The sequence below is a fragment of the Pseudoxanthomonas sp. LARHCG66 genome (assembly GCF_052871755.1).
Map to the genome: position 1 here is coordinate 224,889 of NZ_JBIXJW010000004.1, position 54,305 is coordinate 279,193.

57 protein-coding genes (2 of these 57 cut by a window edge) are annotated in these 54,305 nt (G+C 68.3%); 21 read left to right on the top strand and 36 right to left on the bottom strand.

Annotation, left to right across the window (positions count from 1 at the left end; all coding sequences use genetic code 11):
• The 5 genes from ACIPRS_RS13780 to ACIPRS_RS13800 all read right to left on the bottom strand — a co-directional run.
• Positions 1 to 4, bottom strand: the 5' end (the start) of a protein-coding gene (locus ACIPRS_RS13780; protein ID WP_446538930.1) for an NAD(P)H-dependent glycerol-3-phosphate dehydrogenase. Its footprint begins 1,034 nt before the window's first position; only the first 4 of its 1,038 coding nucleotides appear in the window; the start codon lies at positions 2 to 4; its stop codon lies beyond the left edge, outside the window.
• Between the two features lie 48 nt (positions 5 to 52).
• Entirely contained in the window at positions 53 to 574 is a 522-nt protein-coding gene (secB, locus tag ACIPRS_RS13785) for a protein-export chaperone SecB (protein WP_142122975.1), read from the bottom strand.
• A gap of 98 nt (positions 575 to 672) precedes the next feature.
• A complete protein-coding gene (locus tag ACIPRS_RS13790) occupies positions 673 to 1,116 on the bottom strand; it encodes a rhodanese-like domain-containing protein (RefSeq protein WP_337732495.1) in 444 nt (147 codons plus the stop codon).
• Positions 1,117 to 1,180: 64 nt separating this feature from the next.
• Entirely contained in the window at positions 1,181 to 1,606 is a 426-nt protein-coding gene (locus ACIPRS_RS13795; protein WP_192199698.1) for a hypothetical protein, read from the bottom strand.
• 26 nt (positions 1,607 to 1,632) lie between these two features.
• Positions 1,633 to 2,091, bottom strand: coding sequence for a YiiD C-terminal domain-containing protein (locus ACIPRS_RS13800; RefSeq protein WP_446538931.1), 459 nt, complete (start codon positions 2,089 to 2,091; stop codon positions 1,633 to 1,635).
• Positions 2,092 to 2,107: 16 nt separating this feature from the next.
• On the opposite strand from ACIPRS_RS13800, the gene ACIPRS_RS13805 reads away from it, so the two are divergent.
• From ACIPRS_RS13805 to ACIPRS_RS13815, 3 genes are read left to right on the top strand one after another with little or no spacing between them, the layout of a single operon-like run.
• Complete coding sequence (locus ACIPRS_RS13805) at positions 2,108 to 2,878, top strand: uroporphyrinogen-III synthase (protein WP_446538932.1); 771 nt, start codon at positions 2,108 to 2,110, stop codon at positions 2,876 to 2,878.
• A gap of 47 nt (positions 2,879 to 2,925) precedes the next feature.
• Positions 2,926 to 3,948: a uroporphyrinogen-III C-methyltransferase gene (locus tag ACIPRS_RS13810; protein WP_446538933.1), complete on the top strand. Its 1,023-nt coding sequence runs from the start codon at positions 2,926 to 2,928 to the stop codon at positions 3,946 to 3,948.
• Entirely contained in the window at positions 3,945 to 5,204 is a 1,260-nt protein-coding gene (locus ACIPRS_RS13815; protein WP_446538934.1) for a heme biosynthesis HemY N-terminal domain-containing protein, read from the top strand. Before ACIPRS_RS13810 ends, ACIPRS_RS13815 begins: the two co-directional genes overlap by 4 nt.
• Positions 5,205 to 5,219: 15 nt before the next feature.
• Here ACIPRS_RS13815 and ACIPRS_RS13820 read toward each other — a convergent pair whose 3' ends face one another.
• The gene (locus ACIPRS_RS13820) at positions 5,220 to 6,236 is read right to left on the bottom strand and encodes a DUF4349 domain-containing protein (protein WP_446538935.1); all 1,017 of its coding nucleotides are present in this window, start codon (positions 6,234 to 6,236) and stop codon (positions 5,220 to 5,222) included.
• 177 nt (positions 6,237 to 6,413) lie between these two features.
• Between ACIPRS_RS13820 and ggt the strand changes: the two genes are divergently transcribed.
• Positions 6,414 to 8,159, top strand: coding sequence for a gamma-glutamyltransferase (ggt, locus tag ACIPRS_RS13825; RefSeq protein WP_446538936.1), 1,746 nt, complete (start codon positions 6,414 to 6,416; stop codon positions 8,157 to 8,159).
• Between the two features lie 64 nt (positions 8,160 to 8,223).
• Here the strand turns inward: ggt and ACIPRS_RS13830 are convergent, their stop codons facing one another.
• Positions 8,224 to 9,504, bottom strand: coding sequence for an acetyl-CoA C-acetyltransferase (locus ACIPRS_RS13830; protein ID WP_446538937.1), 1,281 nt, complete (start codon positions 9,502 to 9,504; stop codon positions 8,224 to 8,226).
• Positions 9,505 to 9,613: 109 nt separating this feature from the next.
• On the opposite strand from ACIPRS_RS13830, the gene ACIPRS_RS13835 reads away from it, so the two are divergent.
• A complete protein-coding gene (locus ACIPRS_RS13835; protein WP_446538938.1) occupies positions 9,614 to 10,495 on the top strand; it encodes a hypothetical protein in 882 nt (293 codons plus the stop codon).
• A 119-nt stretch (positions 10,496 to 10,614) separates the two neighbouring features.
• On the opposite strand, the gene ACIPRS_RS13840 is transcribed toward ACIPRS_RS13835, so the two are convergent.
• The 7 genes from ACIPRS_RS13840 to glnA all read right to left on the bottom strand — a co-directional run bounded on the left by ACIPRS_RS13840 (position 10,615) and on the right by glnA (position 17,583).
• Positions 10,615 to 11,187, bottom strand: coding sequence for a superoxide dismutase family protein (locus ACIPRS_RS13840; RefSeq protein WP_446538939.1), 573 nt, complete (start codon positions 11,185 to 11,187; stop codon positions 10,615 to 10,617).
• A gap of 79 nt (positions 11,188 to 11,266) precedes the next feature.
• Positions 11,267 to 12,709 (bottom strand): nitrogen regulation protein NR(I), encoded by a 1,443-nt coding sequence (ntrC, locus tag ACIPRS_RS13845; RefSeq protein ID WP_446538940.1) that lies wholly within the window; start codon positions 12,707 to 12,709, stop codon positions 11,267 to 11,269.
• Entirely contained in the window at positions 12,699 to 13,751 is a 1,053-nt protein-coding gene (locus ACIPRS_RS13850) for a two-component system sensor histidine kinase NtrB (protein WP_337732507.1), read from the bottom strand. The genes ntrC and ACIPRS_RS13850 overlap by 11 nt, the downstream gene beginning before the upstream one ends.
• 61 nt (positions 13,752 to 13,812) lie before the next feature.
• Complete coding sequence (locus tag ACIPRS_RS13855; RefSeq protein WP_337732508.1) at positions 13,813 to 15,387, bottom strand: ammonium transporter; 1,575 nt, start codon at positions 15,385 to 15,387, stop codon at positions 13,813 to 13,815.
• Between the two features lie 15 nt (positions 15,388 to 15,402).
• A complete protein-coding gene (locus ACIPRS_RS13860) occupies positions 15,403 to 15,741 on the bottom strand; it encodes a P-II family nitrogen regulator (RefSeq protein WP_056880236.1) in 339 nt (112 codons plus the stop codon).
• A gap of 52 nt (positions 15,742 to 15,793) precedes the next feature.
• The gene (locus tag ACIPRS_RS13865) at positions 15,794 to 15,925 is read right to left on the bottom strand and encodes a hypothetical protein (RefSeq protein WP_446538941.1); all 132 of its coding nucleotides are present in this window, start codon (positions 15,923 to 15,925) and stop codon (positions 15,794 to 15,796) included.
• A gap of 248 nt (positions 15,926 to 16,173) precedes the next feature.
• A complete protein-coding gene (gene glnA / locus ACIPRS_RS13870) occupies positions 16,174 to 17,583 on the bottom strand; it encodes a type I glutamate--ammonia ligase (RefSeq protein WP_337732510.1) in 1,410 nt (469 codons plus the stop codon).
• 214 nt (positions 17,584 to 17,797) lie between these two features.
• Here glnA and ACIPRS_RS13875 point away from each other — a divergent pair, with 214 nt between their 5' ends.
• The 3 genes from ACIPRS_RS13875 to ACIPRS_RS13885 all read left to right on the top strand — a co-directional run bounded on the left by ACIPRS_RS13875 (position 17,798) and on the right by ACIPRS_RS13885 (position 21,067).
• Entirely contained in the window at positions 17,798 to 18,595 is a 798-nt protein-coding gene (locus tag ACIPRS_RS13875; protein WP_446538942.1) for an undecaprenyl-diphosphate phosphatase, read from the top strand.
• Between the two features lie 96 nt (positions 18,596 to 18,691).
• Positions 18,692 to 19,513, top strand: a complete 822-nt coding sequence (locus ACIPRS_RS13880) for a DUF4377 domain-containing protein (RefSeq protein WP_446538943.1) — start codon at positions 18,692 to 18,694, stop codon at positions 19,511 to 19,513.
• 120 nt (positions 19,514 to 19,633) lie between these two features.
• Complete coding sequence (locus tag ACIPRS_RS13885; RefSeq protein ID WP_446538944.1) at positions 19,634 to 21,067, top strand: hypothetical protein; 1,434 nt, start codon at positions 19,634 to 19,636, stop codon at positions 21,065 to 21,067.
• Here ACIPRS_RS13885 and ACIPRS_RS13890 read toward each other — a convergent pair.
• From ACIPRS_RS13890 to ACIPRS_RS13935, 10 genes are all read right to left on the bottom strand, one after another.
• A complete protein-coding gene (locus ACIPRS_RS13890) occupies positions 21,064 to 21,678 on the bottom strand; it encodes a YbhB/YbcL family Raf kinase inhibitor-like protein (RefSeq protein WP_446538945.1) in 615 nt (204 codons plus the stop codon). The genes ACIPRS_RS13885 and ACIPRS_RS13890 overlap by 4 nt on opposite strands.
• A 31-nt stretch (positions 21,679 to 21,709) precedes the next feature.
• Positions 21,710 to 23,779, bottom strand: coding sequence for a tetratricopeptide repeat protein (locus ACIPRS_RS13895; RefSeq protein ID WP_446538946.1), 2,070 nt, complete (start codon positions 23,777 to 23,779; stop codon positions 21,710 to 21,712).
• A 52-nt stretch (positions 23,780 to 23,831) separates the two neighbouring features.
• Positions 23,832 to 24,821 carry a YheT family hydrolase gene (locus ACIPRS_RS13900; RefSeq protein ID WP_446539107.1) on the bottom strand — a complete coding sequence of 330 codons (990 nt, stop codon included), beginning with the start codon at positions 24,819 to 24,821 and terminating at the stop codon, positions 23,832 to 23,834.
• A gap of 93 nt (positions 24,822 to 24,914) precedes the next feature.
• Positions 24,915 to 25,712 (bottom strand): lysophospholipid acyltransferase family protein, encoded by a 798-nt coding sequence (locus ACIPRS_RS13905; RefSeq protein ID WP_192199681.1) that lies wholly within the window; start codon positions 25,710 to 25,712, stop codon positions 24,915 to 24,917.
• 75 nt (positions 25,713 to 25,787) lie between these two features.
• Positions 25,788 to 26,099 carry a hypothetical protein gene (locus tag ACIPRS_RS13910; protein WP_446538947.1) on the bottom strand — a complete coding sequence of 104 codons (312 nt, stop codon included), beginning with the start codon at positions 26,097 to 26,099 and terminating at the stop codon, positions 25,788 to 25,790.
• Between the two features lie 31 nt (positions 26,100 to 26,130).
• Entirely contained in the window at positions 26,131 to 26,559 is a 429-nt protein-coding gene (locus tag ACIPRS_RS13915) for a hotdog fold thioesterase (protein WP_192199679.1), read from the bottom strand.
• Between the two features lie 182 nt (positions 26,560 to 26,741).
• On the bottom strand, positions 26,742 to 28,709 hold the full coding sequence (locus tag ACIPRS_RS13920) for a phospholipase D family protein (RefSeq protein WP_446538948.1): 1,968 nt from the start codon (positions 28,707 to 28,709) through the stop codon (positions 26,742 to 26,744).
• Positions 28,706 to 29,290 carry a YceI family protein gene (locus ACIPRS_RS13925; RefSeq protein WP_337732519.1) on the bottom strand — a complete coding sequence of 195 codons (585 nt, stop codon included), beginning with the start codon at positions 29,288 to 29,290 and terminating at the stop codon, positions 28,706 to 28,708. Before ACIPRS_RS13925 ends, ACIPRS_RS13920 begins: the two co-directional genes overlap by 4 nt.
• A complete protein-coding gene (locus ACIPRS_RS13930; protein WP_192199678.1) occupies positions 29,287 to 29,763 on the bottom strand; it encodes a SixA phosphatase family protein in 477 nt (158 codons plus the stop codon). The genes ACIPRS_RS13925 and ACIPRS_RS13930 overlap by 4 nt, the downstream gene beginning before the upstream one ends.
• A gap of 30 nt (positions 29,764 to 29,793) precedes the next feature.
• Positions 29,794 to 30,426 carry a nucleotide-binding protein gene (locus ACIPRS_RS13935; protein ID WP_446538949.1) on the bottom strand — a complete coding sequence of 211 codons (633 nt, stop codon included), beginning with the start codon at positions 30,424 to 30,426 and terminating at the stop codon, positions 29,794 to 29,796.
• Positions 30,427 to 30,580: 154 nt separating this feature from the next.
• Between ACIPRS_RS13935 and ACIPRS_RS13940 the strand changes: the two genes are divergently transcribed.
• Both ACIPRS_RS13940 and ACIPRS_RS13945 read left to right on the top strand, forming a co-directional pair.
• Entirely contained in the window at positions 30,581 to 32,080 is a 1,500-nt protein-coding gene (locus ACIPRS_RS13940; RefSeq protein ID WP_337732520.1) for an AAA family ATPase, read from the top strand.
• 119 nt (positions 32,081 to 32,199) lie between these two features.
• Positions 32,200 to 32,595, top strand: coding sequence for a polyhydroxyalkanoate granule-associated phasin (locus ACIPRS_RS13945; RefSeq protein ID WP_446538950.1), 396 nt, complete (start codon positions 32,200 to 32,202; stop codon positions 32,593 to 32,595).
• Positions 32,596 to 32,979: 384 nt separating this feature from the next.
• Here ACIPRS_RS13945 and ACIPRS_RS13950 read toward each other — a convergent pair whose 3' ends face one another.
• The 3 genes from ACIPRS_RS13950 to ACIPRS_RS13960 form a co-directional block, all read right to left on the bottom strand.
• Positions 32,980 to 33,330, bottom strand: a complete 351-nt coding sequence (locus ACIPRS_RS13950; RefSeq protein ID WP_446538951.1) for a DUF1428 domain-containing protein — start codon at positions 33,328 to 33,330, stop codon at positions 32,980 to 32,982.
• 228 nt (positions 33,331 to 33,558) lie between these two features.
• The gene (locus ACIPRS_RS13955) at positions 33,559 to 33,870 is read right to left on the bottom strand and encodes a hypothetical protein (protein ID WP_446538952.1); all 312 of its coding nucleotides are present in this window, start codon (positions 33,868 to 33,870) and stop codon (positions 33,559 to 33,561) included.
• 146 nt (positions 33,871 to 34,016) lie between these two features.
• The gene (locus tag ACIPRS_RS13960; RefSeq protein ID WP_446538953.1) at positions 34,017 to 34,445 is read right to left on the bottom strand and encodes a hypothetical protein; all 429 of its coding nucleotides are present in this window, start codon (positions 34,443 to 34,445) and stop codon (positions 34,017 to 34,019) included.
• Between the two features lie 1,251 nt (positions 34,446 to 35,696).
• Between ACIPRS_RS13960 and ACIPRS_RS13965 the strand changes: the two genes are divergently transcribed.
• Genes ACIPRS_RS13965 through ACIPRS_RS13985 form a run of 5 tightly spaced genes read left to right on the top strand, consistent with a single transcriptional unit; the run spans position 35,697 to position 40,836 of the window.
• Positions 35,697 to 36,371: an ABC transporter ATP-binding protein gene (locus ACIPRS_RS13965; protein ID WP_337732929.1), complete on the top strand. Its 675-nt coding sequence runs from the start codon at positions 35,697 to 35,699 to the stop codon at positions 36,369 to 36,371.
• Positions 36,355 to 37,332 carry an HlyD family secretion protein gene (locus tag ACIPRS_RS13970; protein ID WP_446538954.1) on the top strand — a complete coding sequence of 326 codons (978 nt, stop codon included), beginning with the start codon at positions 36,355 to 36,357 and terminating at the stop codon, positions 37,330 to 37,332. Before ACIPRS_RS13965 ends, ACIPRS_RS13970 begins: the two co-directional genes overlap by 17 nt.
• Positions 37,329 to 38,303 (top strand): HlyD family secretion protein, encoded by a 975-nt coding sequence (locus tag ACIPRS_RS13975; protein ID WP_337732914.1) that lies wholly within the window; start codon positions 37,329 to 37,331, stop codon positions 38,301 to 38,303. Before ACIPRS_RS13970 ends, ACIPRS_RS13975 begins: the two co-directional genes overlap by 4 nt.
• The gene (locus ACIPRS_RS13980; RefSeq protein ID WP_446538955.1) at positions 38,303 to 39,589 is read left to right on the top strand and encodes an efflux RND transporter periplasmic adaptor subunit; all 1,287 of its coding nucleotides are present in this window, start codon (positions 38,303 to 38,305) and stop codon (positions 39,587 to 39,589) included. Before ACIPRS_RS13975 ends, ACIPRS_RS13980 begins: the two co-directional genes overlap by 1 nt.
• Complete coding sequence (locus ACIPRS_RS13985) at positions 39,586 to 40,836, top strand: ABC transporter permease (RefSeq protein ID WP_446538956.1); 1,251 nt, start codon at positions 39,586 to 39,588, stop codon at positions 40,834 to 40,836. The genes ACIPRS_RS13980 and ACIPRS_RS13985 overlap by 4 nt, the downstream gene beginning before the upstream one ends.
• Before the next feature lie 165 nt (positions 40,837 to 41,001).
• Here the strand turns inward: ACIPRS_RS13985 and ACIPRS_RS13990 are convergent, their stop codons facing one another.
• The 4 genes from ACIPRS_RS13990 to yczE form a co-directional block, all read right to left on the bottom strand.
• Positions 41,002 to 41,523, bottom strand: a complete 522-nt coding sequence (locus tag ACIPRS_RS13990) for a hypothetical protein (RefSeq protein ID WP_446538957.1) — start codon at positions 41,521 to 41,523, stop codon at positions 41,002 to 41,004.
• Positions 41,524 to 41,594: 71 nt separating this feature from the next.
• Positions 41,595 to 41,969, bottom strand: a complete 375-nt coding sequence (locus tag ACIPRS_RS13995) for a hypothetical protein (RefSeq protein ID WP_446538958.1) — start codon at positions 41,967 to 41,969, stop codon at positions 41,595 to 41,597.
• Positions 41,970 to 42,500: 531 nt separating this feature from the next.
• Positions 42,501 to 43,343: a PhzF family phenazine biosynthesis protein gene (locus tag ACIPRS_RS14000; protein ID WP_446538959.1), complete on the bottom strand. Its 843-nt coding sequence runs from the start codon at positions 43,341 to 43,343 to the stop codon at positions 42,501 to 42,503.
• Positions 43,340 to 44,023 (bottom strand): membrane protein YczE, encoded by a 684-nt coding sequence (gene yczE / locus ACIPRS_RS14005; protein WP_337732910.1) that lies wholly within the window; start codon positions 44,021 to 44,023, stop codon positions 43,340 to 43,342. The genes ACIPRS_RS14000 and yczE overlap by 4 nt, the downstream gene beginning before the upstream one ends.
• 60 nt (positions 44,024 to 44,083) lie before the next feature.
• On the opposite strand from yczE, the gene yczR reads away from it, so the two are divergent.
• Positions 44,084 to 45,535: a MocR-like transcription factor YczR gene (gene yczR / locus ACIPRS_RS14010; RefSeq protein ID WP_446538960.1), complete on the top strand. Its 1,452-nt coding sequence runs from the start codon at positions 44,084 to 44,086 to the stop codon at positions 45,533 to 45,535.
• 44 nt (positions 45,536 to 45,579) lie between these two features.
• On the opposite strand, the gene ACIPRS_RS14015 is transcribed toward yczR, so the two are convergent.
• Positions 45,580 to 46,050, bottom strand: coding sequence for an MgtC/SapB family protein (locus tag ACIPRS_RS14015; RefSeq protein WP_446538961.1), 471 nt, complete (start codon positions 46,048 to 46,050; stop codon positions 45,580 to 45,582).
• A gap of 76 nt (positions 46,051 to 46,126) precedes the next feature.
• Complete coding sequence (locus tag ACIPRS_RS14020) at positions 46,127 to 47,041, bottom strand: AEC family transporter (protein ID WP_446539108.1); 915 nt, start codon at positions 47,039 to 47,041, stop codon at positions 46,127 to 46,129.
• 167 nt (positions 47,042 to 47,208) lie between these two features.
• Here ACIPRS_RS14020 and ACIPRS_RS14025 point away from each other — a divergent pair, with 167 nt between their 5' ends.
• The 4 genes from ACIPRS_RS14025 (at position 47,209) to ACIPRS_RS14040 (ending at position 50,383) form a co-directional block, all read left to right on the top strand.
• Positions 47,209 to 47,751, top strand: a complete 543-nt coding sequence (locus ACIPRS_RS14025; protein WP_446538962.1) for a VOC family protein — start codon at positions 47,209 to 47,211, stop codon at positions 47,749 to 47,751.
• Positions 47,752 to 47,815: 64 nt separating this feature from the next.
• Entirely contained in the window at positions 47,816 to 48,475 is a 660-nt protein-coding gene (locus ACIPRS_RS14030; protein WP_446538963.1) for an alpha/beta hydrolase, read from the top strand.
• Positions 48,475 to 49,626, top strand: coding sequence for a cell division protein ZapE (gene zapE, locus ACIPRS_RS14035; protein WP_446538964.1), 1,152 nt, complete (start codon positions 48,475 to 48,477; stop codon positions 49,624 to 49,626). The genes ACIPRS_RS14030 and zapE overlap by 1 nt, the downstream gene beginning before the upstream one ends.
• 4 nt (positions 49,627 to 49,630) lie before the next feature.
• A complete protein-coding gene (locus ACIPRS_RS14040; RefSeq protein WP_446538965.1) occupies positions 49,631 to 50,383 on the top strand; it encodes an SIR2 family NAD-dependent protein deacylase in 753 nt (250 codons plus the stop codon).
• Between the two features lie 506 nt (positions 50,384 to 50,889).
• Here ACIPRS_RS14040 and ACIPRS_RS14045 read toward each other — a convergent pair.
• The 3 genes from ACIPRS_RS14045 to ompR are packed head-to-tail and all read right to left on the bottom strand — an operon-like array spanning position 50,890 to position 53,804.
• The gene (locus tag ACIPRS_RS14045) at positions 50,890 to 51,801 is read right to left on the bottom strand and encodes an alpha/beta hydrolase (RefSeq protein ID WP_446538966.1); all 912 of its coding nucleotides are present in this window, start codon (positions 51,799 to 51,801) and stop codon (positions 50,890 to 50,892) included.
• A 21-nt stretch (positions 51,802 to 51,822) separates the two neighbouring features.
• Positions 51,823 to 53,088 carry an ATP-binding protein gene (locus ACIPRS_RS14050; RefSeq protein WP_446538967.1) on the bottom strand — a complete coding sequence of 422 codons (1,266 nt, stop codon included), beginning with the start codon at positions 53,086 to 53,088 and terminating at the stop codon, positions 51,823 to 51,825.
• Complete coding sequence (ompR, locus tag ACIPRS_RS14055; protein WP_337732902.1) at positions 53,085 to 53,804, bottom strand: osmolarity response regulator transcription factor OmpR; 720 nt, start codon at positions 53,802 to 53,804, stop codon at positions 53,085 to 53,087. Before ompR ends, ACIPRS_RS14050 begins: the two co-directional genes overlap by 4 nt.
• 193 nt (positions 53,805 to 53,997) lie before the next feature.
• Between ompR and ACIPRS_RS14060 the strand changes: the two genes are divergently transcribed.
• On the top strand, positions 53,998 to 54,305 hold the 5' portion of the coding sequence (locus ACIPRS_RS14060) for a hypothetical protein (RefSeq protein ID WP_446538968.1). Its footprint extends 217 nt past the window's final position; the window shows 308 of its 525 coding nt (coding positions 1-308); its start codon is at positions 53,998 to 54,000; its stop codon lies beyond the right edge, outside the window.

A 54,305-nucleotide genomic window follows, 5' to 3' on the forward strand; every position in this document is an offset into this window, starting at 1 on the left:
CCATCCGTCCCCCTGCGTTCTGCGTCGCGGTATCCGACGGTTGCACGGCCAATCAGGCGTTGCCGACAGGTTCCGAATTGGCCAGCTGGCCTTCGGCCCCGCCCTGCGCGGCGCGCTGGCGCAGCGATTCGGCGTACAGGGCTTCGAAGTTGATCGGCTGCAGGAAGAACGGCGGGAAGCCGCCGGCCTGCACCAGGTCGCTGACCAGCTGGCGCACGTACGGGAACAGGATGTTCGGGCACTGCGTGCCGAGCAGGACGTCGACAGCCTGCGGCTCCAGGCCGATCAGGCCGAAGATGCCCGCCTGCTGCACTTCCGCCACATACGCCGTCTTGTCGCCGGCCTTGCAGCTCAGGGTTACGCCGAGCACGACTTCGAATGCGTTCTCGCCCAGGCGCTGCACGCGCTGGTTGAGGTTGAGCTGCAGCTCCGGCTGTACGTTCTCGGCGAACACCGCCGGGGCGCCGGGGACCTCGAAGGAAACGTCCTTGACGTAGATCTTTTCGACAGTGAAAGCGGGGCCAGCGGCTTCGGCGGCAGGCGCGACCGCGCCGTTGGTGGTCTCGTCGGACATTTCTTGACTCCGGAATCTGGATTGCTGCGGTGAATGGAAATTATGTCATGGCGGCACGCGGCGCCCTGTTCAAGGGCGGGACCGCGGCCAAAACGGACTCAGCGGCCCTTGACCAGCGGCAGGTCGGCCTGCTGCCAGGCGGCGATGCCGCCTTCCAGCGCATAGACCTTCTCGAAACCCGCTTTCTTCAGGCGCTTGGCGGCGCCCGCCGAGGCCTGCCCGGTGCGGCAGACCAGCACAACCGGCAGGGCCTTGGAACCGGCCAGCAACTTGCTTTCGGGGTCGAAGCTGCTGGGCAGCACGTTGCGGCTGCCCGCGATGTGGCCCTTCTCGAAGTCGTTGCTCGCCGACAGGTCGACCACCAGCGCGTTCTCGCTGTTGACCAGATGGGTCAGCTCGGCCGGGCGCAGCGCCGTGTAGCCGCGGAACAGGCGTGCGATCTCGGTGTAGATGATCGCGACCGTCAGGCCGACCAGGGCCAGTGACAGCATCTGGTTCCAGGGCGAACCGGTGGCAAAGGCCAGGATTTCTTCGAAATTCACGGGATTTGGAGGCAGTGGAGCGGGCGGCGATTGTCGCACAGGACGTCGCCGGGGCGGCGGACGGCTACTCCCCGTCCCACAGGTCCGGCAGACCCACCACCAGCCACCAGCGCTTCATTTCCGGATCCCAGCGCCACCGTTCGCGGTAACGCAGGGTCCGCTCGGCCATGGTGTGCTTGTTGATCACGCGCAGTTCGACCGCACGCTCCACCGTCCCGTCCGGGCCGGCACTGGTCGATACGTCGCGGTACCCGGAGATCTGGACCTGCTGGTAGCGTTCGAACTCCAGTTCGGTCATCGGGTGCTCGAGCTTGTAGGCGGGATCGACGGCCTGCCAGGCGTTTTCGAAATCCCCCCAGCGGATCGACGCCGCGTACATATCCTGCAACTGCTGCAGCTTGCCGCGCTGCAGGCGGCTCTGCGCGGCAGCGGGTGCCAGCACCAGCATCAGCAGCCCCGCAGCCAACAGCATCTTCCGGATCACGCGCATGGCACCCCCTCGGTCATGCCGGCATGCTACCGCTTTGCGATGGCGACGAACCGCCCCGCCAGCGTGGTGGCGCTGCCGCCTTCAGGCAGCAGAACCCTGGCTTCGACCTGGATACGCGCGCGGCCACGCTGCACCAGCGTATCCACGAAGGCCTCCCAGGACTGTCCTTCGCCGAAGGTGGCGTCCGCCACCAGGTCGGCATACAGCGGCGCGAGGTAGCGGATCTGGCTGTCGGCCACGTAGACCTCGGCCTTCAGGCCCGCCAGACGGAGTTTCAGCGTCACCAGTCCCCAGCCGGCCACGGTCATCAGCGAGGTCAGGCTGCCGCCGAAGGCGTTGCCTTTGTCGTTGACGTTGGCGGAAAGCGGGGCGGTCAGGCGCAATGTCCCCTCCTGGAAGCCATCGACTTCCACGCCCATCGCCGCCACGGGCGGCATGCCACGATAGTACTCACGCAGTTCCCGCAAGGCTTCTTCCGCACTCATCACTCATAATCCGCGCATGGGACACCCAACGCCGCCGGCATGGTACGTCATCTCGCTGCGGCCCCAGGGCGGCCACGATGCGCTGCGCCGTGCCGCGCGACGCCACGGTGCCGGCTTGCTGGCCCTGTCGCCCTGGCGCATCCAGCGATGCGACGACAGCGCCACGCGTGCTGATCTGCGTGACGCCCTCGCCTGCACGACCGTCGTGTTCACCAGCCCCGCCGCGGTTTCGGCGGCGCACGCCCTGCAGCCTCTGGAAGCGCAATCCGGGCAGTCATGGCTGGCGGTGGGATCCGGTACCGCGGCGGCGCTGCGCCGCGCCGGCATCGGGCACGTGTCATTCCCTGCGCGCATGGATAGCGAAGGCCTGCTCGCGCTGCCGGCGCTGACCGACGTGCGCGGGACGGATGTCGGCTTCGTCACCGCTCCCGATGGCCGCAACCTGCTGATACCCACGCTGGAATCCCGCGGCGCCCGCCTGCATCGCGCCGAGGTCTATCGGCGTGAACCCGTCGCGCTGACACCCCGCGCACTCGCGGCACTCGCCGGCCTGCACGCACCCGCCTGCCTGCTGGTGAGCAGCGGGGGTGCCCTGGAGCAACTCCTCGCACAACTGCCGGATGCGTTGCTGGCACGCCTGCGGGGCACCACCGTGGTCGCCGCGAGTGCGCGCCTGGCCGATGCTGCGCGCGATGCCGGGTTCACGCGCGTCCTTCAGGCGGCTGGTCCGCGCCCGGCGCAGATGGTCATGACGGCCCGCTCGGCCATGCTTCCCGGCATCCGGTAGCATCTGCGGCGTCCATCACGTTTTCGACCGCCGACAAGGATGCTTGTGTGAACGACGAACCATCCCCTCCCCGCCATCCCGGTGGTGCCCGCCGCCTCATCGCCGTGTCGCTGGTGGTGCTGGTCATGGGCATCGGCGCATGGCGTGGCTGGTCGTGGTGGCAGGCGCGCAATGCCGACGAGCTGACCGCGCAGTCCGCGGCCATGCAACGCATCGAGGCCCTGGAAGCACGCACGGACGGCTTGCGGCGCGATCAGCGCGCGCAGGCGCAGCGCCTGCTCGATGCCGCGACCACCAACCGCGTGCTGCGTGACGAAGTGATCGGCCTGGGCCAGCGCGGCGCCTTGCTGGAGGAAAGCGTTGCCAAACTGACCGACCCGAATCGACACGGTGCGCAGGCGCTGCGGCTGGACGAAGTGGAACTCCTGCTTTCGCAGGCGGCGCAGCGACTGGACATCGCGCGCGACCTGGACGGCGCGCGACGCGCTTATGCGCTTGCCGCCGGCACCCTGGACGGGATGGACGACCACCGCCTGCTGAACCTCAAGCAGACGCTGGCGCAGGAGCGCGCTGCGATGGATGCGCTGGGCGCTGGAACGCAGGCGGAGTCGCTCGCGCAACTGGGCGCCCTGGCCGATGCGCTCGCGGGCCTCCCGCGCGACAGGTTGGTGGATGCGCAGGCTCGTCCGGCGTGGCAGCGCATGCTCGCTCCCTTGGTCGACGTGCGGCCCACGCGCGATACCACGCTGGTGGCACCCGACGATCGCACCACCGCGGACGCGGCACTGCAGATCGAGATCAGTCTTGCGCGGGCTGCGCTGGAACGCGGGGACGTTGCCGGCCAGCGCGCCGCCCTCGCACGCATCGCCACATGGCTGCCACGGTTGTGGCCCGATTCACCGCAACGACGGCAGGTTCAGGTGCAGCTGCGCACATTGCAGCAGGCGCCCGCACCCTCGCGCCCGGCCGTGCTGGGCAGCACGCTGCAGCAGTTGCGGGCAATGCGCAACGCGGGCGTGCACACGTATGTGCCGACCGCGCCCGCGAACACGCCGGAGGTGACGCCATGAAGCCGTTCCGCACCGTGATGTTGCTGCTGTTGCTGGTCCTGGCCGGCGTGCTGGCGGCGCAATGGATGGCGGGCACCGATCGCGACCTGGGCGAGGTGTTCATCCGCTTCGGCGGCTACGACCTGCACACGAACGTGCCGCGTGCGCTGCTCTCGTTGATGCTGATCGGTACGGTGGCGTGGCTGGCATGGCGGCTGATCTCGCTGCCGTTCCGCGCCTGGGGTCGCCATCGCCGCAAGCAGGCGCGCGCGCGCCTCATCGAGGGTCTGGACGCACTTCACGCCGGGCAGTGGCAGAAGGCCGAGAAACTGCTGGAGCGCGCCGCGGAGGATGCCGAGGTCGGCCCGGTCGCACGCACCGCCGTCGTGCAGGCGGCGCGGGAGCGTGGTGACGAAGCCGCCGTGCAGCGCCATCTCGCCGCGCTGCGGGAGCGCTCCGCCACCGCGCATGCATTGGCATCGGCACAGATCGCACTGGACACCGGGCGGCCGGACGACGCGCTCACCACGCTCGATGCCGTCGATGTGCAACCGCTGCCACCACGTGGCCTGGTGTTGCGCACGCAGGCGTTGGCCGCCACCGCGCGCGCGGGCGACGCCTATGGCCTGCTCGGCGCGCTGAAGCAGAACCAGGCGCTGGCGCCTGCGGCGTTCGATGCGCTGGAGATCCGCCTGGCCTCGCAGTCGCTGATCGAAGCCGCCGATCCGAACGTATTGGCCGAACGCTGGGAAACGCTCACCAAGCCGTTGCGGCTACAGCCAGCCGTCGTTGCGGCCTATGCCGAGCGCGCCGCCGCGCTGCGCTGGGAAGACGCCGCCACCCGCAGCATCGAGCAGGCGCTGGAAGCGCGCTGGGACGAATCGCTCGCCGCGCTGTACGGGCGCCTGCCCGTCGGAAAGCTCGATTCCCGCCGTGCCAGCGCGCAGCACTGGCTGGCGGCCCATCCTGCCAGCCCTTCGCTGCTGCTTGCCCTGGGTCGACTTTCGCGCCTGCAGGGGCAGTGGACGCAGGCACAGGAATTCCTGCACCGCGCGATCGCGCAGGGCGCGGGTGCCGAGGCGTGGGAAGAGCTGGGCGACGGCTTCGGCGCGGCAGGCGACGCCGCGATGGCGCAGCAGTGCTACAGCAATGCGCTGAAAGCCGCGCATGGCGGCGCCACCGTCGAATTGCCGGGGCGCGACTTGAAACAGAAGATCCACGATGAGGCCGTCGTGGAAGAACGCGACGCGCACGGGTTGCCGCGACTCAGGGACTGAGCGCGCGGCGTCCGGTCAGCCAGCCGCCGGCTTCCGGCGCCAGCGCCGCCAGCCCAGCCACAGCGCCAACACGCAGAGCCACAACGGCCACAGTGCCGCCAGGGCGACCACGACCTCCAGCCCCCCGCGCCAACCGACCGCGAGCGCATCGCCCAGCCGGCTGAAGAAGCCCGGTCCGTTGTCGCGAAATACCGCGTCCACGTCGACGCGCTCGGCCTTCCGGACCTGCGCATCCTGGCGCAGCGACAGCGTGATCGTGCTGAAGGCGACGCGGTCTTCGAACTCTTTCTGTGCGATCAATGCCTCGTCGCGGCTGGCGCGCGCCGCGCCCCGTGACTGGATGGCATCGGTCTTGTCGCCCAGCTTGCCGCCCGCCTGCACGGCGTCGCCCAGCTCCTGCTGTTCGTCCTGCGCGCGCTGGCGTGCCAGCTGCTGGCGCAGCAGATCGAACTGCGCATCGCGGGCCGAGAAACTGCGCTGGTCCAGGAATTCCATCTGCGCAGCGACGGCACGCAGGAATGCCTGCGTGCGTTCGCTCGGCACGCGCACCGTCAGCTCGCCCTGCAAGGTGTATTCGGTCAGTTCCAGTCGCTTGCCCTGTCCCAGTGGCCGGCTCAGCACGCGCTGCACCTGCGAGGTGATCTCGTTGTCGGCGACGAATCCGCCCTGCGCGGCAACCTCATCCTCGATCGCCAGCGCGGTGCGGTAGACATCCGCCACCTGGAACTGCGCCTGGGCGGTGCGGATGAAGCGGCGCCGCGGATCGACCTGGGTAGACACATCCGAGGCCATCTGCGAAGGGTCGACGCCAGGCCCCTGCAGGGCAGACGCATCCACGCTTTTCTGCGGTGCCCCAGCGCCAGCGAGATCATCCGGGGCCGCTTCGGCCATCACCGGTGCCGCACCGGCGTCGGCGCTCGATTCGGCGGCGGCAGTGGCATCGGCCTCGGCCATTTCCCGCTTGCTGCAGGCGACAACGAGGATCGAGAAGGCCAACAGCGGAACGACGCAGTACATCCTGTGCAGGCGCATGGAGACTCCAGGGCAGCGGGGCAGTGGCCGGCGGTACCGGCCCGACTACCAACGCATGGCACGGCCCACCGGGGTTGGCCTGCATCATTCCACGCCTGGATGCGTTGTGGTGAAGGTCGCCGCGTGGACCGGCGGGACCGTGTGACAATCGGTTCGCCTGCCTTTCGGTGATCCGCGATGACCCGATTCCTGCGTGCCGCTTTGCTCCTGGTCCTGCTGACCGCCACGGCCACGCATGCCAGGACACCGGTCGCCACCGGCACCGGCGGGGCTGCGGCGACGATCAGCGAGCAGGCCACCCGGTCGGCCATCGCGGTCCTCGACCGCGGCGGCAATGCGGTCGATGCCGCCGTCGCAGCGGCAGCCACGCTCGGGGTGACGGATCCCTTCAGCTGCGGGATCGGCGGTGGCGGCTTCATGGTGGTGTACCTGGCAAAGGAGAAGCGCGTGGTCACGCTCGACCATCGCGAGACGGCACCCGCCGCCGTCACGCCCGCCCTTTTCATCGAAGACGGTCGGGAAATGGACTTCGATACCGCCGTTGCCAGTGGCCTGTCGGTCGGCGTGCCGGGCACCGTGCGCGGCTGGCATGAGGCGCTGCAGCGTTACGGCACGATGTCGTTCGAACAGGTCCTGGCGCCCGCCATCGTCGTGGCAGAGCAGGGCTTCACGGTGGATGCGAACTTCTCGGGGCTGGTGGCGCGAAATGAAGGCAAGTTCCGCCGCTTCCCCGCGACCGCCGCGCTGTACCTGAAGGAAGGCAAGGCAGTCCCTGCAGGTATGAGGTTGCGCAATCCCGATCTCGCACGTACGTACCGCCTGCTGGTGCGCGGTGGTGTGGACGCGTTCTACGAAGGTCCGCTGGCACGCGCGATCATCGATGCGGTCAATCGTCCACCGACCGCCGTCGGTGTTTCCGTGCGCGGCGGCCGCATGACTCTGGCGGATCTGGCCGACTACGAAGCCCGCGTGCGCGCGCCGGTGCGCTCCACCTACCGCGGCTATGAGCTGTACGGCATGCCGTTGCCGAGCAGTGGCGGCGTGACCGTGTTCGAAGCGCTGAACATCCTCGAAGGCTACGACCTGAAGACGCTGCCGCGCGCGCAGGTCGAACATCTTTACCTGGAAGCGAGCCGCCTCGCCTTCGCCGACCGCGATGCCTACCTGGCCGATCCCGAATACGTGGATGCGCCCGTGGCCGGCCTGCTGAGCAAGGATTACGCGGCCCGGCGGCGCGCGTTGATCGATCCGGCGCGCGCCGCGTCCGGTCCGGTCGTCGCGGGCGATCCGTTCGCCTTCCAGCAGGATGCGAGTTACCCGCTGCGCCCCGCGCCGCGCGCGCTGCTGCCGGAGAGCGCGCACACCACGCACCTGACCGTGTCGGACAAGGACGGCAACGTCGTCGCCTACACCTTCACCATCGAGGACTGGGGCGGCAGCGGCATCGTCGTGCCGGGCTATGGGTTCCTGCTCAACAACGAGCTGACCGACTTCGATTTCTCCGGCCCGCACCCGAACGTGCCCGAAGGCGGCAAGCGCCCGCGCAGCAGCATGACACCGACGCTGGCACTGAAGGACGGCAAGCCCGCGTTCTCGATCGGCAGCCCGGGCGGCTCGACGATCATCACCACGGTGCTGCAGACCATCGTCAACCACGTGGACCTGGGCCTGCGCATGGACCAGGCCGTGGATGCGCCGCGGCTGTCGCAGCGCAATGGGGCGATGACGTTCATCGAGCCCGGCTACGCGGACAGCGTGCAGGCGAAGGCGCTGATGCAGCGCGGGCATCGCTGGTCAGGCCTTGTGGAGGAAATCGGCGCCACCAATGCGCTGGTGTTCAACCCGGACGGCACAGTGACGGCGGTCAGCGAAGGTCGCCGTCACGGCATCGGCAGCGCGCAGGTGCAGACGCCGCCGCGGTGACGTGGCGCCTGCGACCGGAAGAAAACGATGAAGGCACGCATCGCGGCATTCACGCCGCGACGGCTCAACGCTCGATGATCGCCACCACGCCCATGCCGCCGGCCGTGCAGATGGACACCAGCGCGCGACCACCGCCCCGTTGCTTCAGTTCCTTGGCGACGGTAGCGACGATGCGCGCACCCGTGGCAGCGAACGGATGGCCCGTCGCCAGCGAAGAGCCCTTGGGGTTCATCTTCGCGGGATCGATCCTGCCCAGCGGTGCGTCCAGGCCGAGTCGGTTGCGGCAGTAGTCCTCGCTCTCCCACGCGCGCAGCGTGCACAGCACCTGCGCGGCGAAGGCTTCATGGATCTCGTAGATGTCGAAGTCCTGCAGGGTCAGGCCGTTGCGCTTGAGCATTTCCGGCACGGCCACGGTCGGCGCCATCAGCAGGCCTTCGCCATGCACGAAATCCACTGCGGACACCTGCGCATCCTTCAGGTAGGCCAGCGGCTCGTGGCCATGCGCCTTCGCCCATTCGTCGCTGGACAGCAGCACCGCCGCGGCGCCGTCAGTCAGCGGCGTGGAGTTGGCGGCGGTCAGCGTGCCGCGGCCGGACGTCTTGTCGAACGCCGGCTTCAGTGTGGCCAGCTTTTCCAGCGACGTGTCCGGGCGCAGGATGTTGTCGCGCTCCAGCCCGCGGAACGGCGCGATCAGATCGTCGAAGAAGCCACGCTCGTAAGCGGCGGCCAGCTTCTTGTGCGAAGCAACGGCGAGTTCGTCCTGCGAGTCGCGCGAGATGCTCCACTCCTTCGCCATGTCTTCGCAGTGGTCGCCCATGCTCTTGCCGGTGCGCGGCTCGGCCACGCCGGGGAACTCGGGCTTCAGCTCGCCGAACTTGAAACCGCTCACCAGCGCCTTCAGCTTGTCCTGCGTGGTCTTCGCACGGTTGGCGGCGAGCAGGCGCGCGCGCAGCTTCTTGCCGTAGACGATCGGCACTTCGGAGGTGGTATCGGAGCCACCGCCGATACCGGAGTCGATCTGCCCCAGTGCGATCTTGTTGCCGATGTGGATGATGGTGTCCAGGCTGGTGCCGCAGGCGCGCTGCAGCGTGATGCCCGGCGTCAGCGGCGACAGGCCGGACGACAGCGCGGCTTCACGGCCCAGGTTCCAGTCGGACGAATGCTTGATCACCGCGCCCATCGCCACTTCGCCCAGCTGCTGGCCATGCAGGCCGAAGCGCTCGACCAGCGCGCCCAGCGTACGCACCGACATGCCCAGGTTCCCCACATCCGCGTAGGCCGTGTTCTGGCGGCAGAACGGAATGCGGACGCCGCCGAGGATGGCGACGGGGCGGGGTGCGGGCATGGGGACCTCTTTGCAGGTGATGGTGGTGGGGATGGAGTGAAGACGCCGTGCATGCGGCAGGCATAATGGGGGAGTGTAATGCGCCCCTCCACCACCTCCAACCGCTGACATGACTCCCTCCACAACCAGCCCCGTCGTGATGGGCGTCATCGCCCTGGAGTTGGCCGCCGGCAGCCTGCCGCAGCGTGCGGCGCTGGCGGCCGCGGAAGCCAGCGAACTGGCCGGGAAACTGGGGCGCGACCTCGCCACGCATGCACCTCAGGTGCGTGACCTGGATCTCGTCTTCGCCGCTGCGCACTTCGATCCCGCCGAAGCCCTGCGTCCCGGCTGGCCGCTGCACCAGCGGCTGCGCGAACTGCACCAGCGCGCGCCCGGGCGTGGCGACGGTGCCCGTGTGATCGCGTTCGGTGCAGACGATGGCGGCGATGTGCCTTTGCCGCTGCAGGCCGATGCCGGACTGGGCGGCGGGTTGTTGCGCGTGCTGCCTTTCGTGCTGGCCGGCGACCACCATACGGTCGATGCCGTCGCAGAACGGTTGGAAACGGTCTTGCTGGAAACCGGCATGGCGCAGGCCGATACCGCATTGCTCGCACAGACCGCCTTCGGTGCGCAGATCGAGCACGCACGCTACATGACGCTGCACGACCTCGCCGCGATGACCGCGATGCAATACGAGCATGGCGGCCTGGGCGCACTGTGGCCGGTCATCGAAACCGCGCTGATGGCGCCGGCAGAAGAACAGTGGCTGGATGCGCTGCCGGAACCACTGCTGCGGTATGCGGAGGGTGAAGTGCATATCGCGCTGTTCGAGCCCATGGCGTGGCGCGCGCGTTACGCGCCACGGGAAGCCACCGACGAACGCCTCGAACGCGCCTACCAGCACTTCCAGGCGCGACAACAGCAGATCGCGGCGGTGCTGGAAGCACACGGCATCCCGGTGACCTTCGCGCACTGCCCGGGCAACGCGGATCCGCGGACTGCGATGGCGTGAAGGCGGACCTCCGCCCCACGCAATTCCTGTAGGAGGGCTTCAGCCCCGAGGCTTTTTGCGGGGATGTCTTAGAAGCAAGAGCCTCGGGGCTGAAGCCCCTCCTGCAGCACCAAGCCGGGTTACCGGGTGATCTTGATGATGCCGCAGGCCACTCGTGCACCGGCGTTGCCAGCGGGCTGGCTGGCGTAGTCGTCCGGTGCCGCGTGCACGATCAGTGCGCGCGTGGCGACGTCATTCACCGCGCCACCCCCGAGCGTGACACCTTCCACGTGTGCATCCACCTTCGCCACCCCGTCGGCATTGGCGGTGAGGTTGTTCATGTCGCCCGCATGGTGGGGGCCGCTGCCGGCCTTGCCATGGGCCGTGTTGAACGGATTGAAGTGCGGACCCGCGCTGCTGGCATCGGCGGCGCTGCAATCGCCCTTCTCGTGGACGTGGAATGCATGCGTGCTGTTGGCCGGCAGGCCACCGATCTCGCCGGTCAGATGCAGCCCCTTGCCCATCGGGGTGAGGGTGACGCTGCCACTGACCAGGCTGCCGGACGCGGAAGCCAGCACCGCGACGGCCTGCTTGGCGGTGCTGGTGGTGGGAACGTCGGGTGTAGCGGTCGACGGGGGCGAAGACGAGGACGGCGTGGTGCCGCAGGCTGCGAGCGTGAGGACGGATGCGGCGGCCAGCAGGGCGATACGCATGGGAAGCTCCAGGTGCAGGTCGTGGCCTGCTACCGTAACCATCGCTACCTTCATGTTCAATGAAAGGAGCGACGCCCGCCTAGCCGCGCTTGCGACCGGGACCCAGCTTCCGCGTCACGGTGTTGCGCCCCACGCCAAGCCGCGCGGCCGCTTCGGCGCGGCGGCCGTGGGTCAGCTCCAACGCGACTTCCAGCAGCGTGCGGTCCAGCCTTTCGCGCGCCTCGGCATGCAGCGACCCCGCCCCTTCCAGCAGGCGGCGGCGCGCCCATTCGCCCAGCGCATGGTCCCATTCATCACGGGCGCCGGTTGCAGGCGCATGCAGCAGCGCGCCCTGCAGGTCGGCCGTGTTGATGACGTCGGCCGGTGCCAGTGCGGCCAGCCGCCAGCACACGTTCTCCAGTTCGCGTACGTTGCCGGGCCAGTCATGGGCCTGCAGCAGGTCCAGCGCCGGTGCACTGAAACGCTTCGGTGCGATGTCCAGTTTGCGGGTGGCCGTCGCGAGGAAGTTCTCGGCCAGTTGCGGCACATCCGCGCGCCGTTCGCGCAGGGGTGGCAGCTGCAAGCGCACCACGTTCAGACGATGCAGCAGGTCGGCGCGGAAGCGGCCTTCGGCCACCAGGCCGTCGAGGTCCTGGTGGGTGGCGGCGATGACGCGCACGTCCACGCGGATCAGTTCGCGACCGCCGACGCGGAAGAACTCGCCCTCGGCCAGTACGCGCAGCAGCCGGGTCTGCAGCGGCAGCGGCATGTCGCCGATCTCGTCGAGGAACAGCGTGCCGCCATCGGCCTGCTCGAACCGCCCGATGTGCCGCTTCTGCGCGCCCGTGAAGGCACCGGCCTCATGGCCGAACAGCTCGCTCTCCAGCAACTCCGATGGAATCGCCGCGGTGTTGAGGGCCACGAACGGTTTGCGCGAGCGCGGCGACTCATGGTGCAGCGCATGCGCGACCAGCTCCTTGCCGGTGCCGGTTTCACCGGTGATCAGCACCGACAGCGGCGCCTGCGCCAAGCGACCGATCGCGCGGAACAGCGCGCGCATGGCGGGCGTGTCGCCGATCAGCTGCGGCGTTGCCGATGCCGCTACGTCGCCATCCTGGGTCGTCCCCGCCGCCTCTTCCGCGTCCGGCAGCGTGCGCGCGGCCAGCGCCACGGCATCGTCCAGGTCGAACGGCTTGGAGAGGAATTCATGGGCGCCACCACGGAACGCGCCCGCCGTGCTGGCGACATCGGTGTAGGCCGACATCACGATGACGGGCAGCTGCGGATGCGTGGCCTTCAGCTTGTCCAGCAGCACCAGGCCGTCATCGCCCGGCATCCGCACGTCGGTGAACAGCAGGTCGGGGGCGCCGCGCGCGCCAAGTGCGTGCAATGCCGCCGCGGCGCTGTCGAAGCCGTCCACCGTGTAACCCGCGTCGCGCAAGGCGGTGGCCAGCACGAAGCGGACCGAACGGTCGTCATCGACCACCCAGATGCGGCGTGCGTCGGTGGCGCCGCCGGTGGCGGCCAGGCGATCAGTGGACATGACGTTCCTCGTCGTGGTCGTGCAGCGACTGCGGCAGCAGCAGGGTGAAGACCGTGTGGCCGGGGCGCGAACGGTAGGTCAGCGACCCACGGTGTTCGCGCGCCACCTGCTGCGACAGCGCCAGGCCCAGGCCGCTGCCTTCGGCGCGGCCGCTGACCAGCGGCAGGAACAGGTGTTCGGCGAGCTCTTCGGGCACGCCGCGGCCGTCGTCGACGATCTCCACCCGCAACGCCATCGTGTGCAGGTGGTCGTGGATGCGCGACCCGTGTTCGACCCGGGTGCGCAGGATGATGTTGGCGGCGCCCGCCTGGATGGCGTTGCGCACCAGGTTCCAGACCGCCTGGGTCAGGCGGTCGGCGTCGCCGGACAGTTCCGGCAGGCTGGGGTCGTAGTCGCGTTGCAGGCGCACCGACCAGCCACCTTCGTTTTCGGCCAGGCGCAGCACGCGCTCCAGCACGGTGTGGATGTTCAACGGCGCGTGCGGTCGCTGCGGGGACGGCGACAGCAGTTGCTCCAGCAGGGTGTTGAGGCGGTTGATCTCGGATTCGATCAGTTCGATCAGCTCGCGCTCGTCGTCGTTGTCGTTGCGATGCGCCGCCCGGCGCGCCAGCAGCTGGGCAGCGCCCTTCAGGCCGGCCAGTGGATTGCGCAGCTCGTGCGCCAGCCCCTTCAGCGCGGCGCTCAAGGCGTTGGGCAGGACCTGGGTGGGATCGAGCGCGGGGAATTCGTCCACCGGATGCGCTTCCAGCAGCCAACCCCCGCCATCCAGGCGCGACAGCCAGCCCTCGGCGAAACACGGCGACTCGCCGGGCATGCCCAGCGCCATGCGGTGCAACCGCAGGACGTCGCGATCGGTGTTGTCCAGGAACCGTGCCATGGCGTCGCCTTCGATTTCCAGGGCCGCCAGGGGTTGTCCCAGCAGGCGGCGGCTACTGACGCCCAGCCAGCGGGCGAAGGCAGGATTCACGCCGCGGATCAGGCCGTCGGCATCCGCCCAGGCCACCGGCGTGCTGAGCGCGTCGGTGGTGGGCTCGAAACGCATGCGGGAAGGGTCCGGGGACGACATTGCACCAGTTTAGTGCAAAGCCGTCCCCGGCAATCCATCAGGCCTCGTAGGCCGATTCGCCATGCGAGGTGATGTCCAGCCCCTCGCGCTCGGCGTCCTCGGAGACGCGCAGGCCGACCGTGTACTTCACGATCAGGAAGGAGACCAGGGCCACCACGCTGGACAGCACCACCGTGATCAGCACGCCCTGCGCCTGGATCCACACCTGCGAGCCGATCGAGTACTCGGCCAGGGCGGTCTCGGTGACGTAGTCCCAGATGCCCGCACCACCCAGCGACGGCGCCGCGAACACGCCGGTCAGCAGCGCGCCGGTGATGCCGCCCACGCCGTGCACGCCGAACACGTCCAGGCTGTCATCCGCGCCCAGCAGCTTCTTCAGCCCGCTGACGCCCCACAGGCACAGCACGCCGGCGATCGCGCCGATGGCCAGCGCGCCGTTCAGGCCCACCAGGCCGGCGGCCGGGGTGATGGCGACCAGACCGGCCACCGCACCCGAGGCCGCACCCAGCAGCGACGGCTTGCCCTTGGTGATCCACTCCACCAGCAGCCACGCCACCACCGCCGCAGCCGTGGCCAGGAAGGTGTTGACGAACGCGATCGCGGCCACGCCACCGGCTTCCAGCGCCGAACCGGCGTTGAAGCCGAACCAGCCCACCCACAGGATGGACGCACCGACCATGGTCAGGGTCAGGTTGTGCGGCTTGATGGCCTCGCGTCCGTAGCCCGTGCGCTTGCCGATGACGTACGCGCCCACCAGGCCGGCAATCGCCGCATTGATGTGCACGACGGTGCCGCCGGCGAAGTCCAGCGCGCCCTTGGCCCACAGGTAGCCCGACTTGGCCAGCACGCCGTCGACGGCATCGGTGCCCGTGAACGCATCCGGACCGGGGAAGAACCACACCATGTGCGCCATCGGCAGGTAGGCGAAGGTGAACCACAGCACGGTGAACAGCATCACGCCGGCAAACTTCACGCGCTCGGCGAACGCACCGACGATCAGCGCGCAGGTGATGCAGGCGAAGGCGCCCTGGAACACGAAGAACGCGAGTTCCGGGATGTAGACGCCCTTGGTGAACGTGGCACCGATGGACGAGGCGTCGAGACCCGCAGCAAGCAGCCGGTCCGTGCCACCGATGAACGCATTGCCCTCGGTGAAGGCGAAGCTGTAGCCGTACAGCGCCCACAGCACCGCGACCAGCGAGAACACCGCCAGGTTCTGGATCAGGATCGACAGCACGTTCTTCGAACGCACCAGGCCGCCATAGAACAGCGCCAGGCCCGGCAGCGTCATGAAGATCACCAGCACCGCGGACACCAGCACCCATACGGTGTCGGGCTTGCTGATGGTCGGTGCGGGAGCTTCCTCGGCAGGGGCTTCCTCGGCGGGGGCGGCGACGGCTTCAGCGGGGGCTGCAGCGACCTCCGCAGGCGCGGCGGCGGCTTCGACCGGCGCAGGCGCGGCGTCGGTGGCGGGGGCTTCGGTCGTCGGGGCGGCAGTGTCCTGTGCGGCGAGCGCCGCAGCCGACACGCCAACCGTCATCAGGCCGCACAGCGCGGCCAGGCACAACGTCTGGGCACGGGTCTTCCACCCGGAGAACAGTCGAGTCTTCATGTGGGGCTCCGAGTGTTAGAGCGCGTCCGCGCCGACTTCGCCGGTGCGGATGCGGATGACCTGGTCGATGGTGGTGACGAAGATCTTGCCGTCGCCGATCTTGCCGGTGCCGGCCGCCTGCTGGATGGCCTCGATGACGGCATCCAGTCGCTCGTCGGTGACGACGGTTTCGATCTTGATCTTGGGCAGGAAATCGACGACGTACTCGGCGCCGCGATACAGCTCGGTGTGGCCCTTCTGCCGACCGAAGCCTTTGACTTCGGTGACGGTGATGCCGGACACGCCCGCCTGCGACAAGGACTCTCGGACCTCGTCGAGCTTGAACGGCCGGATGATGGCGGTGATCAGTTTCATGCGCATACCCCGATGGTGGATGGAACCGGCCGACCGGAGCCGGCCGGCGGTTTCAGGTCACCCGTGCGCGCAGCCCCCTGGCGGCGGACACGTTGTCGGTGCGGATCGATGCATGAACCGCATCCGAGCCCACCGCGATCATTTGCGGCAGGAACGGATGACGTGGGAGGGAGCAGCGGTTCATGGACCTCTCCTGTGTTTCCCCTGGTACAGCGTTGGTGCGATCTCCGGAAATCGAAGACGGGTGGTGCCCCGGTTCCCCAACCGGTCGAAGCCATCGCGACGCGATGTCTCCAATAAGGTGCGGCGATGGCGACGGGTGGGAGGGGAGATCCGTCGCCATCGCCGCGAGAACTCAGTGCGCGACCGCTGCGTCGCGGAGGGCCGGTACCCGGCCCTCCGCATGCATGGCGATGTGCGCGTTCGACGGCATCAGCTGGCGTAGTACAGCTGGTATTCCAGCGGGTGCGTGGCCGCGCGGAACTTGGTCACTTCCTGCATCTTCAGCGCGATGTAGGCGTCGATGAAGTCGTCCGACATCACACCGCCGGCCTTGAGGAAGTCGCGGTCCTTGTCCAGCGCGTCCAGCGCCTGGTCCAGGCTGGAGCAGACCTGCGGGATGTTCTTCTCTTCTTCCGGCGGCAGGTCGTACAGGTCCTTGTCGGAAGGCGCACCGGGGTCGATCTGGTTCTTGATGCCGTCCAGGCCGGCCATCATCAGCGCGGTGAAGGTCAGGTAGCCGGACTGCAGCGGATCGGGGAAGCGGATCTCGATGCGGCGCGCCTTTGGGTTGGCCACCCACGGGATGCGGCACGACGCCGAACGGTTGCGCGCCGAGTAGGCCAGCATCACCGGCGCTTCGAAGCCCGGCACCAGGCGCTTGTAGCTGTTGGTGCCCGAGTTGGCGAACGCGTTGATCGCCTTGGCGTGCTTGAAGATGCCGCCGATGTACCACAGCGCCATCTGCGACAGACCGCCGTAGCCGTCGCCGGAGAACAGGTTCTGGCCGCCCTTGGCCAGCGACTGGTGCACGTGCATGCCGCTGCCGTTGTCGCCGACGATCGGCTTCGGCATGAAGGTCACGGTCTTGCCGTTGCGATGGGCCACGTTGCGCACCACGTACTTCATGCGCTGCAGTTCGTCGGCCTTCTGCACCAGCGTGTTGAACTTGGCGCCGATCTCGCACTGGCCGGCGGTGGCGACTTCGTGGTGGTGCACTTCGACTTCGATGCCGACCTGCTCCAGCGTCTTGCACATCTCGGCACGCAGGTCGTGCAGCGAGTCGGTCGGCGGCACCGGGAAGTAACCGCCCTTGATGCCCGGGCGGTAGCCGCTGTTGGCGCCGTCGTAGCTCTTGCCGCTGTTCCAGGCGCCTTCCTCGGAATTGATCTTGAAGAAGGTGTTGCCCATGTCGTTGGCGAACTGCACCGAGTCGAAGATGAAGAACTCGGGTTCCGGACCGAAGAACGCCACGTCGGCGACGCCGCTGGCCTTCAGGTGGGCCTCGGCGCGCTTGGCGATGCCGCGCGGATCGCGCGTGTAGCCCTGCATGGTGGCCGGGTCGAGGATGTCGCAGACCAGCACCAGGGTCGGGTCGGCGTAGAACGGATCGAGGTAGGCGGTGCTCGGGTCGGGCAGGAGCACCATGTCGGACTCGTTGATGCCCTTCCAGCCCGAGATCGATGAGCCGTCGAACATCTTGCCGTCTTCGAACAGGGACGCATCCACGATGCTGACGGGGAAGGTGACGTGCTGCTCGACACCGCGCATGTCGACGAAGCGCAGGTCGACGAACTCGACCTTGTGGTCCTTGATCAGCTTCTCAACGTTGTCCAGGGACATCTTTGGAACCTCGGGTTGGATAAGGGTTGTGCCAACACACAGCAATCCCCGTGCCAACCCCGATATCGCGCCAAGTCACTGATTCACATGAAGGTCGTTGACAAACCCATTACGCGAAATCCCTTTTTTGGTGCGCTCTGGATTCGTAATGAACCAACGCGGTGCGTTGCGGTTTCCACTATTCTTTGCCGCCCTTCTCGCTTTCCACGCCCCGATGACCGACCTGCTCGCCGCGCTGCTGCTCGGCATCCTCGAAGGCCTGACCGAATTCCTGCCCATCTCGAGCACGGGCCATCTGCTCATCGCGCAACACTGGCTGGGCGAGCGCTCGGACTTCTTCAACATCGTCATCCAGGCCGGCGCGATCCTGGCCACCACGCTGGTGTTCCGCCGCCGGATCTGGGAACTGACGACCGGCTGCTGGCGCGATGCCGAAGCCCGCGACTACTCCATGAAGCTGGCGGCCGCCTTCCTGGTCACCGCGCTGGTCGGCCTGCCCGTGCGCCTGGCCGGCTGGGAACTGCCGGAGACCGTCACTCCGGTCGCGTGGGCGCTGATCCTGGGCGGCGTGTGGATGCTGCTCGCCGAGCACTTCGCCGAAAAACGCGGCGATGTGGCGACGATCACGTGGAAGATGGCGATCCTGGTGGGTCTGGCGCAGGTAGTGGCCGGCGTGTTCCCCGGCACCTCGCGCTCGGCGGCGGCGATCTTCATGGCCATGCTGGCTGGCACCAGCCGGCGTTCGTCGGCGGCGGAGTTCGTCTTCCTGCTGGGTATTCCCACCATGTTCGCCGCCAGTGGCTACGCCTTCCTGGAACTGGTGAAGGACGACGCGCTGGGCAGCGAGAACTGGGGCGAAGTCGCGCTCGCATTCGTCGCCGCCACCGCCACCGGCTTCGTGGTGGTGAAGTGGCTGCTCGGCTTCATCAAGGCGCACCGGTTCACCGGCTTCGCGATCTACCGCATCGTGCTGGGCGCGCTGCTGCTGTTGCTGATGCCCGTGGGCAGCTGATCCGCCGCGCTCCCTGCAATCAAGCGCGATGCCCGGCCTTCACCCCATTCCAACCTGTCGCGCGTTTGCATTGGGCCACCTTCGACGGAGAACGCCATGAAACGACTGCTGCTGCTTGCCTTACCACTGGCCCTTGCGGGCTGCCCCAAGCCGGCGGAACAGGCCGACACGCCCACGCCCACCGTGGCCGCCACCCCGGATACACCGGTTGCCGCATCGGTCGACGCGGCTGCCTTGCTGTCCCAGCACCACTGGCAACTCATGGACGCCACCGACGCCCAGGGCAAACGCATCGACGCCTTGTTCGCACGCGCCGACAAGCCGGTGCAACTCGACTTCAAGGAGGGGCGACTCGGTGTGGCCAACACCTGCAACCGCATGGGGGGAACCTACACACTGTCGGATACCAGCCTCACCATCGGTCGCCTGGTGTCCACCATGATGGCCTGCACGGACAACGCACTGATGGCGCTGGACCAGGAAGTCGGCAAGCGCCTCGAAGGGACGCTGAAGGTGGCGGCGACGCAGGACGGCGTCACCCAGCTGGCACTCACGACGGCGACGGGCGACAAGCTCCTGTTCGCGGGCAATCCCACCGCCGAAACCCGCTACGGCGGTCCCGGCGAGCGCGTGTTCCTGGAAGTCGCATCGGAAACGAAGCCGTGCAGCCATCCGCTGATTCCCGACAAGCAATGCCTGCAGGTGCGCGAGATCCAGTACGACGACAAGGGACTGAAGGTCGGCATGCCCGGTGAATTCCAGCACTTCCACGACAGCATCGAGGGTTATACCCACGAGCCGGGCGTGCGCAACGTGCTGCGCGTGGACCGCTACACCGTGAAGAATCCGCCTGCCGATGCGCCGCCGAAGGCGTATGTGCTGGACATGGTGGTGGAATCCGCCAGCGAGAAAAAATGACGCTTCCGTCCCCGCACGGCGCGCACGGTGGCCACGCCGCGCGCGCCGTGGCGACGTGACGCTCCGAAGGCACTGCAGCGGCCGGTATAGTGCGCCGTCACCGGACACGACGCGCGATTGATGAGCCTGCCAGCAAGGAACGCCTCTCCCCTTCCCTGGATCGCCGCTGCGCTGCTGGCGGCCTCCGCGCTGCTGATGTGGCTGCCTGCACTGCAGACCCCTTTCTGGGGCGATGACTACGCGTTCCTGCACGCGGCGCATGCCACGAATGCATCCGGCGCGCCATGGTGGTCGGATTTCTGGCCTGCGTCGCCGCCCCGATTCTGGCGACCTCTGTCGCAGGAAGGGTACTGGCGCTGGGTCGATGCCGCGTTGGGGGGCAGCGCACATGCCGCCCACGTCGTGAGCCTGGTGCTGCACCTGCTGGCCACCCTGGGCGTGGCACTGCTCGGGTTCCGCCTCGCACGCGCCTGCCAATGGCCGCACGCTGGCCGGATCGCCGCGCTGGCGGGGGCCGTCTACGGTGCATTGACCCTGCACACGCTGCCCGTGCACTGGGCCGCCGCCGCCAACAACGCGATGCTCACCCTGTTCACCACGCTGCTGCTGGCGGCATGGGTGAGCGCGCGCGACGCGAAGCACGCGACGCGCTCGGTACTGCTGGCTTCCGTTCCGCTGCTGCTCGCACTGGCGCTGCTGAGCAAGGAGTCGGCCGCCTTGACGCCGGCCCTGATGCTCATCGTCAGCGGATTCGTCGCCGCGCGCCGGCTGGACCGTGGCGAACTCGTCGCGTGGCTTGCCTGTGTCGCCGTCGTGGCGGCATGGCTGGTGCTGCGCGCGCGGTTCACCGCCAATACGGACGCGTCCTATGCCATGACCCTGGGTGGCAACGTGGTGCGCAACGCGGCCTCGTTCGTGGCGTGGCTGCTGAATGTCCCGCGCGAAGCCATGCGCATGGCGGTGGCCGGGGAGCGCATGCAGGGGCTGGCCTGGATCGCGGCGACGGCGCTGCCGATGCTCGCGGCGTGGGGCATCGCGGGCTGGCGTGGCCGCAGGCTGCTCGCAACGCGTCAATGGCTCTGCATCGCGGCGTTCGCGGTGTTCGCGTACGCGCCGTACTTCCTGTTCGCATGGAACAGCTACGAGTACTACGCGGCCATCGCCGTGGTGTTGCCGGTCATCGCGCTGGCGCGCTGCATCGCCACGGATCGCCTCGCTCCCGTGGTCGCCGTGCTGATCGCGGTGTCGTCATGGATCGCGGTGGAAGGCACGCGCCGCCTCGACCACCCCGGCCTCATCGGTCGCGCCCGCTGGGCGGAAACAACATTGCAGGCCCTCGCGCGGCAGCCGGTCGCCACGCCCTTGCACGTGCAGGTGGCGGACGAACAGCGCTTCTATGCCATCGGCCAGATGGGCCTGGCATGGCGCCTCGGCGTGGCACCGGACACCATCCACAGGGTGCGCGAATGCCCGCCTTCCGGCGCCTGCCTTGTCATCGACACCGATGGGCGCTGGCGCTTGCGGCCCGTCGCGGGCGGCGTGCAGCCGCGTTAGCCGCGCAGCGACGCATTCAACGTATAGGTGCCATGCACGGCGGCTTCGGCCAGCACATGGCCCTGCATCGCGCGCTCCACATCGCCGGCGGTGAATCGCGCCGGCAGGCCGAGCGTGGCGAGATCCAGCGCAAACAGGCGGAAGAAGTAGCGATGCATGCGCAGGTCGTTGAAGGGCGGGTACGGGCCGTCGTATCCGTAGTAGTCGCCCCCCATCTGCGCGTCACCGGCAAACCAGCCGGTGTAGTCGTTCAGGCCCTGCCGCGCACCCGCCGGCCCCGCAGGTTGCTGCTTGCCTTTGGCAGTGACGCCGTCGCTGCAGCTGCCGGCCGCGATCTCCCGCACTTCCGGCGCGATGTCGGCCATCGTCCAGTGGATGAAATGCCCGCGCGGCTGCTCGACCGGGATCTGCAGGTCGTCGCGACCAACCGTCTCCGGCACGGTGGGCACGTCGGGATCGATGCACAGCAGGGCGAAGGACTTCGTCCCGGCAGGCACGTCATCCCAGGCCAGGTGGGGATTGCGGTTCGCGGCGAATCCGTCGGGCTGGCCCATCGCGAAGCCAGCGGGGATGGGCTTCGCATTTTCGAAACTGTCGCTCCAGAGGCGCATGCATGACTCCTGCAGATGCGGGGAAAAGGGATCAGGCTTCCGGGTAACCCAGTCGCACCGCCACCGGCGTCAGCGCGGCGAACGGGCCCGCCAGCACGTCGGCATAGTGGCGCCAGTGGCCCGCCGGGAAGCGGCGCGCACCGGAAGACGGCGGCTCCGTCAGCTGCGCGCCCAGCGCCCGGCTCAGCGCCTGCGCCACGGCCGCGGCATCGTCCTTGATCGCATCCATCGCGATCAGCCGGCTCGGGAACAGGTCATGCTCGTGCACATCGGCGACCTGGTCGAACAGCTGCGCCAGCCAGCGCGCGCCGGCGTCCAGGTCGTCCAGGGCCAGCGGGGCCGGGGCACCGAATGCCAGCCAGTCGAGGAAGGCATCGCGTGGATCGCGCACCGCGATGATCAGCAGGGCCTCCGGCAAGTGCGGACGCAGGGCCAGCAGCAACGCGTTGTCCCACCACGGCAGCCAGTCGACGATGCCGCCATCTTCCGAGCGGGTGGCCAGCGTCTCGCGCCATCCTGCCACGCAGGCTTCGCCCGACAGCTCGCCGGACAGGAGCCGTGCCGGCGTGTGGTAGTTCTGGAAGGCGTCCACCGGCGGATTGGGCAGGAAGCGGTCACCGCGCAGGCGATGGCTGATCGCGCCCAGGACGCCGGCGATCGATTCGACCACGGTGCCCGGCGCGCCCCACAGCAGGATGGGGTACGGGCGGCCGGCGGACGACATCGGAATCGGCGCCACGTCGGGCCAGGGGCCCTGGGCACCGCTCGGGGTCCACAACGGCAGGCGCGTGGGGGCCAGTTCGTGGGCCAGTGCGGCCCACGTGGCGGCGGCATCGGCATAGCGGCCGGCGCGGTCGCGGACGAACGCCTGCCAACTGCGCAGGCTGCGCTTGTGGTGCGGTTCGGTGGCCTGGTCGGCGAGTTCGCCGACGCGTGCGATCGCGGACACCGGATCGCGTTCGAACAGTGCCTCGACCAGCCGCTGCTCGGCACTCGCACGGCCCGGGTCGAGCGCAACGACCCGCCGCGCCACGGCTTCGGCCGCATCACGCTCGCCCGCCGCATCCAGCACCGACATCTGGGCCTCCATCGCGGGCACATGCTGCGGCATCGCCGACACCCAGCGCTCGACCACCGCGCGCGCCTCGGCGCTGCCCACGGGCTCGAACAACAGGCGCGCCAGCCACAGATCGTGCTCGTCCGGCGTGGTGGCCAGGGCCGCATCCAGCGTGTTGCGCGCATCATCCTGCATATCCAGGCGACGCCACGCCTCGATGATCGCCAGCACGGTGTCGCGATCGCGCGGCTGTCCGGCCAGGGCGATCCGCAGCGAGGCCAGCGCTTCCTCGTCCTGTCCTGCGGCAAGGCGCAGGTGGCCGATGTAGCGGTGCAGCGCGGGCGCGTTGTTGCGCGCCACCAGCGGGACCAGTTCGTCGGCGGCATCGGCGGGACGCCCCTGCCGGCGGATCAGGTCCGCGATCAGGCTGCGCAGGCTGTCCGCGCCCGGCGTCCGCTCCACCACGCCACGGAACGCCTGTTCGGCGAACGCCCAGTGTCCGAGCGCCATGTGGATGAAGCCGAGCGAATAGCGCAACTGCACTTCCTCGGGTGCCACCTGCAATGCCGCACTCACGATCTTCAGGGCCGTGTCGGCATCGCCGCGACGCAAGGTCACCATGCCTTCGACGGCGGCAAGCTGCGGATGATCCGGTGACACGCGCGCGGCCAGGCGGTTCAGGCGTTCGGCTTCGTCCAGGTCGCCGCGACCCAACGCCAGCTGTGCCTGCACCAGGTATGCGGTGAACTGGTTGGGATCCAGCCCGGTGGCCTGGGCCAGCGATGCCTGCGCCTCGTCGGGACGCCGGCTGCCCACCAGCACGCCCGCACGGGCCAAGTGCAGGTCGGCGTTGTCCGGCGCCAGGGCAATGGCGCGGTCGATGCTGGCCAGGGCGGCGTCGGGCTGGCCGCTCTGCAGCTGGGCGGCGGACAGCCAGCGCAACGCCTGGGCGTCGTCGGGGCGTTTTGCCACCAGCGCTTGCGCGGCGGTCAGGGCATCGGCCACTGCGCCGCGGCGAAGGGCATCGAGGATCGGGTCGTACATGGAGAACTACCAGGATTCGGGCAAACGCCGATTGTACCGGCCGTTCCCCGGCTCAGGCGGTGCCGCCGGCCAGGCGTTCGGCCACCCAGCGCTCGGCGTAGCCGTCGCAGGCGGCGTTCTCGATGAAGGCGCAGTGCCCGCCCCAGGGGGCGATCTCCAGCGTGGCCTGCGCCGGCAGCGCCCAGTCGCGGAAGGTCTCGAACGGGATCACCGGATCGTCCTCGGCCATCAGGATGTGCGCGGGCACGGTCAGCCCCGCCAGGCGGCCACCGGCGATGGCGTAGCCGTCGAAGTAGTCCTCGAGCGTGCCGAAGGCCGTGTGCCGCTGCACCAGCCAGTCGGTCAGCGCGCGGATGTCCAGCGCCAGCACGGTGTCGTCGAAGTCATGCCGCTGCGGGAACAGGCTGCGCTTGCGTTCGAGCGAACGGCGCCATTTGCGCGCGAAGTACCAGTCGTACAGCGGCAGGCCATTCTCGATGCGGTCCATCGTCGTGGCCGGATCCAGCAGCGGGCAGACCGCCGCCACGTGTGCCAGCGCCAGTCCCGCCTCCGGTGCGCGCAGTGCCAGCCGCAGCGCGAAGTTGCCGCCCAGCGAATAGCCCGCCACCCGCATCGGCACATCGCCGGCGAACCGCCGCGACACGTCGAGCGCCGCGTGCACCACTTCATCCAGGCGGTTGGAGTGGAACAGGTCTTCGTTGAGGTGGTGGGTATCGCCGTGGTCGCGGAAGTTCAGCCGGAACACGTCGAACCCGCGCGCCAGCAGCTGCGCGGCGGTCAGGCGCATGTAGCTGGAATCGGCACTGCCTTCCCAACCATGCAGCAGCAGCACCAGGCCGCGCGGACTCTGTCCGGACATCCGGCTCAGGAACCCCTGCAGGCGCACGCCATCGCCTCCATCCACGATGTGCTCCACCGTCACCGCACCACTGCCCGCCAGCGCGCGCAGCCCGCGACGGCGGCGCAGTGCGCTCGAACCCAGCACCGATTGCAGGTGCGGATTGCGCAGCCAGCGTGGCGGGCGGTAGTCGGCGGCAGTGATCATGGGGGCATCGCAGCGGTGTCGGGACGAGGGTGGCACCGCAGTGTGGAGTATTCCTTCGATTCCGTCGCGATGCCGGCCGAACGCATCCGCTCAGGCTTCCGACATCGCCTGCACGATGCGCTCGCGCGACAGCTCGGCGATGCGGCGGCGCCCTTCCACATCGGCGATCCGGATCGGCTCCAGGAAACAGATGTCGGCCGTGCGGGCCGGCTCACCCAGCAGGCGCACGAAGTTGGCGAAGAAGCTCTCCTTCGGCCCGAACGCCACCACCGGCTGCGCACTGCCGCGCGCACCGTAGCGCAGCGCCACCGGCTGCACCGGCACGCCGGCTTCCACCGCCGCCAGGAAAATGCGCGCGTGGAACGGGCCCACCGACCGGCCGTCGCGGGTACGTCCTTCCGGGAACACACCTACCGGACGGCCCTCGCGAAGGCGCTGCATCATGGCCTGCAGCACGCCGCCCAGCGACTCCTGGCTGCCGCGCTGGTGGAAGATGGTGTGGCCCTGCGCCGCCAGCCAGCCGACCACCGGCCAACCGCGGATCTCATGCTTGGCGACGAATCCCATCATGCGCTGGCTGTGCAGCGCTTCGATGTCGATCCAGCTGACGTGGTTGGCCACGAACATCGTGGCGCCGGGGAGCGGCGTGCCCACGCGACGCAGGCGGAACCCGAAGATGCGCATCAGCCCGCTGGACCACCAGCGCACCGCCACCTCGCCCACGCTCTCGTCGCCCACCCGCACCCAGGCCAGCAGTGGCGACAGGCACAGCAGGATGATCGGCAGGAAGACCAGCAGGTGGACCAGCAGCAACGGCACGCGGTAGAGGTAGCGGATCGCCCGCGCCACACCGCTGCCGCCAGCAACATGAACAGGGGGCGGCGTCATCCTGTCACGATACCGGATGCGTCGCCGCAGCGGAACGTGCCATGGTCGACGGAGGTGGCAGGCGTCATGAAGATCTCAGCGCCGCATGCGTGCGGTCAGCGCCCTGCCCATCAGTGCGCCCGCCAGGAAGGACACCTGATACAGCTTGAAACGGCCATCGACCGGCAACAGGCCCAGCAGCTTTGCGGGCAGCCAGAACACCAGTGCCGTCACCACCACCCAGACCACGATGGCGAGCAGAAAGCGCGGCAGCCCGGCTGCGGTGATCCTGCGGGACGCGCGGCCGGCGACCTTGTCGAACAGCGGGGTCAGCAACGGAAGCCACGCGCACCCGGCCACGCCGCCCGCGCCGACGATCGCCAGAAAGTGCGTGTCGATCATGCCCATGTCGAGCCTGTCGTCGCTGCCACGCCGGGTCTCAGGCCTTGGGCAGGGGCACCACCGCCAGGGTCAGCCGGGACACGCAGACCAGCTTTCCTTCATCGTTCTCGATGCGGATCTCCCACAGCTGCGTGCTTCGGCCCACATGCAGCGCACGCGCCGTACCGGTCACCACGCCACCGCGCATCGCGCGCACATGGTTGGCGTTGATCTCCAGGCCCACCACCATCTCCTTGGTGATGTCCACGCACAGGTTGCCCGCCACGCTGCCCAGCGTCTCGGCCAGCGCCACCGAAGCCCCGCCATGCAGGATGCCGTAGGGCTGCACGGTGCGTGCATCGACCGGCATCGTGCCGCGCAACCAGTCCTCGCCCGCCCCGGTGATGACGATGCCGAGATGGGACACCAGCGTGTCGGCGGCGTGGGCGTTGACGGCAGCGAGATCGACGGGGGCGCGGAAAGCCATGGCGTGCAGACCAGGAGAGAAGGTGCCCGGATTCTACCCACGCCCATGTAGGAGGGGCTTCAGCCCCGATGCTTTTCCATCACCGTCCGACAGGCCCGAGGTCGACCAGGCTGCATTCGGGGGCTCTCTGTCGTCTGGTCGAAAAGCATCGGGGCTGAAGCCCCTCCTACAGACCTGCAGACCTACAGGATCGGCACCAGCCCCGCACCGAACGCGGTCAGCACGCGCGTGTACAGCCATTTCGGGCCGACATTGACCTCGGGGAAGTCGCCCACGGCCACGTAGCACCGGTGGAACGCCGGGTCCTTCGGCCCCACCGGGAGCGGGCAATCGGGGCCGGGCTGGAACTCGTAGCTGGTCGCATACCGCCACGGCCAGACGTCGAAGATCGGCAAGGACTCGGAGACCTTGCCCAGGCTGTAGTCCAGGCCGGAGAACACCGGCGGCTTGGCGCGCGGCGCGATCACCCACGCGTTGCGCGGCGACATGTCGCGGCGGATGCTGTCGGCCAGCGCCTGCGCGAAGGCAGGGTCCTGGATCACCACCGCCGCCTCGGTGTTGTAGTTCTCCGAGCGCGGATCGAAGTTGTGCGTGCCGATCACCGCCGTGCCGCCGTCGATGACCATCGATTTCGCGTGCAGGCCCATGCGCACACCGGCACGCTTCAACGGCAGCGGCTCGGAACCGGCGCCGCTGCTCAGGAACGACGGCCGCGATTCGGTACGCTGCAGGCGACGCGTGGTCTCGCCCTCGGAGCCGGCCGACGGCCCGATGGATCCCGACGGCCCGCGAACGCGCCCGCTGCCGCCGCTGCCACCGGTACCGCTTGTGGAGGTCGCCAGCGGCGGCCCTTCCGGCATCAGCGCGGCGTAGTCCACCGGCGCGTCTTCCGGAAACGGCTTGTACTCGTGGATCTGGAAACCGAACTCGCGCAGGTAGCGGCGCTTGTACTTGAACGACATCGAATAGACGACCGGGTTGTCGGTCGCGGCCAGGCTGTTGGTCGACACCAGCACGCGCGGCGGTGGCTGGCGTTCGCGCATTTCGCGGAACATCGCCTGCGCCTGCTTCGACATCACCAGGTACGGCGTCTGCAGCAGCACTTCCGACTGCGCGCTGCGGATCAGCGCTTCCAGTTCCGGCGCGGCGGGCGCATCGTCGTCGCGGCGCTCGCGGCGGTGCTTCTGCGGCAGGTCGGCGATGTAGCGCACCGCACCGACCGGAAAGGCCACCTCCACGAAACGCGTCCGCATGACCTCCGGGTCGCTCGCCTGGCCGCTCGCGGCCTGCACGCGCTCCGGGCGCAGATAGCGCGGCACCGGCATCGCCGGCACGCCTTCGTCGAGCAGCGTGCGGCCGACATCGTTCAGGCGTTCCGCCGGCACGCTGCGCCGTGCCTCCCAGAACGCCTGGAAGTTGTCCGCCATCGCGGCCGCTTCCGGGCCGGCCACCAGCACGTCGCGGTCGCGGAAGTTGTATTCCGCGTCCCAGTCGAAATAGTCGTCCTGGTAATTGCGTCCGCCGCTGATGCCGATGCGGTCGTCCACCAGCAGCAGCTTGGTGTGCATGCGCTGGTTGAAGCGGCGGAAGCAGCACAGCACGCTGCCCGCATAGTCGAAGTAGTTCAGCTTGGCCTTGCCGAAGCTGGGGTTGTAGATGCGGATGGCGAAGTTCTCGTGCGCGCCGGACAGCGCCGCGAGAATCTCCAGGTCGGCGATGGCGGACAACTGGTCGATCAGCACCCGCACCTTCACCCCGCGCCGTGCCGCCGCCAGCAGTTCATCCAGCACCAGCCGCGCGCTGTCGTCCTTGTCGAAGATATAGGTCTGCAGGTCGATGCGCGTGCGCGCGCTGCGGATCAGGTTCAGGCGTGCCAGCAATGCATCGGAGCCCTGGTCCAGGATCACCGCGTAGTGGCGCGGTGCTTCCGGCGTGGACGCGGCGCGCGCCTGTCCGGCCAGGTCGTAGAGCGGCGACGACAGCGCGCAGGCATCGGCCTGCGTGCATTCGACCACCGAAGAACGCGCGCCTGCGGCGATGCCGGCAGCACGCTCACGCTGGCGGTCGGACAGGCTGGCGCAGGCGCTGCCCAGCAGCGCGACACACAGCACCGCGCACCGCGCGGCCAAGGCGGGGAAACGGCGGTTCACGGTGTCTTCGCACTCCGGATGCGCGCACGCAGTACGAACACCACGCGGTCACTGACCGCCAGCATCCAGTCGTCCATGTCGTAATCGCTGCGGCGCACCGCGCCCGTCGCCACCACATCGCAACCCACCGCGGGATGCGAACAGGTGGCCGGTGCCACGTCCAGGCTGCGCGGCCGGTTGATGCCCTTGATGCTCAGGTCGCCCTCCAGTTTGCCGCCGTCGTACAGCAGCATCGGGTCATACGGCTTGGAGGTGAACGTCACCACCGGGTAACGGTCGGCATCGAAGAACTTCTCGCTGCGCGCCCACTCGCTGTAGCGCGGATGCCCGGCGATCTCCACCTCGCGCGTGTACATGCGCAGGCGGACCTGCTGGCGGCCATCGGGCAGGTGTTCCACCGAGCCCTCGTAACGCTGGAACACGCCATCCAGCACCTGCCCCCAGCGCGTGCGCAGTTCGAACCCCAGGCGCGTGTGCGAGGGGTCGAAATCGTTGCGTCCATCGGCCAGGGCAGGCGTTGCCAGCAACGCGCCCAGCCCCAGCGCGGCCAGCCGCATGATCCCCGGGACTGCCTGTGTCATGGCCACCAGAAAGCGGAAAGCTGCGCCACTCCCGGCTCGATCGCGGTGTCCACCGGCAGCGTCAGCACCACCACGCCGGCCGGCGGCATGCCGCGGTATTCGCTGGTCACGCCGGAGTACATCAGTGCAGCCAGCTGCTCGAAGCCGGGGTTGTGGCCCACCATCAGCAGGCGCTCGGCTTCACGGTGCTGGTCGGCCAGGTCGGCCAGCGTGCCCGGCGTGGCTTCGTAGATGCGCTCCTCCAGCCGCTGCTCCACGTACCCGACGGCACCCAGCACCGCCTCCAGCGTTTCGCGGGCCCGGCGTGCGGGCGAGCACAGCACCCGATCCGGCACCAGGCCCTTGTCCTGCAACCAGCGCGCGGCGGCCTCGGCTTCGGCCAGGCCTTGTGGCGACAGGGGACGATCCAGGTCCGACTGCCCGGTGGTCGCGGGTTCGGCATGGGCATGACGCAACAGGATCAGTTCACGCATGGGACAACGACTCCTTCGGGTTCGGCCTGATCAGGCCTTCTTGATCCATTTCAACAACGGTTCCCAGTCGGCCTGGTGATCGCGCACCTGGGCCGAGCGGTAGTCGAACAGGCTGCGGCCCAGGCCGGCCATCACGACATAGGCCTGGGTATCGCGCAACTGGGTGATCACGGGGTACGGCCAGGTCTTCAGCATTTCGACCGCCTGCTGCGACGCATTCGTCCACGGCTTGCTGCGGTTGACCACCAGGCCCACCGGCAGCTTGCGCTTGTGCACGCGCGGCACCTTGGCCATGGTGTTCAGGAAGCCCACCGTCGCCTCGATGTCCAGCGCCGACGGCAGCACCGGCACCACCACCGCATCGGCGTGCTCCAGGAAGCCGCCCAGGTCGTCGGCCATCGCGCCGGCGGGTGCATCGATCACCACCCGCTCCGCGTCTTCCGGCAGCCAGGCGCGCCAGGCGCGCTTGCCACTGCCATCGATCGGCAGTACGGCGGTTTCCAGCTCCGCCCGGCGCTCGGCCCAGCGGGTGGAGGAATGCTGCGGATCGGCATCCACGAGGACCGTGCGCTTGCCGTCCAGTGCGAAATGTGCGGCCAGATTGGTCGCCAGGGTGGTCTTGCCCGCGCCGCCCTTGGAGCTGGCGACCAGAATCGTCTTCATGCGCGCACCTCGTTGCTGGAGAACCCGGAGGGTACACCGGGGCAAGTTAAGCGGGAACCGGCGCGGCGAAGCGCGACCCGTTGTCGCGGGCCGGTCGGCTCCCCGTTCCCGTGCGCGCTTGCTATCGTGCCCGTCCCCACGGACCGGATGCCCCATGAACGAGCTGCAGGACCTGACCGCGCTGATCCGCGCCAACACCCCGCTGATCGTCATCGAGACCCAGGACGAAGCCCGTGTGGTCGACCTGTTCCGGCAGGCCCTGGGCCAGGTGTGGCGGGCGCTGCACCGCTGGAGCATCACCGAAGGCCTGCGCCGGCTCGACATGGACCGCGAAGACGACGCCGTCGGCCCGCCCGACGCCAGCGCCGCCCTCCAGGCGATCAAGCAGGCCGACCAGCGCGGCATCTACCTGCTGCTCGATTTCCATCCCTACCTGGGCTACGCCAGCAGCCAGCGCCAGCTGCGCGACATCATGCAGCGCCGCCACAGCCTGCCGCACGTGGTGGTGCTGGTGGGTGCGAAGATCGAACTGCCGGCCGAACTGGAAGCGCTGGCCGTGCGCTTCAACCCGCGCCTGCCCGACGGCAACGCCCTGCTGAAGATGGTGCGCGAGGAAGCCGACCACTACGCCCGCGAGCACGGCGGGCGCCGCGTGGAAGCCGATGGCGAGGCGGTCAGGCAGATCGTGCGCAACCTGCAGGGCCTGAGCCTGGTGGATGCGCGCCGCATCGCGCGGCAGCTGATCTTCGCCGACGGCGCGCTGACCGCCAGCGACCTGCCCGCGCTGAACAAGCTCAAGTTCGAGCTGCTCAACCGCAGCGGCCATCTGCACTACGAATACGACACCGCGAAGTTCGCCGAGGTCGCCGGCGCCAGCCGCCTGAAGCGCTGGATCGAGCAGCGCCGCGCGGTGTTCGTCTCCGGCAACCCGCCGCCCGGGCTGGACCTGCCCAAGGGCGTACTGCTGCTCGGCGTGCAGGGCTGCGGCAAGTCGATGCTGGCCAAGGCCACCGCCGCCGGTTTCGGCGTGCCGCTGCTGCGGCTGGACTTCGGCACGCTGTACGACAAGTACCACGGTGAAACCGAGAAGAACCTGCGCGCCGCGCTGGGCTCGGCCGAACAGCTGGCGCCCTGCGTGCTGTGGATCGACGAGATCGAGAAGGGACTGGCCAGCGGCGGCGACGAGGACGGCGGCGTCTCGCGTCGCGTGCTCGGCTACCTGCTCACGTGGATGGCGGAACGCAAGGCCGGTGCCGGCAGCGCCCAAGTCTTCCTCGTGGCCACGGCGAACCAGGTACAGGACCTGCCGCCGGAACTGCTGCGCAAGGGCCGCTTCGACGAGATCTTCTTCGTCGACCTGCCCTCGCCCGAGGCGCGCGTCGAGGTGCTGCGCGTGCACCTGGCCCGCCGCCAGCTGGATCCGGAAGTCTTCAACCTGCCCGCACTCGCCGCCGCGGCGAACGGCTTCTCCGGCGCGGAGCTGGAACAGGCCATCGTCTCCGCGCTGTACGCCGCGCATGCCGAACAGAAGCCGCTCGACACCGATCTGGTGATGCACGAGATCCGCAGCACCCGCCCGCTCTCGGTGATGATGGCCGAACAGGTGCAGGCGCTGCGCGACTGGGCGCGCGAGCGCACCGTCCCCGCCGACTGACGGCCTGTTCCGTGGCGGGAGCGGCACGGGTGGCAAGAGCGCACGCCCCGCGCCCGGCCACTGCATTCACTGGCTGCATACGCGCGCCATCGCATCATGCCGTTCCCACGGAGACCGCCATGACCCGCCATCGCAGCGCTGCACGTGCCCTGGGCACGCAACTGGTGGAACTCGGCACCGCGGCACCGTTCGTCATCTCGCACCGAATGGCGCGGCTGGCGACGGCCGGCCCCAACCCGTCGGCCCGCGACCGGCGCGAGTTCGCGCTGATGTCGAACGAGAAGGTCGCAGCCGCCTGGGAATCCTGGCGCGCCATGGCCGGCTACGCGGTGACGTTGAACACCAGGGCAACGCAGGCCGCGCTGGCGTTCTGGATGCCATGGGCATTCACGGCGAAGCCCCTGCCATCCCCTGAGGACGCCGTGGTCAACATGGCAACCGCCGGCATGAAGCCCTACCGCCGCATCACCGTGGCCAACCAGCGACGCCTGAGCAAGCGCAAACCGTCGCGCTGATCCAGCGCCACAGGATGGTCGGCAGCAGGACCGCAGGATCGGTTGAGCCGCAGGCGATACCCGTCGATCCGTTCCTTTGAATGAATCGTCAGGTATGGCCCGTCCAGCGCCGAACACACCAGACAAAAGCGTATTGCAACGCCATGGGCAACAAGCCGAATACGACAATGCAGAAGGCGATGGAGCCAAGGAAGACAAGCCCTACGTCCATCGCCAGGAGAACGAGCGGCCTCACCTGCGCTGCTGGATGAGCGTACTCCGAGCGAGATGCGACCAGACTCAGTGCAGGAAGTGCTCCGATGACCGCACCGACCGCGCCCGTGCTGATGATGGTTTCCCTTAGCCGCCCGCTGCTCAACCCACTTGCATGCGGGCCACGGCCCCTCAGGCATCCACGATGACGTTGAAGCCCCCGTAGATCATGCGCCGTGCGTCGAAGGGCGGGGCTTCATCGCCGCGCTCCATCCTCGGGTCGGCCATGACCTTGCTGTTTCCCTCGTCGCGCGCCTCTTTCGAGGGCCACGAGATCCACGCAAAGACCACCACTTCATCCGGCTTCCGGTTGATGGCCGAGTGGAACGAGGTCACTTCGCCCTCTGGCACGTCATCGCCCCAGCACTCGACGACATTGAGCGCACCGTGTTCACGGTAGATCGCAGCGGCCTCGACCGCCATCTTCCGATAAGCCTCCAGGTTGGCTGCCGGTACGGCCGCCACGAATCCGTCGATATACATCTCGTCCTCCTGATGTCGTCTACGTTGCGTCATACGCTCCTAAGCCGTGGCAAGCGCGGGGACAGTGAAAGCGCTCTACTTGGCCCGGTGCACGGGAGGGACAAGCGTAGCGCCCGGAAGACCCCGGTGCGCGTTGCATATCCGGGCGACACTGGCCAATCCATTGTCGTGGGGTGATGACGCCTGAGTTAATCCGTGTCGCGAAGGAGCATCGGCTTGTGCGAACGGTTAGGGGACAAGCTGCACTTCTTCACGGCGTACATCCGAACCCAGTTCGCCATAGACCTTCGTTGCCGTTGCACGCTTCATGAAGTCCGCTGCCAGAAGCGTCGGGCGGACGGCCTCAAGGAGGGCATCGGCATCCGGGCCGTAGAGATACAGATAAGCATCGCTGTCATCTGTCGCCACTTCGTTTCCGTCAAACTCTCCCGCTCCGGTCTTCTCCAGTACTTCTTCCAGCTGCGCTTCTAGCGCGAAAAGCGGCTTCAGGTCGGTTGATCCGTAGTCAAAGTGGACGATCACGGCCTGCTCTTTACTCACAGCCTCTCCTCCGGCCCCACACGCGACGAGCAATGCGCTTAGTGCTACTCCAAATGCTGCGAATTTCACCTTTTCTCCCCTGACGTCTTATGTCTTCCGATGAGCTGCGAGGCGAAGCGGCGTCGGCTTGAATGATTTGCTAGACCTTACTTGATCTGATTTGCGAGAACGCCAGCGCCAATGGCACCAATTCCGAGTGCTACCAGGTTTTTTCCGTACAGCACGAAGAGCGATAGAAAGATAATTGCAGTGCCGTGCTCGTTGGCAAGTCCCTCTTTCCAGAACTCGGTGTTCTTTGCTACCGCTTCGAGTCCGGCATATGTTGATACGGAGAGGAATATCAGTAGCGCAGAGAAAAGTGCCTTTTTATGATCTGTCGCAGCTATGCGCTTTGAGTACATAAGCCAAACTAGAGCCAAAGCAAGGAGCATGGACACTAGGGAAAGGAAAAACATGCCGTCCAACAGGAGGCTGAGGGTTTGTGGCCAACGAGGGATTGCAATGACTCCCCATGAAATCAACGCTGCGCCAACAACTGCGAGCGTTACATGTTTGGCTTCTGTGAAATGTCTCATAAGGTCTAACACCTGAATTAAACCGCGCCGCGAAGCGGCGTCGGCTTGAATGAATTGTTAGGGCGCACCCGCGGACTCCAGGCCGAGGACCGCCCGCATGTACGAGTACTGTGGATCCGTGGAGAGCGTATCTGGATAGTCCCAGACAGTCATCTGCTTGAGACTAGTGCCGTGTTGCGCAAGCTCATTATTGATGCGCGCTGCAATCTCTGGCGAAGCGCCCAACACGACTACATCTAGCTCGCACAGTACAGCCCACTTGCCTGATCGGTCCGAGAGAACGTGCTCTAGTGACTGGTTGGCGGGACGGCAGGTTACAGCACGGAAGGCTGCCCAATCGGGTGCGACACCTACGGCGGGAGATTGCTCCGGCGTATAGAAGGTGACCCCTATTTCTTTGGAGCCCGTTGCCGCCATGAGCGCCTCGAACAAGAAACGAGGCATCATTGTCGCGTCGAAGCGATCGCGATTTAGGCAGCATCCACGCCACGATGGATCCGTGAACGGCGGAATGCAGTCGCCAGATTCGTTGAAGAAGCGAGTTCTTGGATCAGCTTCTTGTTGCACGCCCGACATACTCACCTGTGCGCCCTAACGCCTAGTAGACCCCACAAACGGGGCATGACCTGGATATTCATGACCTACTTCCATCGCGTCAAGGCGCGCTGGGCGTTGCCATGGAACGGGATTCGGTGGCTACCGACGGCATGTCGTTGGCCAAGCGTCATGCCCACGACGCGCCTGTTCGTTATTGCCCCAGTGATGGGGCGATAACTGGGCGGAGGGCGAGGAACAACGGATCATGGATCGGCTGCGACAGGATCGTTCGCCCTGGCCGCCACCCACGTTGCGACGGCCCTGAAGACTGCGCTGCCAACTTCCGCCTGACCGTATCCATGCCTTCCCGCCTGCCTACCACCTTGAGGCAGCTCTACGCCGATTGCAGCCTTCGTGGTCGAAGTCGCGTGGCAGCGGGCCGGGATGTCGTAGCGCCACCTGCTATGTGCCCTCCACCCTGCGCATCGCGTCGCGGACGCGGCATGCCGGGTGTCGCGCCTGACCGGCCGTGTTCATTGGCTGGTGGTCTGCAAAAGGTCTGCGGCCTGCTGCGGTTGCAACCTCGCGCAGGCATCTGGGATGCTCGCGCCTCACCCGACAGGACGCACGACCGTCGTCGCCTTCCCCGCCCACGCGCCGGGAACCTTGGCGGGCCGCGATGGTCGACACAGACGAGGGAACGAAGGGGACGTGATGATCGAGTTGCAGGGCGTGCAGCGCCACTACGCCATGAGCGGGCAGACGGTGAAGGCGCTGGCAGGGGTGGACCTGCGCATCGGTCAGGGCGAATTCGTCGCCATCACCGGGCCCTCGGGTTCGGGCAAGTCCAGCCTGCTGAACATCCTCGGCTGCCTGGACCATCCCAACGCCGGCCACTACCTGTTCGAAGGCCGCGACGTGGCCACCTTCGACGACGAGGCCAGCAGCGACCTGCGCAACCGGCGCATCGGCTTCGTGTTCCAGAGCTTCCACCTGCTGCCGCGGCTGAGCGTGCTGGAGAACGTGATGCTGCCGCTGCGCTTCCACCGCCAGCCGCCGCCGGGCACGCACGACCGCGCCCTGGCGCTGCTGGACCGCGTGGGCCTGGGCGAACGGCGCGACCATCGCCCCAGCGAACTGTCCGGCGGACAGATGCAGCGCGCCGCCATAGCGCGCGCGCTGCTGCTGCAGCCGGCCTTGCTGCTGGCCGACGAGCCCACCGGCAACCTGGATTCGAAGAGCGCCGCCGACGTGCTGGCGCTGCTGGATGAAGTGCATGCCGGCGGCCAGACCGTGGTGCTGGTGACCCACGACAACGACATCGCCGCGCGCGCCCCGCGCCAGGTGAAGCTGCGCGACGGCAAGGTGGAACATGACGCGCTCCAGTAAGACGCTGTGGGTCGCGCTGGCCCTTGCCGCCACCGCGCCCGCGCACGCCGTGGTGCTGACCGGCGAAGTGCGTGCGGTGGACGCGCAGCAGATCCTCACCCCGCAATCCAACAGCTCGCCGGTGGTGATCCGCTACTACGTGCCCGAAGGCGAGCGGGTGAAGAAGGGCGACGTGGTGCTGCGCATCGATCCCGGCCAGTCCGCCAGCCGCATCCCCGACCTGGAGGCCCAGATCGAACAGGGCCAGGCCAAGGACGCCAAGGAAGTCGCCGAGCTGCAGGTGAAGGCGCTGGAAGCGGAAATGGCCCTGGTGGATGCCGAAGCCGAGCTCGCCACTGCGAAGCTGGACGCCACCATTCCGCGCGACCTGATCTCCGGCCTGGACTACGACCGCCACCAGGGCGAACTGGACCGCACCACGCGCGAAGTGGCGCTGAAGCGCAAGGAGCTGGATGCCGCGCGCACCGCCGTGCAGCGGCGCGTCGAGGACGGCCGCCTGCAGATCGAGAAGCTGGTGCTGCAGCGCGACTACCACGCCTCGCTGGTCCGCACCTCGGAAGTCGTCGCCGACCGCGACGGCATCGTGGTGCACGGATTCAACAACAACTGGATCGGCGGACGGATCGATGAAGGCTCCTCGACCATGCCCGGCAGCAAGGCCGGTGAAGTGGTCAGCAGCGGACGCATGAACGTGCGCGCCTGGGCACTGGAACCGGACCGGCGCGGGCTGGTGGTGGGCCAGTCCGTCGAGCTGACGTTCGACGCCGTGCCCGGCCGCAAGGTGCCGGGGCGCATCGCGTTCATTTCAGGTGCGCCGGACCGGCGACCGGAATGGGGCGAAGGCCGCTACTTCACCCTCGACATCACGCTGGATGCGCAGACGCTGTCGCTGATGCCGGGCATGAGCGTGCGCGTGATCGCACGGCCCGCCGCCGCGACGGGCAAGGAGGCCACGCGATGAACCGGGCACGCATGCTGCCGTGGATGGTCGCGCTGGCGGCCACGCTGCCGGCCGCGCACGCCGCCACCCTGCGCGTGGACGGCGAGGTGTACGCGCAGCGCAGTTCGCAGCTGGTGCCGCCGGCCGTCGATCGCCTGTGGCAGTTCAACCTCACCCAGCTGGCGCCGGACGGCAGCACGGTGAAGAAGGGCGAGATCGTGGTCGCCTTCGACACAAACGACCTGGTGCGCCAGCTCAGCGAGAAGCAGAGCCTGCTGCAGGAAAAGAAGCGCGAGCTGGAGAACCTGACCCTGGACGTGGCCGAACGCGAGCGCAGCCAACGCCTGGCCACCGCCGAAGCGGCCGCCGAGCGCGACAAGGCCGGCCGCAAGACCGAACAACCGCGCGAACTTATCGCCGCGCTGGAGTACGACAAGCTGGTGGAGGAACGCAGGCGCACCGAACGCCGCGCCGCACTGACGCAGGTGGCCGAACGCGCCGCCGCCGAACAGCGGCGGCAGGAACTGCGCCTGGTCAACGCCGAGCTGCAGCAGGCACAGGCCGACGTGAACCGTCTGCAAGCCTCCATCGCGGCGCTCAACCTGCCCGCGCCGCGCGACGGCGTGATCATGCACAAGAGCAACTGGAACGGCGAGAAGTTCGACGTGGGCTCGCAGGTCTGGCGTGGCCAGACCGTGGCCGAGATTCCGGACCCGGCCACGCTGGCGGTGCGCGCGCAGCTGCCCGAGCGCGACCTGCAACGGGTGAAGGTGGGCGTGCCCGCGCGCATCGTGGTGGAGGGCGGTGGCGGCAGCGTGCACCACGGCAAGGTGGCCGGCATCGGGCGCGCCGTGCGCAGCAAATCACAGGTGCAGCCGGTGCCGGTACTCGACCTGGAGATCCGGCTGGACGACGCGAAGGCGAAGCTGCGTCCCGGCCAGGCGGTGCGCGTGGAATTGACCGTGCCCGACATCGGGGGAGGAGCGAAATGATGCCGATCACGCGCGTCGCGTCCGTGCTGGCATGCGCCCTGGCGGTGACGGCCTGCGGTGCGCCGAAAGTGCCCGTTGCCAGCGAGACCGTGGCGCGGGGCGCGCTGACCCTCAGCGTGCGGGGCGAAGGCGAACTGCGTTCGGCCAAGCCCACGCCGCTGATCGTGCCCGGCAAGAACTGGTCCGCGCGCCAGGTGGAATGGATGGTGCCGGAAGGCAGCCTGGTGAAGAAGGGCGACCTGCTGGCGCGCTTCATCTCGCCCGAAGGCGAGCAGCAGCTGGCGCAGGCGATGATCGACCTGCAGCGCAATGCGCTGGCGCGCGCGGCGAAGGAGAGCGGACTGGACGCCACCCAGGGCCGCGTGGAAGTGGACCTGTCGCAGGTGGCCGTGCAGCTGGGCATCGCGCAGCGCTACGCCGAAGCCGACCTGAGCACCGTGGCGCGCAACCAGGTGCTGGATGCCATCGAGGACAAGGAATACCTGCAGGTACGGCAGGGCGTGCTGCAATGGCAGCGCGACCAGTCGGACGTGCGCGGCGGCGCGGAACTGGCCGTGCTGGACGCGCAGCGCGCCACCTTCGACATGAATGCGCAGACCCGCAAGGGCGACCTGGATGCGCTGGAACTGCGCGCGCCCAACGACGGCGTGCTGCTGCTCGCCGCCAACTGGTCCGGCGACAAGCCGATGGTGGGTGCGAACCTGCGCGCGGGCTTCGAGTTCGGCAGCCTGCCGGATACCTCGGCGATGGAAGTGGAGATCGACCTGCCGCAGATCGAGGCGCAGGGCGTGCAGGCGGGCGATGCGGTGGTGCTGCATCCGCTGGGCCGGCCCGACCAGCGCATCGACAGCAAGCTCTCGTGGGTGGCCAGCGCGGCCAAGGTGCGCAATCGCGAAAGCCCGGTGAAGTTCCTGTCGATGCGCGCACCGATTCCGTCCTCGGCGGTGGAGAAGTACCGCCTGATCCCCGGCCAGCGTTTCGCCGCCGCCGTGGTGCTGCTGGAGGCGAAGGACGCGATGGCGGTACCGAACGTGGCCATCGAACAACGCGACGACCGCCATTGGGTGCAGGTGAAGCAGGGCAACGACTACGTGGCGCGCGAAGTGAAACTCGGCGTGCGCGGTACCGCGCGTTCGCAGGTGCTGTCGGGATTGAAGCCCGGCGACCAGGTGCGCCTGTCGCAGATCGAAGTGCCTGCACCCGGCGACGGCGACAAGGAACAGGACAAGACCGACGACGCCAGTGACGATGCCGCCACCGGCGATGCCGAGGGGAAGAACGCATGACCGGACTGCTCAACCGCCTGCCCACCGTCTGGCGTGAAGCGGTGGAAGAACTGTGGCGGCGGCGCCTGCGTACGCTGCTCACGCTGCTGGGCATGATCTTCGGCGTGGGCGCCATCGTGGCGATGCAGGCGGTGGGCGAAGGCAGCCGGCGCGAAGCGTTGCGCCTGGTCGAAGGCCTGGGCCTGCACAACCTGATCGCCGAGGCCAAGCCCCAGGACGAGGACACGCTGAAGGAGACGCGCGAGCGCAGCGTCGGCCTGACCGTCGCCGATGCGGACGCCGCGCTGAGCGTGGTGCCCGGTGCAGAACGCCATGCCGCCGAGAAGCAGGTACGCACGCATACGGTCTTCAGCGACACCGGCCGCAGCGACGCGCAGGCCAGCGGTGTGAGCGCGAACTGGTTCGACCTGTCGTCGCTGAAGATCGCGCAGGGCCGCGCGTTCACCGCCGACGACGAAGCCGCACTGGCGCCCGTCGCGGTGCTGGGCCACCAGGCGGCCACCAGCCTGTTTCCGAAAGGCGGTGCCGTGGGCGGGCTTGTGAAGGTCAACCACGTCTGGCTGGAGGTGATCGGCGTACTGACCGACCGCGACCTGGGCCAGGACGATTTCGAGGGCGTGCAACTGGGCTCGGAGAGCAACCGCATCTACGTGCCACTGGCGAGCGCGCGCGCACGCTTCCGCTTCCAGCCGCAGGAAGACGAAGTGGACCGCTTCCTGCTGCGCCTGGACGATCCGCAGCGGCTGGCAGCCGGCGCGGGCGTGCTGTCGGCGGTGCTGGACCAGCGCCACGCCGGCATGGCGGACTATCAGCTGATCGTGCCGCAGCAGCTGTTCCAGCAGCATCAGCAGACGCAGCGCATCTTCCAGGTGGTGATGGGCGCGATCGCCGGTGTCAGCCTGCTGGTGGGCGGCATCGGCATCATGAACATCATGCTGGCCAATGTGCTGGAACGGCGTCGCGAGATCGGCCTGCTGCGCGCGTTGGGCGCGCGCAGGCGCGACGTGATCGCGCAGTTCCTGCGCGAGGCCACGGTCATCTGCATCGCCGGGGCGTTGCTGGGCCTGGTGTTCGGCGGCGTGCTGGCCTACCTGATCGCCACGTTCGCCGACTGGCAGGTTGCGTGGGCCCCGGTGCCGATCCTGATGTCGGCGGGTTTCTGCGCGGTGGTCGGCCTGGGCTTCGGCGTGTACCCCGCAAGACAGGCCGCGCAGCTGGACCCCATCGCGGCGCTGCGGCACGACTGAGTCAACGGATTCGTAGGATGGGTTGAGCCGCAGGCGATACCCATCACGTGCAATCTGGAAGGCCCAGCGCGGAAAGGTATCCAGCATTGAGTTCTTCCAACATGCCTTCCCGTGAATGGGAACGAAGGTGATGGGTATCGCCTGCGGCCCGACCCCTCCTACTCGCTATCCTGCGCCCGTGCCGAACCACTGCCGGATAAAGGGAAACTTACTGGCGGTGGTCACACCTGCAACAAAGCTGGCTACTGCAATTGAAAAAAGCGCCAGCCAAAAATGGTACGAAACATGGTTGAAAAGCCATTTGAGCGTAACTTTCTCGGGGAGCTCGAGAGGCGTCCCGAGCGTTGCTTGGTGGGCGACTGACGCCCGCATGATCGAGGGGTTGTTTATAGCTCGGGTGCGAGCAGCGGACGCTGTGCTAATCATGCGCTCTACAGATGCATACGAGGATGATTCGTAGATGTTGCTGACCCCTTCATTGAATGCTTCTACAAGCATTGGACCATACGTGTTATGCCCAATCGCATCGTCAAAGAGATCACGCAATTCCAGAACAATCTGCTGCAGTCGCGCCTGATCATCGTCAGCGATGTGAATGAAGTTATCGCCCTTCTTGAAGCGAGACAATATTTGCTGAAGCTCAGCAATATAGCGGTCAAGATGTTCGACGAGCACTGAAGCTTCCATGGGTGGTCACCGTCTAGATCGCCGTGCCGGGTAACGGCGGCGGCCTGAGCTAATCGTAAGGGGGCGCAGCCTCAGAACTTGGGCTTCGCAGCCTCGCAAACTCCATTAAAAAGAACCGGCTTGTTTTGCTCTGTCGTTGGCGGTGCGACAAGCAGCTCGCCCGTGTAGCGGTCTAGATTGATCCAAATCTGCTCGCCACTCTCGAGAGTGAGCATCCCCTTGTAGATTTTCTCGTCCGCAGTAAGCACCCCTTTGGCGGTCCCGACCCATAGGTTCAATGAGGCCCGCAAGGTTTTCTGGTCAAGCTTTACAAGAGCAGTAGCATCAAAGCCGTCACCGACTTTTAGCCAGCCGCGGCCTTTGCAGAGCAACTCCGTCGCGTAGCTTGCTCCGGACGCGCCAAGCAACGAGACGAAGAAGACGGCCTGTGTGTAACGGATGCCCATGACCCCTCCAGCACGCTAGAACGAGAATTAAGCCGACCCGCCAAGTAGGTTCGGCTTGAGTGATTTGTCAGGATCTAGTTGAGTGCAACTGCTTTGTTGCCTCACCACTCTCAGGGTCCGGGTAGTGATACCAGCTCTCATGTGGAGAGAACTCGTCGCACCACAGACATTGCGTATTGCGCCATTGATAGGCACAACCCGGACACACGCCGCGTGTCCAGAAAGTGTTCCACTCGGTACCGCAGTCATTGCGGGTACACATCCAAAGGTCACCCCCGCCGGGTCGCCAAGAGCAAGCGGGACAGTAGATTTCTGGCTTTGACATGAGTGGTTGTTCTGAGGCTCAACACCTAGTAGACCCCTTCACTAGGAGGAATACCGCAGATGGTCACGCCCTGCCCACTACACGTCAAGGCAGACGACCTATTACCGCACAGGATCTAGGAGTACTGCCGGGACATAGGGCACGCAAAGGCCGCGGCCATGCTCCGCCGTGGGTCATCACCCCCAGCCCGGGCGGCGACGGTCAACTCAATCCCCCACCACAATCTCCACCGCCGTCCCACTCACCCGCACCCCGTCTCGCACATCCACCGGCACTTCCACCCGCAACACACTCGGCCGCCCGAGATCATGCCCCTGATGGATGGTGAACCCGCGGTCGTCGGGCAACCGGTCCTGTGACGCCAGATACGCACCCAGCGCGGCCGCCGCGGCGCCCGTGGCCGGATCTTCCACCACGCCGCCCGGCGGGAAGGGATTGCGCGCGTGCAGCGTGTGCGCGTTCTCGCGCCACACCAGGTTGATGGTGGTCCAGCCGCGTGCGGTCATCAACGCGGCGAGGGCATCGAAGTCGTAATGCAGGTCGGCCAGGCGCGCGCGCGATGCGGCGGCGATCACCGGATGCCATGCGCCCGCATACGCCAGCCCGGGCGGCAGCGCGGGATCGAGTTCGTCGTGGCGCCAGCCGAGTGCCGCGAGCAGCGCGTCCAGGTCGGCCGCGTGCAGCGTGTCGACGCGGGGCGCGACGCTGGTCAGCGTGGCGACGAAACCGGCATCGACCGTCACCCGCACGGGTCCGGCCTGCGTGTGCAGCACAGCATCGCCAGGACCGTGTTCGCGTGCATGCGCGACCATCGCCGCGATGGTGGCGTGCCCGCAGAAGCTCACTTCGGCCAGCGGACTGAAGTAGCGCACATCGAGATCCCCATCCGCGCGCGGCAGAAGGAACGCGGTTTCCGAATAGCCCACCTCGGTGGCGATGCGCTGCATCGCGTCGCCGTCGAGGCCACGCGCGTCCAGCACCACGCCGGCGGGATTGCCGCCCTGAGGATCGGTGGTGAAAGCGCTGTAGCGCAGCACGGCGGAGGTCATGGTGTTTGCTCGCCGAGCGCGACCGCCTTCGGCGCATCCAGCGGCACCACCAGATAGCGCAGGAAGTACTGGGTCAGCGGGCCCACGCCGAACGCGAACAGCACGGTGCCGACACCGACGATGCCACCGAGCAGCACGCCGATGATCAACACGGTGACTTCGATCAGCGTGCGGATGCTGCGGATCGACCAGCCGGTACGGCGCGCGAGTCCCGTCATCAATCCGTCGCGCGGACCCGGTCCCAGCTGGGCACCGATGTACATCGCGGTGGCGAGGGCGCAGGCCACCACGCCGGCCAGCAGGTAGGCGCAGCGCAGCGGCAGGCCCTCCGGCGTACCGAGCAGGGCGAGGTTGAGGTCCGCGAACGGACCCAGCAGCAGCGTGTTGGCCACCGTCCCCAGGCCGGGCATCTGGCGCAGGGGAATCCAGGCCAGCAACACGGCGACGGCGGTGACCACCATGACCATGCCGAAGGACAGCGGCACGTGCTGCGATACACCCAGGTGGAAGACATCCCAGGGCGAGGCGCCGACGGCCCCTTCGATCATCAGCGCGATGGCCAGGCCGTACAGCCACAGGCCCACGCCCAGCCGCAGCAGGCGTTCGGGCAGGCGGCCGGCCTTCAGTTGCGCGAGCGGTCCGAGATTGGCGAGTCCGACGGGAGAGGTGAGTGGTTTCATGGGGCCACCATCGTTCCGATTGGCTCTTTCTGATAGAGCCAATTCTGCGATAGTGGCTCCATGGACAGATCCCTGGCACCCGGCCACCTCGCCACCCTCGTGGGTGATTTCCCGCGCACCCCGGCCTACCGGGGCCTGCGCAAGGCGCTGGAGGAACTGATCGGCGATGGCCGCATCCCGCTCGGTACCCGCCTGCCCAGCGAGCGCGCCGTCACCCAGGTGCTGGGGGTGTCCCGCAACACCGTCACCCGGGCCTACGCGGACCTGGTCGCGGCCGGGTTCGCCACCGCCCGCCAAGGGGCCGGCACGTATGCGGCCGTGCCGCTCGATCGCCGGCGCGCGCACGACCATGCCCTGCACGCCCTCGGCACTGCGGCGTCGACGGAAGGCGTGATCGATCTCAACTGCGCCGCCGGTGCGGCCACGCCCGGCGTCGCCGCGGCCTACGAGCGCGCCATGGCCGCACTGCCGGCCTACCTGGCCAGCGACGGCTACCTGCCCTCGGGCCTGCCGGCGCTGCGCGCGCTCATCGCGGCATCGTACGTGCGGCGGGGACTGCCCACCGCGCCTGAGCAGATCGTGATCACCTCGGGGGCGCTGTCGGCCATCGCCATCATCGCGCGCGCACTGTCGCGACCCGGCGACCGCATCATGATCGAGTCGCCGGTGTACTCGAACGCGATCGAAGCGCTGCGTCTGGGCGGTGGTCGCCTGGTGAGCGCACCGATGGCCGATCCGCTCGGCGACGAAGGCTGGGACCTGGCGGCCATCGAGGCCACGCTCAGGCAGACATCGCCACGCGCGGCCTATCTGATTCCGGATTTCCAGAACCCCACCGGCTTCCTGATGCGCGACGGCCAGCGCGCCCGCTACGCCGCCGCGCTGCAGGCGACACGGACGACCGCGATCATCGACGAGACGCTGCAATCGACCTGCCTGTCGGACGATCCCATGCCCGCGCCCTTCGCCGCGCACGCGACGGATGCCTTCACCATCGGCAGTGCATCGAAGCTGTGCTGGGGTGGCCTGCGCGTGGGCTGGATCCGCGCACCACGGCCGGCGGTCGACCGCATCATCGCCGCGCGCGTGCAGATGGACCTGGGCAGTTCCCTGTTCGACCAGTTGGTGGTCGCGGAAATGCTGGAGGCGGACGGCGCACTCGCCACCCGGCGCACGCAGTTGCGGCAACGGCGCGACGCGCTGGCGCAGGCACTGCATGAGCACCTGCCCGCGTGGTGTTTCCGCCTGCCCGACGGCGGCCTGACGCTATGGGTGAGGATGCCGCACGGCAGCGCCACGCAGCTGGCCGCCGATGTGGAGCGCAAGGGCGTCTATCTGGCGCCGGGCCCCGTCTTCAGCGTGGAAGGTGGCGCCGACACCTGGTTGCGGATTCCGTACGCCAAGCCGGAAGCGCAGCTGGTGCAGGCGGTCCGGATCATGGCCGAGACGTGGTCGGAAAGCGCCCGCGATACCGGGCACCGTCGCAATACCACGCGGCGACTGATCGCGTGATGATCGCCATCGCGGTGTCCCGCGGGCTTCGCGATACCTGACCGCTAGCCCGCGTCATCGCGCCGTGTCACGCGACGCTCCAGCCACGCGAGCAGCGACAACACGCCGAACGTCAGCAGCGTGGCGAGCAGGGCCAGCCAGCCGTGACCGAAGCCGACTGCCACGCCGATCACCGCCACCATCAGTAGCGAGGCGGCCGTGGTGATGCCGGCGACCACGCGGCCGCGGTGCGCGATCATGGTGCCGGCACCGATGAAGGCGACACCGGCGATCACCGCTTCCACCAGCCGGAAGGGATCGATCTGCACGCGACCGTCATGGTCGTGCTGCGCCTGCGCCAGCATCATGTCGCCCATGCCGGTGAGCATGGCCGCCGCACCGGCCACCAGTGTGTGGGTGCGGAAGCCGGCCGGCCGGTCCTTCATCTCGCGCTCCAAGCCGATGACACCGCCCAGCAGCATGGCGAACGCGATGCGCGCGACCACCGCCGCCTGCGCTTCCCATCCATCGAACATGGCGTGATCCTCCTGCGCCGATGCTTCCATCGGCCGGGTCAACGCGATGCGAAGGCGGATGCCGGTGTCTGCCTGCTCAGGCCAACCGCCCCACCACCCACGCCCACATCGGCAGCGTCGCCAGCGACAGCAGGATGCCGTAACCCACCAGTGCGGCGGCCAGGCGCGGGGCCAGCTGGTGCGAAATCGCGAGCGCTGCCGCCGTGATCATGGTGGGCATGGCCGATTCCAGCACGTTGGCCTGCAGCATCTCGCCGGTCATGCCGAAGGCGAGCGACAACGGCAGCGCGAGGGCCGGCATGACGATGAGCCGCAGCAGCAGGCCGACCGCGAGCGGCTTCACCTCGTCGCGCGGCAGCTTCAGCTGGATGGTCAGGCCCACCGCCAGCATCACCAGCGGCAGCAGGGCGTCGGCGAGCTTCTGCAATGCGGACGCGATCCAGGCCGGCGGCTGCTCCGGCATCAGCGTCAGCCCGAACAGCAGCGCCCATACCGGGGGGAACTTCACGATGCGCAGGCCGATCTCGCGCGCGGTCGGGGGCGCATCGCCGCCGTAGCGCGCCAGCACATACAGGCCGAAGGTGGACAGAAGGACGAAGGTGCCGAACTGGTCGTAGACCACCGCGTAGGGCAGCGCGTGCTCGCCCAGCAGCGCGCGCACCATCGGATAGCCGATGAAACTGCTGTTGCACAGCGCCACACAGAGCAGCAGCACGGCATGCTCGTCGCGGCGGAACCTGAAAATGCGCGTGGCCAGCGCGACCAGCGCCACGGTGGCGACGGTCAGCACCCACGGCGTGGCGATCACGCCCAGCAGCGAGGCGTCCACGTGCAGGCGTGGCACGTACGTCAGCACGGCGGCGGGCAGGCAGACGTACAACACCACGCGGTTGAGCACGTCCGCCGCGTTGTCGGGGAACACGCGCAGGCGCGCGAACACCATGCCGAGCGCCAGCATGGTGAGGATCAGGGCGAAGGCATCGAATGCCATGGACATCGGAGCATTGCGTGGGGATGGCAGGATCGCACAGGCGCTTACGGGTGCGCCTGCGCCTTTCGTCGATACTCGCGCATTCCGCAGGCGCCGCATCGCCGCGGGCCGCGCCTGACCGCGATGCGGGCAACCATCACGCTTCCCTCCCGGATGGAAGCACGCCCATGGCACGCACGATCCCGGTTCCTGCCGGTTCCAACACGGTCAACCCGTTCCTGATCACCGATCGCGCCAGCGACCTGATCGCGTTTCTTGTCGAGGTCTTCGGCGCGGTAGAGGTCCCCGAAGCGCGCACGCTGGATGCCGACGGCCTGGTCCTGCACGCCGAACTGCGCATCGGCGACTCGCTGCTGACCCTCGCCGACCGCAAGCCGGGCTGGCCGTTCACGCCGGCGCTGACGCGTGTCTACGTGGCGGATGCGGCCGCGACCCTGGTGCACGCCGTGCAATGCGGCGCGCACGTGGTGACGCGACCCACGCCGTTCTTCGGCGACACGCTGGCGCGCTTCCAGGATCCTTCCGGCAACCTGTGGTGGATCCAGCAGCACGATCCCCTCGCGGTTACCTCGTGGGACGACGGGGCGGGCACCCTGGAGGATGCGCACGGCGACGGGTGGGCGTATTCGAATCCGGATCTGGACGAGATCCACGCCACCCTGATGGTCGCCATGGCCCGCCTGCACGATCCGCGCACCGCGCCCGGCTGATCCCGCCGCGCCGTGCCGGCGCACCGGCCGCGGCCCTGCATGGCTCTGGGCTTATCATGGCGGCATGAACGCCCCTGCATTCCCCACCGCGTCCGGCCCGATCACGCTGGCAGGCCCCGAGGGCCCCCTGGAAGCCCACGTCGACTGGCCCGAAGACGGCGAACCGGTGAAGCCGGTCACCGCCGTGATCTGCCATCCGCTGCCCACCGAGGGCGGCACGATGCACAACAAGGTCGTGGTGATGGCGGCACGCAGCCTGCGCGAGCTCGGCGCGGTGACGGTGCGGTTCAACTTCCGCGGCACCGGGGCGTCCGCCGGATTGTTCGACCAGGGCGATGGCGAGGTCGACGACCTGCGCGCCGTGGTGCAGTGGATACGCGAACAGCGGCCCGGCACGCAACTGTGGCTGGCCGGTTTCAGCTTCGGCGCCTATGTATCGCTGCGCGCCACCGACGCACTGCAGCCCGATGCGCTGGTGTCGATCGCACCGCCCGCCGGGCGCTGGGATTTCCAGGCGATCACGCCGCCGGCCTGCCCGTGGCTGGTGATCCAGGGCGAGGAGGACGAGATCGTCGAACCGCAGGCGGTGTACGACTGGATCGATTCGCTGAAGCAGCCGCCGGAACTGATCCGCATGCCGGAAACCAGCCACTTCTTCCACCGCAAGCTGATGGACCTGCGCGGCGCCATCAAGCACGCCATGAAAGCCTACGTGCCGGCGTGATGGGGGACGACGCACGGGGGGCGGCATCCACGCCGTCGCAGGTCTACGCGCGCGGCGCCGCGGAAGGCCAATGGCAGGACGATCCGGCGCAACATCCCGCGCTGGCCGAGCTCGACCGCATCCATGCGGCGTTGCTGGCGGAGCCCGCATCGCCCGGCCTGTTCGGCAGGCTGTTCGGCAAGCCACCGGAAACCGTCAAGGGGCTGTACTACTGGGGCGAAGTCGGTCGCGGCAAGACGTTCCTGGTGGACCTGTTCTACGACAACCTGCCGCTGCCCACCTATTCGGTCTCGCAGAACAAGGCGCATGGCGAAGGCGGGGGCAAGTACCGCACCCACTTCCACCGCTTCATGCGCGGCGTGCACGAACGCCTGCGCCTGCACGCGGGTGAAAGCGACCCGCTGGCGAGGATCGTGCGCGAGGTGCGCGGCAAGCTGCGCGTGCTGGTGCTGGACGAGTTCTTCGTCACCGACATCGGCGACGCGATGCTGCTGGCGCGATTGCTGGAGCGCATGTTCGCCGAGGGCATCTCGCTGGTGACCACGTCCAACACCGCGCCGGAGAACCTGTACCGGGACGGGCTGCAGCGTGCCGGGTTCCTGCCCGCCATCGACCTGCTGCAGCAGCACTGCGTGGTCCTGCGCTCGGACGGGCAGGAAGACTACCGCCTGCGCGCGCTGACCCGTTCGCCGGTGTACCGCACGCCGCTGGACGGCGCGGCCGACGACTGGCTGGCGATGCGCTGGCGCGAACTGAGCGGCGGCGACGCGGCGCACGGCGGCAACATCGAAATCGACAGCCGCAAGATCCCGGTGCGTGGGCGCGGCAAGAGCATCGCGTGGTTCGATTTCGGCGCGCTGTGCGAAGGTCCGCGCGGCACCACGGACTACATCGAGATCGCGCACGAGTTCAACACCCTGCTGCTCGGCGACATCCCGCGCTTCGATGCGCTGAATGAAGATGCCGCGCGCCGCTTCGTCAACCTGGTCGACGAGCTCTACGACCGCCACGTCAACCTGGTCTGTACTGCGGCGGAAACGCCGACGGCGTTGTACACCGGCACGCGCCTGCAGGGCGCGTTCGAGCGCACTGCTTCGCGCCTGATCGAGATGCAGAGCGCCGAGTACCTGGCCACGCCGCACAAGGCCTGAGCACATGCGCGCCGTGCCCGCCGCGATCGACGACGTGCTGCATCGGACGATCGACGGCGGCGGCCACGTCTGCGTGCTGACCGGCGCCGGCATGTCGGCCGAGAGCGGCATCCCCACCTTCCGCGGGACCCACGACAGCCTGTGGTCGCGGTTCGATCCGATGCGGTTGGCGACGGCCGGCGCGTGGCGCGAGGATCCTGCGCTGGTCTGGGGCTGGTACCGCTGGCGGATGCACCGGGTCCGCGAGGCGCAGCCGAATGCCGGCCATCGTGCGCTCGCGCAGCTGACGCGCCGCGTGCCGCTTTGGCTGGTCACCCAGAATGTGGACGACCTGCACGAGCGCGGTGGCAGCACGGTCGACGCGCATGTGCACGGCAACCTGTTCGCGTTGCGCTGCTTCGCCTGCGGGCGCGCGCACGAGGGCCCGCTCGACGAGTACATGGACGATGCGCAGCGTGTCGAGCCGATGCGTTGCGTCGCCTGCGGTGATCGCATCCGCCCGGGCGTGGTGTGGTTCGGCGAGGCGCTGCCCGAGGATGCCTGGACAACGGCGGTGGACGCGGCGACGCGTTGCTCGCTGATGCTGGTGGTGGGCACGTCGGGGCTGGTATATCCCGCGGCAGGTCTCCCCGCGCTCGCACGCCGCCATGGCGCGGTCGTGGTGGAGATCAATCCCGAGCTGACCGCGCTGTCTGCGGACGCGGATCATGTGTGGTGCGCGACGGCGGCGCAGGCGCTGCCGTTGCTGGCGCGCTAGGGATTGTTGCTTTCCTTCTCCCCGCAAGCGGGGAGACGGTGCCCGGAGAACCTGCCCCGTACTGGATACGGGAGCGGACGAGGGGCGAGTGCGGTGTGGGCGGATACGTCGCTCCGGGGTTCACCGTCATGCATGGTGCGACGCCAGCGGCACGCATGAAACACGACTCCGTTCGCCCCTCACCCGCCTTCGGCACCCTCTCCCCGCTGCGCAGGGAGAGGGGAGTTGCCTCGCCGTGTTTGTGCCTGAAAGAAAACGACGCGCTCGTGTCCTTCTCCCCGCACGCGGGGAGAAGGTGCCCGAAAAGCCTGTCCCGTACTGGATACGAGAGCGGATGAGGGGCGCTTCTGGCCCAGGCGCTTCTGCTTCATTTTTATGATCTTGTTGATCGGATGCTGCGTGCTCACGACAAAGTGTCTGTCCACCGACGCCGTTCACCCCTCACCCGCCTTCGGCACGCTCTCCCCGCTGCGCAGGGAGAGGGATACTTCGTGCTGCGCAGATACCTAGTGCAGCTGTCTATGGAAGAACGCATCCACCGCGTCCGTGTAACCGGAAGGCGTCCCCAGCAATCGATTCACTTCCGCATGCGAAAGATCCTCGGGCAGCACCTCCATCGCCACCCCCAGCGTCTTCGCCTTCTCCACCATCGCTCGGCCCTGCGGACAGGCGTCCTTGCGGCGCGAGGAACAGACGAACAGCATCGGCACGGCATCGCGGGTGAGCTGGTGGTACGGCGATGCGGCGATCCAGTCGTCGCGGTTCCTGCCGAACGCGCGGTCGTAGATGCCGGGCAGCGGCGGCTTCTGCATGGTCAGCGGCACGTCCAGCGCTCCGCTGTCCAGCGACACCACGCCACGCGGCTTCGTTGCGCCAGCCTCGCGCCAGAGCGTGGAGGAGGCGCCGACCAGCGCGGCCAGGTGCGCGCCGGCGGAATGTCCCATCAACAGCACGCGCGAGCGATCGGCGTTCCATTCCGGCGCGCGCTGCTGCACGGCGGCCAGCGCGCGCGCCACGTCGCGTGCTTGCTCCAGCGGCGCGGTGTCCGGCCGCATGCGGTAATTCGTGGACACGAGGATGTACCCCTTCGGCAGCCAGTACGCCGCCTTGTTTTCCACCACCCCGGGATTGTCCTTGTTGCCGTTCTCCCACCCACCGCCGTGCACGAACAGGATCACCGGCGCGTTGCGCGGCTGCGCGGGCAGGTAGACATCGAACCGCTGGCGCGGATCCGCGCCATAGGCGACATCGCGCAGCGCGCGCGCACCCGCCGGCAGCACGGGCGCACGCGCGGCGGGCTGGCGCGAAGCCTCACGCGCCTGTTGCAGGCGTTCGCGGAAGGTCTGCGCGGCCAGCGGCGGCAGCGCAGCGAGCAAGGCGCACGCCACCAGGCCCGTGCGGAACAGCATCGTCTTCATGGCATCACCTCGATGGGGAGATCAGCCCGCGCGCAACCACAATTGCGCACGCAGGCCGTGGGGGGTGTTCGGCAGCAGCCGCAGTTCGCCGCCGTGCTGGCGTGCCACGCGGTCGACGATGGGAAGGCCCAGCCCGCTGCCGCCCTGCGCCTGGTCGTGGACGAACGGCTGGCGTGCGCGTTCGGCCGCGTCGGCGGAGAGACCGGAGCCGCCGTCGGCGACCTCGACCACCCATGCCGATCCTTCGGCCCACAGCTGCAGTGACAACGGCAACGCGCCATGCCGCTCGGCGTTGACCAGCAGGTTCTCCACCGCGCGCAGCAGCGCCATCGGCTTGCCGGGGAGCAGCGCATGTTCCGGCAGGTCCACCCGCCAGGCTTTCGAAGCGGCGGCGACCGCATGGCGGCAGATCGCGGCCAGGTCGACGCTCTCGCTGCCTTCGTCGCGGCCATCGCGTGCGAAGGCGATGAACTGGCCGAGGATGGCATCCATCTCGGCGATGTCGCGATGCATGCTGCGGGTCAGTCCGGGATCGGTGTCCGGCACCATCTCCAGCGCGAACTGCAGGCGCGTGAGCGGTGTGCGCAGGTCGTGCGAGATGCCGGCGAGCAGCAGCGCGCGTTCTTCCGCCGCCGCGCGGACATCGCGGCTGGCGTCGCCCAGTGCCTGCGCCAGGTCCGCCACCTCGCGCGGGCCACGCGCATGCACCGGCGGTGGCGCGTCGCCACGCACGATGGCCGGCGCCGCTGCCGCGAGCTGCCGCAGCGGCTGCACGAGCCGGCGCGCGAAGTACGCGGCGGCCAGCCATACCAGCGCCACGCAACCGACCAGCATGAACACGGAGAAGCGACGCATGCCGGTGGCCGGACGGTCATAGGCGAACGACACCCACAGCGGTTCGCGCGTGGCCGGTTTCAGCCAGATCACCCGCAATCCACGCCCGGCACTCATCCGCAGTTCGCGCCCGGCGCCCAGCGTGCCTGCGGCCTGTTCGCGCAGTTCGCGCAGCAAGGGGGCGAAGCGCGGTCGTGCGTCGGCGGGTGGCGTGCTGCGCACCTCCAGCCCGGCGTCACGCAGCTGCGCGACGGTGCGCGCATGCGACTGGTGCTGGTCGAGTGCTTCCACCACTTCGGCAAAGCCCTGCATCGCGCGCAACAACTGGTCGGCGGCCGGCCGCGTGGCGAGTTCGCGCCCGAGCAGGAGCGCCAGCACGCCGGCACCGGCCAGCACCAGCGCGATCACCAGCGCGAGCTGGCCGAACACGCTGCGCGGCAGCGACGACCTCACGGTGCGGCCTCCGGTGGCACGAACACGTAACCCACGCCCCATACGGTCTGGATCAGGCGCGGCTGGCGCGGATCGTCTTCCAGCAGCCGGCGCAGGCGCGCGATGGTGACGTCCATGCTGCGCTCGAAGGCATCGTGTTCGCGGCCGCGCGCCAGGCTCATCAGGCGGTCGCGGCTCAGCGGATGGCGCGGATGGCGCAGCAGCACCGACAGCACGGCGAACTCGCCGCTGGTCAAGCGCAACAGCGCGCCGTCGCGGGTCAGCTCACGCCGACCCAGATCGAGGCGGAACGGGCCGAAGCTCAGTTCGCCGCCTTCGGCCTGCGGTGCACCGGGTGCGGGACGCGTACGCCGCAGCACCGACCGGATGCGGGCCAGCAGCTCGCGCGGATTGACCGGCTTGGGCAGGTAGTCGTCCGCGCCGATCTCCAGCCCGACGATGCGGTCGATCTCGTCGCCCTTCGCGGTCAGCATGACGATGGGCGTGGCGTCGCCCTGCCCGCGCAGGCGGCGGCAGATCTCCAGGCCGTTCTCGCCGGGCAGCATCAGGTCCAGCACGATCAGATCGAAGTGGCCGCGATCCAGCGCCTGCCGCATCTGCACGCCATCGCCCGCGCCACGCACGTCGAAGCCCTGCGACTGCAGGTAGCGCACCAGCAGCTCGCGCAGCCGCACGTCGTCGTCCACCAGCAGGATGCGCGCCGAAGTTTCGTCCATGCGGCCACTATCGCCCGCCGCCGCGATGCCCGGCAAACCCTGCCGGCGGCCCGTTTGTAAGCAGATGTTTCCAGCGCCGCCGGCAGACACATCTGCTGTCAACGGCGACACACCTGCCGGCGTTGCCCGCCCTACCGTGGTCCTGCCGCCGCTTCCCTGCGCGGCCATCCCACACCCCGACGAGGATTCCGCCATGAGCAAGACCCCGTTCCTGATCGCCACCGCCTTCGCCCTGTGCGCCACCACCCTGTTCGCCGACCACGCCGCAGCGCGCGAGCGCAGCCGCGCCGTGCAGCGCACCGCCCAGGGCGGCAGCGTCGCCGTCGAGCGCAGCAATGCACGCTTCGACAGCCAGCGCCAGCGCAGCTGGCAGGCCGATGGCCAGGGCAATGCGAGCGCCGCGCGCAGCGGCAGCATCAGCGGCGCCAACGGCGGCAGCGCCGGTTACGACCGCAGCGCCTACCGCAATGCCGATGGCAGCGCCGGCCGCCAGGGCAGCGC

What these genes read in the sequence shown, in the direction of transcription:
- ACIPRS_RS13795 (WP_192199698.1), bottom strand. Translation starts at nt 1,606, where the DNA reads ATGCGCGTGATCCGGAAGATGCTGTTGGCTGCGGGGCTGCTGATGCTG.
- ACIPRS_RS14020 (WP_446539108.1), bottom strand. Translation starts at nt 47,041, where the DNA reads ATGGCATTCGATGCCTTCGCCCTGATCCTCACCATGCTGGCGCTCGGC.
- ACIPRS_RS13890 (WP_446538945.1), bottom strand. Translation starts at nt 21,678, where the DNA reads ATGCGCCTCTGGAGCGACAGTTTCGAAAATGCGAAGCCCATCCCCGCT.
- yczR (WP_446538960.1), top strand. Translation starts at nt 44,084, where the DNA reads ATGGACAGATCCCTGGCACCCGGCCACCTCGCCACCCTCGTGGGTGAT.
- zapE (WP_446538964.1), top strand. Translation starts at nt 48,475, where the DNA reads ATGGGGGACGACGCACGGGGGGCGGCATCCACGCCGTCGCAGGTCTAC.
- ACIPRS_RS13860 (WP_056880236.1), bottom strand. Translation starts at nt 15,741, where the DNA reads ATGAAACTGATCACCGCCATCATCCGGCCGTTCAAGCTCGACGAGGTC.
- glnA (WP_337732510.1), bottom strand. Translation starts at nt 17,583, where the DNA reads ATGTCCCTGGACAACGTTGAGAAGCTGATCAAGGACCACAAGGTCGAG.
- ACIPRS_RS13905 (WP_192199681.1), bottom strand. Translation starts at nt 25,712, where the DNA reads ATGACGCCGCCCCCTGTTCATGTTGCTGGCGGCAGCGGTGTGGCGCGG.
- ACIPRS_RS13935 (WP_446538949.1), bottom strand. Translation starts at nt 30,426, where the DNA reads ATGAAGACGATTCTGGTCGCCAGCTCCAAGGGCGGCGCGGGCAAGACC.
- ACIPRS_RS13840 (WP_446538939.1), bottom strand. Translation starts at nt 11,187, where the DNA reads ATGCGTATCGCCCTGCTGGCCGCCGCATCCGTCCTCACGCTCGCAGCC.
- ACIPRS_RS13930 (WP_192199678.1), bottom strand. Translation starts at nt 29,763, where the DNA reads ATGCGTGAACTGATCCTGTTGCGTCATGCCCATGCCGAACCCGCGACC.
- ACIPRS_RS14000 (WP_446538959.1), bottom strand. Translation starts at nt 43,343, where the DNA reads ATGACCTCCGCCGTGCTGCGCTACAGCGCTTTCACCACCGATCCTCAG.
- ACIPRS_RS13875 (WP_446538942.1), top strand. Translation starts at nt 17,798, where the DNA reads ATGACCGACCTGCTCGCCGCGCTGCTGCTCGGCATCCTCGAAGGCCTG.
- ACIPRS_RS13975 (WP_337732914.1), top strand. Translation starts at nt 37,329, where the DNA reads ATGAACCGGGCACGCATGCTGCCGTGGATGGTCGCGCTGGCGGCCACG.
- ACIPRS_RS13970 (WP_446538954.1), top strand. Translation starts at nt 36,355, where the DNA reads ATGACGCGCTCCAGTAAGACGCTGTGGGTCGCGCTGGCCCTTGCCGCC.
- ACIPRS_RS13885 (WP_446538944.1), top strand. Translation starts at nt 19,634, where the DNA reads ATGAGCCTGCCAGCAAGGAACGCCTCTCCCCTTCCCTGGATCGCCGCT.
- ACIPRS_RS13880 (WP_446538943.1), top strand. Translation starts at nt 18,692, where the DNA reads ATGAAACGACTGCTGCTGCTTGCCTTACCACTGGCCCTTGCGGGCTGC.
- secB (WP_142122975.1), bottom strand. Translation starts at nt 574, where the DNA reads ATGTCCGACGAGACCACCAACGGCGCGGTCGCGCCTGCCGCCGAAGCC.
- ggt (WP_446538936.1), top strand. Translation starts at nt 6,414, where the DNA reads ATGACCCGATTCCTGCGTGCCGCTTTGCTCCTGGTCCTGCTGACCGCC.
- ACIPRS_RS13945 (WP_446538950.1), top strand. Translation starts at nt 32,200, where the DNA reads ATGACCCGCCATCGCAGCGCTGCACGTGCCCTGGGCACGCAACTGGTG.
- ACIPRS_RS13965 (WP_337732929.1), top strand. Translation starts at nt 35,697, where the DNA reads ATGATCGAGTTGCAGGGCGTGCAGCGCCACTACGCCATGAGCGGGCAG.
- ACIPRS_RS13850 (WP_337732507.1), bottom strand. Translation starts at nt 13,751, where the DNA reads ATGCGTTTCGAGCCCACCACCGACGCGCTCAGCACGCCGGTGGCCTGG.
- ACIPRS_RS14045 (WP_446538966.1), bottom strand. Translation starts at nt 51,801, where the DNA reads ATGAAGACGATGCTGTTCCGCACGGGCCTGGTGGCGTGCGCCTTGCTC.
- ACIPRS_RS13960 (WP_446538953.1), bottom strand. Translation starts at nt 34,445, where the DNA reads ATGAGACATTTCACAGAAGCCAAACATGTAACGCTCGCAGTTGTTGGC.
- ACIPRS_RS13995 (WP_446538958.1), bottom strand. Translation starts at nt 41,969, where the DNA reads ATGGGCATCCGTTACACACAGGCCGTCTTCTTCGTCTCGTTGCTTGGC.
- ACIPRS_RS13990 (WP_446538957.1), bottom strand. Translation starts at nt 41,523, where the DNA reads ATGGAAGCTTCAGTGCTCGTCGAACATCTTGACCGCTATATTGCTGAG.
- ACIPRS_RS13820 (WP_446538935.1), bottom strand. Translation starts at nt 6,236, where the DNA reads ATGCGCCTGCACAGGATGTACTGCGTCGTTCCGCTGTTGGCCTTCTCG.
- ACIPRS_RS13910 (WP_446538947.1), bottom strand. Translation starts at nt 26,099, where the DNA reads ATGGGCATGATCGACACGCACTTTCTGGCGATCGTCGGCGCGGGCGGC.
- yczE (WP_337732910.1), bottom strand. Translation starts at nt 44,023, where the DNA reads ATGAAACCACTCACCTCTCCCGTCGGACTCGCCAATCTCGGACCGCTC.
- ACIPRS_RS13980 (WP_446538955.1), top strand. Translation starts at nt 38,303, where the DNA reads ATGCCGATCACGCGCGTCGCGTCCGTGCTGGCATGCGCCCTGGCGGTG.
- ACIPRS_RS13865 (WP_446538941.1), bottom strand. Translation starts at nt 15,925, where the DNA reads ATGAACCGCTGCTCCCTCCCACGTCATCCGTTCCTGCCGCAAATGATC.
- ACIPRS_RS14030 (WP_446538963.1), top strand. Translation starts at nt 47,816, where the DNA reads ATGAACGCCCCTGCATTCCCCACCGCGTCCGGCCCGATCACGCTGGCA.
- ACIPRS_RS13940 (WP_337732520.1), top strand. Translation starts at nt 30,581, where the DNA reads ATGAACGAGCTGCAGGACCTGACCGCGCTGATCCGCGCCAACACCCCG.
- ACIPRS_RS13895 (WP_446538946.1), bottom strand. Translation starts at nt 23,779, where the DNA reads ATGTACGACCCGATCCTCGATGCCCTTCGCCGCGGCGCAGTGGCCGAT.
- ACIPRS_RS13925 (WP_337732519.1), bottom strand. Translation starts at nt 29,290, where the DNA reads ATGACACAGGCAGTCCCGGGGATCATGCGGCTGGCCGCGCTGGGGCTG.
- ACIPRS_RS13950 (WP_446538951.1), bottom strand. Translation starts at nt 33,330, where the DNA reads ATGTATATCGACGGATTCGTGGCGGCCGTACCGGCAGCCAACCTGGAG.
- ACIPRS_RS14040 (WP_446538965.1), top strand. Translation starts at nt 49,631, where the DNA reads ATGCGCGCCGTGCCCGCCGCGATCGACGACGTGCTGCATCGGACGATC.
- ACIPRS_RS13800 (WP_446538931.1), bottom strand. Translation starts at nt 2,091, where the DNA reads ATGAGTGCGGAAGAAGCCTTGCGGGAACTGCGTGAGTACTATCGTGGC.
- ACIPRS_RS13835 (WP_446538938.1), top strand. Translation starts at nt 9,614, where the DNA reads ATGACTCCCTCCACAACCAGCCCCGTCGTGATGGGCGTCATCGCCCTG.
- ACIPRS_RS13915 (WP_192199679.1), bottom strand. Translation starts at nt 26,559, where the DNA reads ATGGCTTTCCGCGCCCCCGTCGATCTCGCTGCCGTCAACGCCCACGCC.
- ntrC (WP_446538940.1), bottom strand. Translation starts at nt 12,709, where the DNA reads ATGTCCACTGATCGCCTGGCCGCCACCGGCGGCGCCACCGACGCACGC.
- ACIPRS_RS13815 (WP_446538934.1), top strand. Translation starts at nt 3,945, where the DNA reads ATGAAGCCGTTCCGCACCGTGATGTTGCTGCTGTTGCTGGTCCTGGCC.
- ACIPRS_RS14025 (WP_446538962.1), top strand. Translation starts at nt 47,209, where the DNA reads ATGGCACGCACGATCCCGGTTCCTGCCGGTTCCAACACGGTCAACCCG.
- ACIPRS_RS13830 (WP_446538937.1), bottom strand. Translation starts at nt 9,504, where the DNA reads ATGCCCGCACCCCGCCCCGTCGCCATCCTCGGCGGCGTCCGCATTCCG.
- ompR (WP_337732902.1), bottom strand. Translation starts at nt 53,804, where the DNA reads ATGGACGAAACTTCGGCGCGCATCCTGCTGGTGGACGACGACGTGCGG.
- ACIPRS_RS14015 (WP_446538961.1), bottom strand. Translation starts at nt 46,050, where the DNA reads ATGTTCGATGGATGGGAAGCGCAGGCGGCGGTGGTCGCGCGCATCGCG.
- ACIPRS_RS13985 (WP_446538956.1), top strand. Translation starts at nt 39,586, where the DNA reads ATGACCGGACTGCTCAACCGCCTGCCCACCGTCTGGCGTGAAGCGGTG.
- ACIPRS_RS13855 (WP_337732508.1), bottom strand. Translation starts at nt 15,387, where the DNA reads ATGAAGACTCGACTGTTCTCCGGGTGGAAGACCCGTGCCCAGACGTTG.
- ACIPRS_RS13805 (WP_446538932.1), top strand. Translation starts at nt 2,108, where the DNA reads ATGGGACACCCAACGCCGCCGGCATGGTACGTCATCTCGCTGCGGCCC.